The sequence below is a fragment of the Vibrio sp. VPAP30 genome (assembly GCF_001188205.1).
Taxonomy (GTDB): Bacteria; Pseudomonadota; Gammaproteobacteria; order Enterobacterales; family Vibrionaceae; genus Vibrio; species Vibrio bivalvicida.
In genome coordinates this window covers 286,823-344,493 of record NZ_LBLS01000013.1, presented here as the reverse complement: position 1 = coordinate 344,493, position 57,671 = coordinate 286,823, and the positions used below count along the sequence as shown (strand labels likewise).

General features: G+C 43.5%; 51 protein-coding genes and 1 tRNA gene (2 of these 52 running past the window's edge). 29 read left to right on the top strand and 23 right to left on the bottom strand.

The genetic code is table 11. The annotated features are described in order from the left end of the window. Positions 1–11, top strand: the 3' end of a protein-coding gene (locus ZX61_RS03435) for a PilZ domain-containing protein (protein WP_049843305.1). The gene continues 802 nt to the left of window position 1, outside the view; 11 of the gene's 813 nt are visible here — the last part of the coding sequence; its start codon lies beyond the left edge, outside the window; it ends in the stop codon at positions 9–11. Positions 12–93: 82 nt separating this feature from the next. Next, positions 94–267 carry a hypothetical protein gene (locus tag ZX61_RS24295; protein ID WP_167350321.1) on the top strand — a complete coding sequence of 58 codons (174 nt, stop codon included), beginning with the start codon at positions 94–96 and terminating at the stop codon, positions 265–267. 54 nt (positions 268–321) lie between these two features. On the opposite strand, the gene nagB is transcribed toward ZX61_RS24295, so the two are convergent. Continuing rightward, complete coding sequence (gene nagB / locus ZX61_RS03430; protein ID WP_049843304.1) at positions 322–1,122, bottom strand: glucosamine-6-phosphate deaminase; 801 nt, start codon at positions 1,120–1,122, stop codon at positions 322–324. 378 nt (positions 1,123–1,500) lie between these two features. Here nagB and ZX61_RS03425 point away from each other — a divergent pair, with 378 nt between their 5' ends. Continuing rightward, complete coding sequence (locus ZX61_RS03425) at positions 1,501–2,643, top strand: tetratricopeptide repeat protein (protein WP_049843303.1); 1,143 nt, start codon at positions 1,501–1,503, stop codon at positions 2,641–2,643. Between the two features lie 51 nt (positions 2,644–2,694). Here ZX61_RS03425 and sstT read toward each other — a convergent pair whose 3' ends face one another. The 6 genes from sstT to ZX61_RS03395 all read right to left on the bottom strand — a co-directional run bounded on the left by sstT (position 2,695) and on the right by ZX61_RS03395 (position 7,551). Continuing rightward, positions 2,695–3,915, bottom strand: coding sequence for a serine/threonine transporter SstT (gene sstT, locus ZX61_RS03420; protein ID WP_049843302.1), 1,221 nt, complete (start codon positions 3,913–3,915; stop codon positions 2,695–2,697). A gap of 225 nt (positions 3,916–4,140) precedes the next feature. Continuing rightward, entirely contained in the window at positions 4,141–5,205 is a 1,065-nt protein-coding gene (rsgA, locus tag ZX61_RS03415; protein WP_049843450.1) for a ribosome small subunit-dependent GTPase A, read from the bottom strand. Between the two features lie 241 nt (positions 5,206–5,446). Further along, a complete protein-coding gene (locus tag ZX61_RS03410; RefSeq protein WP_049843301.1) occupies positions 5,447–5,893 on the bottom strand; it encodes a copper chaperone PCu(A)C in 447 nt (148 codons plus the stop codon). A gap of 5 nt (positions 5,894–5,898) precedes the next feature. Next, positions 5,899–6,492, bottom strand: coding sequence for an SCO family protein (locus ZX61_RS03405; protein ID WP_049843300.1), 594 nt, complete (start codon positions 6,490–6,492; stop codon positions 5,899–5,901). Beyond that, the gene (locus ZX61_RS03400) at positions 6,489–6,917 is read right to left on the bottom strand and encodes a hypothetical protein (RefSeq protein ID WP_049843299.1); all 429 of its coding nucleotides are present in this window, start codon (positions 6,915–6,917) and stop codon (positions 6,489–6,491) included. Before ZX61_RS03400 ends, ZX61_RS03405 begins: the two co-directional genes overlap by 4 nt. Before the next feature lie 100 nt (positions 6,918–7,017). Next, the gene (locus tag ZX61_RS03395; RefSeq protein WP_049843298.1) at positions 7,018–7,551 is read right to left on the bottom strand and encodes a GNAT family N-acetyltransferase; all 534 of its coding nucleotides are present in this window, start codon (positions 7,549–7,551) and stop codon (positions 7,018–7,020) included. 226 nt (positions 7,552–7,777) lie between these two features. On the opposite strand from ZX61_RS03395, the gene ZX61_RS03390 reads away from it, so the two are divergent. Beyond that, positions 7,778–9,049 carry an HD-GYP domain-containing protein gene (locus ZX61_RS03390; RefSeq protein ID WP_049843297.1) on the top strand — a complete coding sequence of 424 codons (1,272 nt, stop codon included), beginning with the start codon at positions 7,778–7,780 and terminating at the stop codon, positions 9,047–9,049. Positions 9,050–9,065: 16 nt separating this feature from the next. Here ZX61_RS03390 and ZX61_RS03385 read toward each other — a convergent pair whose 3' ends face one another. Further along, positions 9,066–9,704 carry a DUF2057 family protein gene (locus ZX61_RS03385; RefSeq protein WP_049843296.1) on the bottom strand — a complete coding sequence of 213 codons (639 nt, stop codon included), beginning with the start codon at positions 9,702–9,704 and terminating at the stop codon, positions 9,066–9,068. A gap of 424 nt (positions 9,705–10,128) precedes the next feature. Between ZX61_RS03385 and ZX61_RS03380 the strand changes: the two genes are divergently transcribed. Then, complete coding sequence (locus ZX61_RS03380; protein WP_049843295.1) at positions 10,129–11,526, top strand: tryptophanase; 1,398 nt, start codon at positions 10,129–10,131, stop codon at positions 11,524–11,526. Positions 11,527–11,880: 354 nt separating this feature from the next. Further along, the gene (locus ZX61_RS03375) at positions 11,881–14,418 is read left to right on the top strand and encodes a glycosyl hydrolase family 18 protein (protein ID WP_049843294.1); all 2,538 of its coding nucleotides are present in this window, start codon (positions 11,881–11,883) and stop codon (positions 14,416–14,418) included. Positions 14,419–14,492: 74 nt separating this feature from the next. Here the strand turns inward: ZX61_RS03375 and ZX61_RS03370 are convergent, their stop codons facing one another. The 4 genes from ZX61_RS03370 to ZX61_RS03355 form a co-directional block, all read right to left on the bottom strand. Next, positions 14,493–16,607: a type I secretion system permease/ATPase gene (locus ZX61_RS03370; protein ID WP_049843293.1), complete on the bottom strand. Its 2,115-nt coding sequence runs from the start codon at positions 16,605–16,607 to the stop codon at positions 14,493–14,495. Between the two features lie 18 nt (positions 16,608–16,625). Beyond that, positions 16,626–18,536, bottom strand: coding sequence for a bifunctional diguanylate cyclase/phosphodiesterase (locus tag ZX61_RS03365; protein WP_049843292.1), 1,911 nt, complete (start codon positions 18,534–18,536; stop codon positions 16,626–16,628). Positions 18,537–18,541: 5 nt separating this feature from the next. Continuing rightward, the gene (locus ZX61_RS03360; RefSeq protein WP_371717672.1) at positions 18,542–19,192 is read right to left on the bottom strand and encodes a transglutaminase-like cysteine peptidase; all 651 of its coding nucleotides are present in this window, start codon (positions 19,190–19,192) and stop codon (positions 18,542–18,544) included. A 64-nt stretch (positions 19,193–19,256) separates the two neighbouring features. After that, positions 19,257–20,648 (bottom strand): HlyD family type I secretion periplasmic adaptor subunit, encoded by a 1,392-nt coding sequence (locus ZX61_RS03355; RefSeq protein ID WP_049843291.1) that lies wholly within the window; start codon positions 20,646–20,648, stop codon positions 19,257–19,259. Positions 20,649–20,858: 210 nt separating this feature from the next. On the opposite strand from ZX61_RS03355, the gene pdxH reads away from it, so the two are divergent. Next, complete coding sequence (gene pdxH, locus ZX61_RS03350) at positions 20,859–21,494, top strand: pyridoxamine 5'-phosphate oxidase (protein ID WP_049843290.1); 636 nt, start codon at positions 20,859–20,861, stop codon at positions 21,492–21,494. Between the two features lie 13 nt (positions 21,495–21,507). Here the strand turns inward: pdxH and ZX61_RS03345 are convergent, their stop codons facing one another. The 3 genes from ZX61_RS03345 to ZX61_RS03335 all read right to left on the bottom strand — a co-directional run bounded on the left by ZX61_RS03345 (position 21,508) and on the right by ZX61_RS03335 (position 25,547). Further along, positions 21,508–22,221 (bottom strand): helix-turn-helix transcriptional regulator, encoded by a 714-nt coding sequence (locus ZX61_RS03345; RefSeq protein WP_049843289.1) that lies wholly within the window; start codon positions 22,219–22,221, stop codon positions 21,508–21,510. A gap of 265 nt (positions 22,222–22,486) precedes the next feature. Further along, a complete protein-coding gene (locus ZX61_RS03340; RefSeq protein ID WP_049843288.1) occupies positions 22,487–24,307 on the bottom strand; it encodes a formylglycine-generating enzyme family protein in 1,821 nt (606 codons plus the stop codon). A gap of 142 nt (positions 24,308–24,449) precedes the next feature. Beyond that, complete coding sequence (locus tag ZX61_RS03335; RefSeq protein WP_049843287.1) at positions 24,450–25,547, bottom strand: PEGA domain-containing protein; 1,098 nt, start codon at positions 25,545–25,547, stop codon at positions 24,450–24,452. A gap of 494 nt (positions 25,548–26,041) precedes the next feature. Here ZX61_RS03335 and ZX61_RS03330 point away from each other — a divergent pair, with 494 nt between their 5' ends. From ZX61_RS03330 to putP, 4 genes are all read left to right on the top strand, one after another. Beyond that, positions 26,042–26,857 carry an AraC family transcriptional regulator gene (locus tag ZX61_RS03330; protein ID WP_049843286.1) on the top strand — a complete coding sequence of 272 codons (816 nt, stop codon included), beginning with the start codon at positions 26,042–26,044 and terminating at the stop codon, positions 26,855–26,857. Between the two features lie 187 nt (positions 26,858–27,044). Then, complete coding sequence (putA, locus tag ZX61_RS03325) at positions 27,045–30,164, top strand: bifunctional proline dehydrogenase/L-glutamate gamma-semialdehyde dehydrogenase PutA (RefSeq protein ID WP_049843285.1); 3,120 nt, start codon at positions 27,045–27,047, stop codon at positions 30,162–30,164. Between the two features lie 24 nt (positions 30,165–30,188). Next, positions 30,189–30,887 carry a 1-pyrroline-5-carboxylate dehydrogenase gene (locus ZX61_RS03320; protein ID WP_049843284.1) on the top strand — a complete coding sequence of 233 codons (699 nt, stop codon included), beginning with the start codon at positions 30,189–30,191 and terminating at the stop codon, positions 30,885–30,887. 71 nt (positions 30,888–30,958) lie between these two features. Then, positions 30,959–32,446 carry a sodium/proline symporter PutP gene (gene putP / locus ZX61_RS03315; protein ID WP_049843283.1) on the top strand — a complete coding sequence of 496 codons (1,488 nt, stop codon included), beginning with the start codon at positions 30,959–30,961 and terminating at the stop codon, positions 32,444–32,446. Positions 32,447–32,562: 116 nt separating this feature from the next. Here the strand turns inward: putP and ZX61_RS03310 are convergent, their stop codons facing one another. Further along, entirely contained in the window at positions 32,563–33,630 is a 1,068-nt protein-coding gene (locus tag ZX61_RS03310) for a DUF3541 domain-containing protein (protein WP_049843282.1), read from the bottom strand. 364 nt (positions 33,631–33,994) lie between these two features. Between ZX61_RS03310 and ZX61_RS03305 the strand changes: the two genes are divergently transcribed. Both ZX61_RS03305 and ZX61_RS03300 read left to right on the top strand, forming a co-directional pair. After that, positions 33,995–35,371, top strand: a complete 1,377-nt coding sequence (locus ZX61_RS03305) for a diguanylate cyclase (RefSeq protein ID WP_049843281.1) — start codon at positions 33,995–33,997, stop codon at positions 35,369–35,371. Positions 35,372–35,441: 70 nt separating this feature from the next. Continuing rightward, positions 35,442–35,876, top strand: coding sequence for an Mpo1 family 2-hydroxy fatty acid dioxygenase (locus ZX61_RS03300; RefSeq protein ID WP_049843280.1), 435 nt, complete (start codon positions 35,442–35,444; stop codon positions 35,874–35,876). Between the two features lie 346 nt (positions 35,877–36,222). Here ZX61_RS03300 and ZX61_RS03295 read toward each other — a convergent pair whose 3' ends face one another. Beyond that, on the bottom strand, positions 36,223–37,752 hold the full coding sequence (locus ZX61_RS03295; RefSeq protein WP_049843279.1) for a DUF3612 domain-containing protein: 1,530 nt from the start codon (positions 37,750–37,752) through the stop codon (positions 36,223–36,225). A gap of 162 nt (positions 37,753–37,914) precedes the next feature. Here ZX61_RS03295 and ZX61_RS03290 point away from each other — a divergent pair, with 162 nt between their 5' ends. Beyond that, positions 37,915–38,487: a malate synthase gene (locus ZX61_RS03290; RefSeq protein WP_049843278.1), complete on the top strand. Its 573-nt coding sequence runs from the start codon at positions 37,915–37,917 to the stop codon at positions 38,485–38,487. A 68-nt stretch (positions 38,488–38,555) separates the two neighbouring features. On the opposite strand, the gene ZX61_RS03285 is transcribed toward ZX61_RS03290, so the two are convergent. After that, positions 38,556–39,245, bottom strand: a complete 690-nt coding sequence (locus tag ZX61_RS03285; RefSeq protein WP_049843277.1) for a MaoC family dehydratase — start codon at positions 39,243–39,245, stop codon at positions 38,556–38,558. Between the two features lie 316 nt (positions 39,246–39,561). Here ZX61_RS03285 and ZX61_RS03280 point away from each other — a divergent pair. The 5 genes from ZX61_RS03280 (at position 39,562) to ribA (ending at position 44,907) form a co-directional block, all read left to right on the top strand. Beyond that, a tRNA-Ser gene (locus ZX61_RS03280) sits at positions 39,562–39,652 on the top strand. Positions 39,653–39,949: 297 nt separating this feature from the next. Continuing rightward, the gene (locus tag ZX61_RS03275; RefSeq protein WP_049843276.1) at positions 39,950–40,984 is read left to right on the top strand and encodes an ABC transporter substrate-binding protein; all 1,035 of its coding nucleotides are present in this window, start codon (positions 39,950–39,952) and stop codon (positions 40,982–40,984) included. Continuing rightward, positions 40,981–43,278, top strand: a complete 2,298-nt coding sequence (locus ZX61_RS03270; RefSeq protein WP_049843275.1) for a PAS domain-containing sensor histidine kinase — start codon at positions 40,981–40,983, stop codon at positions 43,276–43,278. The genes ZX61_RS03275 and ZX61_RS03270 overlap by 4 nt, the downstream gene beginning before the upstream one ends. Continuing rightward, entirely contained in the window at positions 43,278–43,664 is a 387-nt protein-coding gene (locus ZX61_RS03265; protein ID WP_049843274.1) for a response regulator transcription factor, read from the top strand. Before ZX61_RS03270 ends, ZX61_RS03265 begins: the two co-directional genes overlap by 1 nt. A gap of 187 nt (positions 43,665–43,851) precedes the next feature. After that, positions 43,852–44,907 carry a GTP cyclohydrolase II gene (gene ribA, locus ZX61_RS23545; protein ID WP_082173363.1) on the top strand — a complete coding sequence of 352 codons (1,056 nt, stop codon included), beginning with the start codon at positions 43,852–43,854 and terminating at the stop codon, positions 44,905–44,907. Between the two features lie 119 nt (positions 44,908–45,026). On the opposite strand, the gene ZX61_RS03255 is transcribed toward ribA, so the two are convergent. The 4 genes from ZX61_RS03255 to ZX61_RS03240 all read right to left on the bottom strand — a co-directional run bounded on the left by ZX61_RS03255 (position 45,027) and on the right by ZX61_RS03240 (position 47,927). Next, a complete protein-coding gene (locus ZX61_RS03255) occupies positions 45,027–45,929 on the bottom strand; it encodes a DMT family transporter (protein ID WP_200904210.1) in 903 nt (300 codons plus the stop codon). Positions 45,930–46,002: 73 nt separating this feature from the next. Further along, positions 46,003–46,629, bottom strand: coding sequence for a LysE family translocator (locus tag ZX61_RS03250; RefSeq protein WP_049843272.1), 627 nt, complete (start codon positions 46,627–46,629; stop codon positions 46,003–46,005). A gap of 65 nt (positions 46,630–46,694) precedes the next feature. Continuing rightward, positions 46,695–47,201, bottom strand: coding sequence for a hypothetical protein (locus ZX61_RS03245; protein ID WP_235431288.1), 507 nt, complete (start codon positions 47,199–47,201; stop codon positions 46,695–46,697). A gap of 168 nt (positions 47,202–47,369) precedes the next feature. Then, complete coding sequence (locus ZX61_RS03240; RefSeq protein ID WP_049843271.1) at positions 47,370–47,927, bottom strand: helix-turn-helix domain-containing protein; 558 nt, start codon at positions 47,925–47,927, stop codon at positions 47,370–47,372. Between the two features lie 168 nt (positions 47,928–48,095). Between ZX61_RS03240 and ZX61_RS03235 the strand changes: the two genes are divergently transcribed. The 9 genes from ZX61_RS03235 to ZX61_RS03190 all read left to right on the top strand — a co-directional run bounded on the left by ZX61_RS03235 (position 48,096) and on the right by ZX61_RS03190 (position 56,624). Next, positions 48,096–48,716, top strand: coding sequence for a LysE family translocator (locus ZX61_RS03235; RefSeq protein ID WP_049843446.1), 621 nt, complete (start codon positions 48,096–48,098; stop codon positions 48,714–48,716). Positions 48,717–49,028: 312 nt separating this feature from the next. Further along, the gene (locus ZX61_RS03225) at positions 49,029–50,078 is read left to right on the top strand and encodes a hypothetical protein (protein WP_049843269.1); all 1,050 of its coding nucleotides are present in this window, start codon (positions 49,029–49,031) and stop codon (positions 50,076–50,078) included. 53 nt (positions 50,079–50,131) lie between these two features. Then, positions 50,132–51,181 (top strand): hypothetical protein, encoded by a 1,050-nt coding sequence (locus tag ZX61_RS03220; RefSeq protein WP_049843268.1) that lies wholly within the window; start codon positions 50,132–50,134, stop codon positions 51,179–51,181. A gap of 76 nt (positions 51,182–51,257) precedes the next feature. Further along, positions 51,258–51,533, top strand: a complete 276-nt coding sequence (locus ZX61_RS03215) for a hypothetical protein (RefSeq protein ID WP_049843267.1) — start codon at positions 51,258–51,260, stop codon at positions 51,531–51,533. A 207-nt stretch (positions 51,534–51,740) separates the two neighbouring features. Beyond that, entirely contained in the window at positions 51,741–53,678 is a 1,938-nt protein-coding gene (locus tag ZX61_RS03210) for a sensor histidine kinase (protein ID WP_235431287.1), read from the top strand. A 113-nt stretch (positions 53,679–53,791) separates the two neighbouring features. Then, positions 53,792–54,859: a threonine aldolase family protein gene (locus ZX61_RS03205; RefSeq protein ID WP_049843266.1), complete on the top strand. Its 1,068-nt coding sequence runs from the start codon at positions 53,792–53,794 to the stop codon at positions 54,857–54,859. A gap of 29 nt (positions 54,860–54,888) precedes the next feature. Next, complete coding sequence (locus tag ZX61_RS03200) at positions 54,889–55,230, top strand: MerR family transcriptional regulator (RefSeq protein ID WP_049843265.1); 342 nt, start codon at positions 54,889–54,891, stop codon at positions 55,228–55,230. Between the two features lie 58 nt (positions 55,231–55,288). Further along, positions 55,289–56,158, top strand: a complete 870-nt coding sequence (locus ZX61_RS03195) for a PhzF family phenazine biosynthesis protein (RefSeq protein ID WP_049843264.1) — start codon at positions 55,289–55,291, stop codon at positions 56,156–56,158. 205 nt (positions 56,159–56,363) lie between these two features. After that, positions 56,364–56,624, top strand: coding sequence for a DUF5062 family protein (locus ZX61_RS03190; RefSeq protein ID WP_049843263.1), 261 nt, complete (start codon positions 56,364–56,366; stop codon positions 56,622–56,624). A gap of 158 nt (positions 56,625–56,782) precedes the next feature. On the opposite strand, the gene ZX61_RS03185 is transcribed toward ZX61_RS03190, so the two are convergent. Then, positions 56,783–57,208 carry a YybH family protein gene (locus ZX61_RS03185; protein WP_049843262.1) on the bottom strand — a complete coding sequence of 142 codons (426 nt, stop codon included), beginning with the start codon at positions 57,206–57,208 and terminating at the stop codon, positions 56,783–56,785. A 194-nt stretch (positions 57,209–57,402) separates the two neighbouring features. On the opposite strand from ZX61_RS03185, the gene ZX61_RS03180 reads away from it, so the two are divergent. Further along, positions 57,403–57,671: the 5' portion of a winged helix-turn-helix transcriptional regulator gene (locus tag ZX61_RS03180; protein ID WP_049843261.1), read on the top strand. Its footprint extends 70 nt past the window's final position; the window shows 269 of its 339 coding nt (coding positions 1–269); it begins with the start codon at positions 57,403–57,405; its stop codon lies beyond the right edge, outside the window.

Here is a 57,671-nt window from a genome sequence, read left to right as displayed (position 1 = left end):
TCACTCTATAACTAATGACTGAACACCACATAGACTGGTAATTCTTTATTATACTGAATAAGAAGGCATCATAATATTGAGAGGATTGCGGGTATGGAATTACGTAACGAACGTGGTGAAGTGACACAAGTAGCGGATAATCTCACCATTAAAGAAGTATTAGAAATGGGTTATTCAATCGATCTTTGTGATGAGGCGTTTGACCCCAATGAGCATTGGGTAGCAAATGCGGAACAGAAAGAGCGTGGAGAGATCCCCGAAAGCTAACTTAAAACAAAAAATCCGAGCCATGCTCGGATTTTTTCTATATTGGTAAAGGAATTAGAAACCTTTGATGTTCTCTGCTTCAAGTTCAGTAAAGTATTTTACAGTTTTTACTTTGAGTTCTTGAGTTGATGGCTCGTCACAAACAATCACTGATTTAGGGTGTAGCTGCAGAGCAGAGACCGTCCATAAGTGATTTACACTACCTTCTACCGCGGCTTCAAGTGCAAGTGCCTTATTGTGACCTGTTACTAGGATCATGATCTCTTCGGCATCAAGAAGAGTACCAACACCGATAGTCAGTGCGTATTTGGGTACTTGGTTAATATCGCCATCAAAGAAGCGAGAGTTCGCGATACGAGTGTCTTCCGTTAATGTCTTAATACGAGTACGTGAAGACAGAGAAGAGGCAGGTTCGTTGAACGCGATATGACCATCGTTACCAACCCCCCCCATAAACAGGTTGATCTTGCCATAAGATTTGATCTTGTCTTCGTAGCGCTTACACTCTGCTTCGTTGTCTTGCGCATTACCATCAAGAAGGTTGATGTTCTCTTCTTGGATATCAATATGCTTGAAGAAGTTGTTGTACATGAATGAGCGGTACGATTCAGGGTGATCTGCTGGGATACCAATGTACTCATCCATATTAAACGTTACTACGTGTTTAAAGCTAACTTCGCCAGCTTTGTGCATTTCGATAAGCGCTTTGTAAGTCGCTAGAGGTGTACCACCAGTTGGTAGACCCAGAACAAAAGGACGCTCTGCAGTTGGCTTGAAGTCGTTGATACGCTTAACAATGTGTGCTGCTGCCCACTTACCTACTTGCGCGGCTTGATTTAACGGGATAAGTCTCATGTTTTGCCCCTAGTATTGGAATTTATGATGCTCTGAAACATTAATTCGCATTATAAAATAAGTTCACTTGGACTGCTATTGTTTTTGGTCAATTTTTCCTTATTTGTTGGCAGTGTCTGCTAATTGAGTCATGTGCACTCGATTTTGTTGACTAAGATATTAGTAGTGGTGGAGCTTATTTGAAGAAAATTTTAGTCTCTAAAATAAGATGTAGGCTAAGCGAATAGAGATATCACCTCGACGTTGTGAAGCAGATATCACCCTTAGTTGATTGCGTAACAGCAAATCAATAATCTGGGGTAAGATGGAGCGCTCAACCATTTGGTTTTTGTGCCGATGTATTTTTAGCTGGTGCTTTAAGGAAGTAAAAGAAAACGAATGAATATTATGGGGATCGCCATTGGGGCGACTGGCTTGCTGCTACTCTGCATGTTTTTGTGGATGTTAGCCCTATCATTGCGTAAAAAACGCTTGGAGCAAGAGCGCAAAGAACGTGAAATCGCTTATCGCAAAGCGATGGAGAAAAACCGTAAGCAAGAACACGATGAAAGGATTATGAAGGCAGAGGGAGGGCATATTCCTACAATCCTCTACTTAGCAAAAGAAGCTGAGCGCACAAGAACGCAAGAGGCGGTTTATTGGTACACCAAAGCAGCTCGACTTGATAATGTCACAGGGATGTATGGAGTTGTACGTATCAGCAACAAGATGAAGCAAGATTTAGTGTTAAAAGAGCAGGCTAAGTTCTGGCAGGTGTGTATTTCTGCTTCAGAAGGGAGTTTAGCGCATCAATTTGAGATGGCGAAGGCACTGTTTACTGGCCGAGGTACAGAAATAAACTTACCGAAAGCACTTTCAGTTATGGAATCTGCTGCTGAGCAAAATTATCTAGATGCGTTGATTTTTCTAGGGGATTGGTTTATTGCAGCCAACAACCCAGAGAAGAACCCCGTTAAGTCGACCGATTATTATCGCAGGGCTGCTGAGCTACGAAGTAATGAAGGGCGCATGAAGCTCGGGATAAATTACATTCAAGGTCGAGGTGTGGTGAGTAACTTCGAACGCGGCATATACTGGCTGGAGCGTGCTGCAGAAAAAGGCCACCTAGAAGCCATGTATAAGCTAGGTGAGGTTTGGATGGATCACAAACCAAATGGCAGCGCTCTCGCTTATATTTGGTTGTTTCTCGCAGGGCAGCTTGGCCACGACCCCGCAAGGGCTTTACGAGACCAAGTCGCTTTGAACATTGGCGTTGATACCGTTGTAGGGCTGCAAAGTTTAGCCAAACCTATGGTCAAAAAGATTCGTGACAATAAAGTGAGTAAGCATTCAATTATTAAGGCTTTGAACAAGCTCTATAAACGTTCGATACCAACTGATGAGCATAACAATGTGACGACAGTCCCTTCTGCCCCTCAAGAGCAAGAGCTTACCTCACAAGAGCCGTTATCTGAAAAACCTAGCCAAGAGATAACAGAGACTAAGGTCGATTACTCTCAATCGCCAATGGATAAGCAATAAAAAAATGGCCTCGTTACTCACGAGGCCATTTTATTGGATATCATCTAACAATTACTGCTGAGCTTGTTTTTGCTTCGCTTTACATACTGCGGCAGTAAACACTACGTCAGTTGAACTGTTAAGTGCGGTTTCTGCTGAATCTTGCACAACACCAATGATGAAGCCAACAGCAACAACCTGCATCGCGATTTCATTTGGAATGCCAAACAGTCCACAAGCAAGTGGGATTAAGAGTAGAGAGCCACCCGCAACACCAGATGCACCACATGCGGATACCGCGGCAACAATACTAAGCAGTAATGCGGTGAGTAGATCAACCTCAATACCCATAGTATGAACAGCGGCAAGTGTTAGCGTCGTGATGGTAATTGCAGCACCAGCCATGTTAATGGTTGCACCTAGCGGAATTGATACTGAATAAGTATCTTCGTCCAGCTTTAGCTTCTCACACAGTGCCATATTCACAGGGATGTTTGCAGCACTCGAACGTGTAAAGAATGCTGTTACGCCACTTTCGCGAATACATTGCAAAACCAGTGGGTACGGGTTTTCACCTGTTTTAACGAACACAATGATTGGGTTAACAACCAATGCGATGATCGCCATTGAGCTTAAAAGAACCACTAGCAATTGAGCGTAACCAGCTAATGCTTCGAAACCTGTCGTTGCCAGTGTTGAAGCAACAAGGCCAAAGATACCAAATGGGGCTAAGCGGATAATGAAACGTACGATCTGAGAAACGCCGTGGCTTAAGTCTTCAAATACCGCCTTTGTTGTACCAGAGGCGTGGTGCAGTGCTAAACCTAGACCGATAGCCCAAGCCAGAATGCCAATGTAGTTCGCACTCATTAGTGCGTTGACTGGGTTGTCGACAAGTTTAAACAGTAGCGTGTTAAGTACTTCAGCAATACCTTGCGGAGGCGTTGCCCCTTCAGCACCAGAAACAAGCGTCAACGTGGTTGGGAATAAAAAGCTAAGTACCACTGCGGTTAAAGCGGCAGTAAAGGTACCGAAAAGGTAAAGAACCACAATTGGGCGCATGTAGGTATGCTGGTTTTTCTTTTGGTTGGCAATCGATGCTGCTACCAAAATAAAAACAAGAATAGGTGCTACTGCTTTTAGTGCTCCGACAAAAAGACTTCCAAGTAAACCGACGCTTTTTGCGTGCTCTGGAGAGACGGTCGCTAAACCCACACCAAGAATGATGCCGGCTAGGATCTGCAAAACCAGATTGCCACGTGCAAAGCGTGCAATAAGAGAGTTGTGTTGCATAGTTATCCCTGCAATGAATAGTTTTATAAATTTATAGTAATTTCAGTTATTGCAAACTGAGACAGACATACTAGCGACTTGAAACATTGTGTCTAGAATTAATTGAAAATTAGCATTAAAAATTAACTACAATCGGTTTTTGTGAATTTTATGTTTTAATGTTGTGCTTTTCGGGTAACAAAAAAAAAGGGGCAGGCGCCCCTTTACTATGTAGTGAGAATAACTTTAATAGCCGTTACTGTGTTTCTGATTGCGGCTGGCATTTTGAACTTTTTTATAAAACTTGGTCTGCTTTTTAAACGAGGCACGTTTTTCAGCAATGGTTGCACTGTTGCGACGTTGCTCTCGCAGTAGTTTCATATAGTTCGTTAATCGTCTCTCTTCTAACTCGCCTGACTCGATGGCCTCTCTCACACGACAGTTAGGTTCGTCCTGATGTTGGCAATCCGAAAATCGGCATTGTGCAACCAGTGATTCCACATCAGAGAAGGTTTCAGCTACACCATCTGCACAGTCAATCAATTGCAATTCACGCATTCCTGGGGTGTCGATTAAAACGGCCCCTGCCGGCATAAAGTGCATAGAGCGACTCGTTGTTGTGTGGCGGCCTTTACTGTCATCTTCTCTGATACCGCCTGTGAGCTGGACTTGGTCCTGCAGCAAGGTGTTCACCAATGTCGATTTTCCCACACCTGATGAGCCCATGAAGGCGACTGTTTTCCCGCTTTGACACCAAGGCAATAGTTTTTCGCAGTGTGTTTTATCAAGCGCATTGACAGTTTCGATCATCAACAATGGGTCTAGCTGCTGTACTTGCCTTTTCTTGTCTTCAGCATCGCATGCCAAATCAGCTTTAGTCAGAACAATGACAGGCTCAACATCAGCTTCATGGGCAATCGCGAGGTAACGCTCAATTCGACTGAGATTAAAATCTTCATTCAGTGAGCAAACAATAAACAAGGTTGTGACATTAGCAGCAATGAGCTGCTCATTGACTTTGCTACCTGCTGCTTTGCGATGGAACAAGGATTGCCTGTCCAAAAGCTTCACAAAGTGCTGATTGCTATCGATCAAAATCCAGTCACCAACCGTCATAGAGGGCAGTGATTTATGGATCTCTAATAGTAACTCACCAGATTCGCTCAATAGCTTATAGCCACTGCGGTGGTGCTCAGTGATACGAGCGGCAGTGAACTCTTGCTCTAAATCTTCTAGTGTTAGTTGTTGTTGAAATAGGTTGTTCCAACCAAGTGTCGCTAAAGACATTGGCGTATTTGCTTTGGTATTCATAGTTGCCCCAAGCATACAGATATCTGTATCTATATAAATTTGCTAGGGTCTTTAGACCCCGGTTTAGATAGCACCGGGCAAAGGAAGGGTAGAAGTGGGTTATTAAAGTTACTTCACCAATTTTGCCGGGTGGGTTTTAAGTACAATCATCTTTTCCTCCTATGGACTTATTTGTGTTTACGCAGGCTATCATAGCAAAAGAGGCGAACAAATGCCCACCCCTTAATATAAGATTCGTTGCTTAATGATGGTGTTTCATGCCACTCATCACTTTTTTAATTGGTGCTGTGATGGTTTGTTTGTCGCCGTTGGCAAATGTAAGCTCAACATCAATGCTTTCACCTTCAGCCAAAGGCTTGGTTAGGTTGAATAACATAATATGTAGGCTACCAGGTTTTAGCACTGCCGTTTTTTTCGCTGGGATTGCAATTTGATCAACTTGGCGCATTTTCATCACATCGCCCTCTTTGATCACATCGTGCAGTTCAACTTTACCTGCCGCCTCTGTAGTGGCGGAGACAAGATAACGGTCTTTATCACTATGATTCATAAACTCACCAAACACGGCACTGGTTGCTGCATTGGGTGGCGTAGCTCGTGCGTAGGTGTGATGAGCCATGATATCTGAATCTGCGTAAGTAAAAGGGCTTAATGCCAAAGAGGCTAAGAGAAGGGCTTTAAGTTTCATCCTGACTATCCTTTCGATGTAATCGTTTTAAAGGCTTCAACCAGCGGTGCTGGAGTGAGCGTGTGTGGCACTTTTGTGATTAATGTGCCATCTGGTTTGAGGAAATAGAAATAGGAGCTGTGATCCAGCGTATATTTCAATTCAGAGTTTTTTAATTCGGTTTTACGGAAAATCACGCCATACTGATGAGCGAGTGGGGTAGTGACCTCTAAAGGCGCTGCAAGTCCTTCAATCATTGGGTGAAAGTATTGAGCGTATTTGTATGAGTCAGCAGCTGCATCACGCTCCGGATCCAGCGAGATAAATACAGGGCGGAAGTGTTCTTTCGTTTCTTGATCAATTTGGTTAAGCGCGCCTGCCAGCATGGCCAAAGACGTTGGACATACATCTGGACAACGAGTAAACCCAAAGTAAACGACTCTAATTCGTGTATCTTGAGGATCGAAAAGTGACACCGCTTTGTTGTCTTCACCAAACAGCGTAATGCTAGATGTATCTTGTGCGACAGGAGCATCACTATTTTGATGATCGAGATAGCTTTTCAGTCCAAAGCCAAGAACAAAGGCGGCGACTAGGATTAATGACCAGTTCTTACTCATCGTTCCATCCTTATTGATGTATTGATTGATTGTTTGCCGTCAGTGATGGTGCCATACCAAGTCATCGCGTCTTCTGTGCACACAGGTAACACAACTTCACCAGTAAAGGTTCCTGAGTCAGATTTGTCGATCTTAAACACAACAGTGCCCATCTCCATCTCATACCCTTTTAAAGTCATCATCAGACTATCGCTGTTGGCGTTTTCCCAGTTGACCGTCACTTGGGTAGGGACGAGTGGGTGAGTGATGTCTTTGTTCGCCTGAACAGAGATAGAGTCTTGCTGACACTGGCTAGTCGTAAGCAGGCAGTAGTCGTCTAGAGATACCTGTTGGTTTGTTGATTGATACCACTTAACAATATCACTGGCAAAGAAACCGGCACCTAACGCAACGGCAATTAGAAGAAACTTTGCATAGCTGGGCATAACATTTATCCCGAGAGTTTAAAAACGAGCGCAATCCTAGCACATAGCACTCTATATCTATGAGATAACGAGTAAAATTGTGCTCAGCGTCAAGACAACCCTAGCGATTTCTGTGAATGCCATAGATAGCATGGTCAAGAATTCGTTCACCTATTTTTTCTTGATTGGTGATCACACCTTCCAGCGTCATTCCTGACCTTTCAGCAACACTACGGCTTGCTCGGTTTTCTACCGCTGCCGAAAGTTGGACTTTTTCCATGTTTAACTCGTTAAAGGAAAATTCGATTAGATGTTTGACAACGCGAGTGACGATTCCATTGCCTTGGTGGTGCTTTGATAACCAATAGCCAATTTCTAGGCATTTAGTATCATAGTCGATATTGAAGCAGCTACAGTTTCCAACGATTTCCCCGCGGTACACAATGGCACAAGTAATGGTTTTTCCTTCGGCATACTCATGCAAAACGCGCTGTACGAATAGACGGAAATCTTGCTCACTTGTGCAGTGAGATGGCCATGCGAGCCACTGGGATAAGTAATCAAACTGATCTGCGACGAGTTCACTGTATTTGGTGGCAAAAGATTCTTGCACCAGTGCGAGAGATATTTCATCATCTACTTTGTGTGTAAACATGCTCCACTCCTTGCATATATTGGTTAGAGCTAACGTAGCAAACTACAAAGGTGATAGCTAGAGCGATAAGCTGCAATAAGAGTTTGATTTCTAGCACGAAAAATACGCACTACGTTGCACGGTTCACAATTCTGTTAATAACCATTCATAATTTATGGTTTATAGATAGTACTTTCGTTTACCCTGCCTTGCATAAAAATTATTTATAAATGACTAAAGCGTTAGTATGGAAGTGCCCCAAGACGATGTTAGCGTAGACCTACGTCGCGTATTATTTGAAATTGCTTATGCCCTCGATGCGGTTGGTGTAGATGATATTTATCATGGGCACAGAGTCGCCTATATCGCTTATCGCTGTGCCCAACGTATGGGATGGAGTGAAGAGCGATGCCAAGTGATCTTTTCGCTCGGGTTAATCCACGATTGTGGTGTATCTGAAAGCGCTGAAATCGGTGAGTTGTTGACCACTCTAGCCCCTAAAAACACGCGTAAACACTGTGTTAAGGGTTATGAACTCTTGAAAGCTTGTCGACCTTTATCTGAGCTTGCAACACCAATATTGCTACATCACACTTGGTGGCAAGAATTAAAAGTGATGCACAGCGTCAGCGAAGACATTAAACAATATGCAACGTTATTGTTTCTGGCCGATCGGGTCGATTATCTGCATGGTAATTACGGCTTAGATTGTTATGGCAATATTAGCAAAGAGAGTACACACAGTATCGTTGGAGAGTTGCAAGCTAACTCGGGATCAATGTTTGAACCAACTCAGGTCCGTTTTATGAGTGAGCTCATTCACTGTGATGATTTCTGGTTCTCTATGGAGGCAAGGTATATCGAAAGCTTATCTTATACTTTTGAGCCTCTGTATCGCAACCCGATTGGACTAGATGAGTCAATCGAGGTGGCGGAGCTGTTTGCACAAATCGTTGACGCGAAGAGTTCCTTCACCTATCAGCATTCTTTACACGTTGCTCAACTTGCCGAGTTTTTTGCTCATAAGCTTGGTTATTCAGAGCGGGCAAGAAAAATGCTCTATCTGGCAGGATTGATTCATGATATTGGCAAACTAAAAACGCCGAGTGCGATTTTGCATAAACCGGCTCAGTTATCGAATGAAGAATATGTATGTATCAAACGTCATGCGACGGATTCGCGACATGCCATACAGCGAATGTTTACCAATCAACAAATTGTGGAATGGGCGTCCAATCATCATGAAAGACTTGACGGATCGGGTTATCCATTAGGTCTGGATGCGTCTCGGTTAGATGAGCCGAGTCGATTGATAGCCATTACAGATGTGTTTCAAGCGCTTACTCAGTCTCGGCCATATAGAAAAGGTCTGCCTTTAGGCGAGGCGGTTGCTATTCTTAAAGAGATGGTCAGCAGCAATCAATTAGATCGCAAAATATTCAAGTGTTTAGTTGATAACGCGGAAGAGTGCTACCGGATTTCAACCGGGCAAGAAAGTGAAAAGCCAGTACTTGTTTAGTACTGGCTATAGATTATTACTGGTTCACAAATGCTTTAAAGCGAGCTTGAGTTTCAGCATCTGCTTTGCTGTACCAGAAATGCAGCATTTCTTCTGCTGTGTTATCGCCAGCTTTTACAGGCTTACCGTTAATCTGTGCTGGTAACGTAACTGGCACAACCGCTGCTGTTGAAATTGCTGCGACGTCACCACGACGATTATACTCAGCCAATTCGATTTTGTGGTTGCGACCGATTTGCATCCCGTCTTTAACCAACTTGTCTTGTTTCATCTCGATCGATTGACCGTCTTCACCTTTTAAAGACCATTCTAAGTTACGAATTTTCTTTGAACCTTCGTGCTCATTGCGGTACTGAGGTAAGTCAAATTTCAGTTCTTGGTCAGCAACGTTAAATGTTCCAACAATCGGATCGCTTTCGAGAATGATCCGATCTTTACCTTGGTCGAAGTAAGGTTGGTAAGTGAACAGGATTTGGTTTTCCCCATTGGGTAGCGTAAGCGTTTTGGATGAAAAGAAGCTTCCTGATAGCTCAGGTTTTGCATCGTTCACCACTAAGACGTCGATAGTGTCTGGAATCGATATAGTGATGTCAGCAGCCGCGAGACCACTGGTACCTAAAGCGATTGCAGCAAGTAATGTTGTTTTTATTTTCATTTTTGGTTCCTAATAAACAGGCACTTAAACTGCAAAGAGAGTGCCTAGCTCGTCGCATGATTTCAAGATGCGAATGTAAGAAGTTTGAAAAATTCATCAAATCTTAACTAGTGCTCACGTTAATGAGCCACGCTAGTTTATAAATTTGAGCTACCTTTCACGGTAATCTGGATAATAACTAGACTATATTAATTAAGTGTTCAATGAATCAGGAGGATAACGCTATGGCATATACCGATATGTTAGACAGCAGACTAGTGTTGTCGCCATGGTACAACGTTGACTACACCCTCTCACTACTGAATAAAGAAACGGTTCTTCGTTAATCCCTAGTGGCGCGTCTTGCGCCCAAAGCAATCTTATAAACCAATATACCCGTGTGAACCTATTGCGGGGGAATTGATCTATTTAAAGGAAATTAATGATGAAACGTATTCCAGAACCTTTTCGCATCAAAATGGTAGAACCGATCAAAATGACGACATATGACGATCGTGTTGAGGCGTTGAACTTAGCGGGATTGAACCCATTTTTACTCAGAAGCGATGATGTCTATATTGATTTGCTGACGGACTCTGGTACAGGGGCGATGAGTGATAATCAGTGGGCTGGTTTGATGATGGGAGATGAGTCTTACGCAGGGAGCCGCAATTATTACAACTTATGCGCAGCAGTAGAACACTTCTTTGGCTATAAACTAACAGTCCCAGCCCACCAAGGACGCGGTGCTGAGCAGATACTGTTTCCTGCTCTCATCGAACGAATGAAAACAGTTCGTGGTGGTAAAGATCCGGTATTTATCTCCAACTACCATTTTGATACGACGGCTGGTCATATCGAGCTTAATGGAGGCAAGGCGATTAATGTCGTTGATAAACATGCCTTTAATACTACAACACCTTACGATTGGAAGGGAAATTTCGATCTAGATAAGCTCCAGTCAACCATCGAAGCTCACGGCCCAGAGAATGTTTGTGCCATCATTACCACGGTGACTTGTAATAGCTCTGGTGGACAACCAGTTTCGATGGCTAACATGCGTGCGGTATATGAAATTGCAGCAAAGAATGACATTCCTGTTGTGATTGACTCCGCCCGTTATTGTGAAAATGCTTATTTTATCAAGCAACGCGAAGAGGGTTATCAAGACAAGTCGATTTTGGAAATCATTCGTGAAATGTACCAGTACGGTGACATGCTCACTATGTCAGCTAAGAAAGATCCCATGGTTAATATCGGTGGTCTTTGCTGTATTCGTGATCATGAGGAACTGTTTCAAGCTGTCCGTACTCGTTGCGTTCCGATGGAAGGTTTTGTTACTTATGGTGGTATGGCTGGGCGCGATATGGAAGCTTTGGCGCGTGGCTTGTACGAAGGAGCCGATGAGGATTACCTTCATTACCGTATTAGTCAGGTTGAGTACTTAGGTGAACGCCTTCGCGAAGGGGGTATCCCAATTCAAACCCCGACGGGTGGTCACGCGGTGTTTGTCGATGCGGCGAAAATATTACCTCATATTCCCGCTGATCAGTTTCCTGCACAGGTACTGTGTAATGCGTTGTATCTTGAAGCAGGGATTCGCGCCGTTGAAATTGGTTCATTGCTTCTTGGTCGAGACCCAGATACTGGTGAGCAAAAAGCCTCTGAACTTGAATTGATGCGCTTGACTATTCCAAGACGTGTTTATACCAATGATCATATGGATTACATAGCGGATGCGATCATTGCGCTCAAGGAACGAGCGCATGAACTGAAAGGGCTGTCATTTGAGTATGAACCACCAGTACTGCGTCATTTCACGGCGCGTTTTAAGTCCAAGTAGCGGCAATTAACAAATCAAAAACTCTAATATACACTGCCACAACGCCTTTCCGCTGTGGCAGTTTTCTATGTGGACTATTTATATTTATATGGAATTCTTACCTGTAAATTTCTGATTGTTATGTCATTTATTCTGGTATGGAGGAGGTTTATAAATTTTGGCTCGATATCCCCTTTGTAATGTAACAGCTTAGTAACAACGAACTAATTTCTAATCATCACTCGAAAATAGCTTTTATTTTTTTCTACAAAAAAAAAGTCTCTTAAATACTTGTAAGTGGTGTTCTTCGATTCGTCGGAGGACAGTTTTTGCTCTGACATTAGAGTGAACAAACAAGGAATGAGAGAAATAGGTATGAATCGTATTACATTGTGCGCTGCGAGTATTGCATTTGCGTTCTCGGGCACAGCGATAGCGGCACCAACGGCTCCAAGTGTTGACGTGTATGGCTCCAATAATTTGCAGTTCTCTAAAATTGAACTGGCGATGGAGACAACGTCTGGTTACAACCAAATGGTCAAGTACTTTGATGAAGCCGATATCACCGTCAAGTTTAATCAGTGGAGTGGTACCACAGGCGACACGTATAAGGTCTACTTTGATGGTGTTCAGGTGGCAACCGGATCAATTGCTGGAAGCCAAACAACAGCGAACTTTAAGTATGGTAAAGGTGGCCTTTATCAAATGACTATAGAAGCGTGTGATGCCACCGGTTGTAGTGTTAGTGCACCCGTTGAAATAACGGTGGCTGATACCGATGGCTCGCACTTAAAGCCGTTGACCATGAATATCGATCCAAACAACAAATCTTACAATACTGACCCTAATACCGTTGTCGGGACCTATTTCGTTGAGTGGGGTATCTACGGTAGAGATTACACAGTTGATAACTTGCCTGCCGACAATCTTACGCACATCCTTTATGGCTTTATCCCAATCTGTGGTCCAAATGAGTCAGTCAAGTCAGTCGGTGGCAATAGCTACAACGCACTGATGACCGCTTGTCAGGGAGTGCCCGATTACGAAGTGGTTATTCACGACCCTTGGGCTGCGTATCAAAAAAGTTTCTCGCAGGCAGGGCACGAATATAGTTCGCCAATTAAGGGTAACTACGCCATGCTGATGGCTCTTAAGCAACGCAACCCAGATCTAAAAATCATCCCTTCTATCGGCGGTTGGACTTTATCAGACCCATTTTTTGACTTCACCACCAAAGCAAACCGAGACACTTTTGTTGCTTCTGTTAAGCGTTTCCTAACGACTTGGAAATTCTACGATGGTGTGGATATTGACTGGGAATTCCCTGGTGGTGGTGGTGCTGCACCTGATCTTGGTGACCCTGTAAATGATGGCCCTGCCTATGTTGCTTTGATGCGTGAATTGCGCGCAATGCTCGATGAATTAGAAGCATCAACCGGGCGTACCTATGAGTTGACGTCAGCCATTGGTGTTGGTCACGATAAAATTGAAGACGTGAATTATGCTGACGCGGTTCAGTACATGGACTACATCTTCGCGATGACTTATGACTTCTATGGTGGATGGAACAACGTTGTTGGTCATCAAACTGCGCTCTACTGTGGTAGCTTTATGCGCCCTGGTCAGTGTGATGGTACTGGCGTAGATGAAAATGGCGAACCTTACAAAGGCCCAGCTTACACCTCTGATAACGGTATTCAACTCCTCCTCGCACAAGGGGTTCCAGCAAGTAAACTAGTTCTCGGTGCTGCAATGTATGGTCGCGGATGGGAAGGTGTTACACCTGACACGTTATCCGATCCTACTGACCCAATGACAGGCGTGGGCAACGGTAAACTTACAGGCACAACTGCTCAAGGTGTATGGGAAGCGGGTGTTATTGATTACAAAGGCGTCAAAGCTCATATGCTTGGTGCGAACAACACAGGAATCAATGGTTTTGAGTACGGTTACGATGCGCAGGCTGAAGCTGCTTGGGTTTGGAATCGCACATCAGGTCAATTGATTACGTTTGATGACGACCGTTCAGTGAAAGCCAAAGGTGCGTACGTTCGTAACTTGGGTCTAGCGGGTCTATTCTCGTGGGAAATTGATGCGGACAACGGCGATATCTTAAATGCAATGCATGAAGGCTTAGCTGGTGGTACTCCGGTCAATCGTGCACCTCAAGCTAATGCTGGCGCAGATGCGACGGTAGTTGGGCCTGCAAGTGTTACTTTAGATGGTAGTGCGTCTTCAGATACCGACGGTACTATTGCAAGCTATCAATGGGTGCAGGTCTCTGGAACAGCGGTTACCCTTAGCGGGGCAAACACAGCGACAGCAAGTTTTGATGTTACTGAAGTGGCCCAAGCAGAAACACTAAGCTTTATACTGACGGTTGTGGATAATGAAGGTGCTTCAGCCTCCGATACAGTGGTGGTTACAGTAAACCCTAAAGACGTTCCTCCTGTAAATCAAGCCCCAGTAGCGTTAGTGACTGCCCCTGCAAATGTCAATGCGGGTGATACAGTAGTGGTTGATGCATCGGCTTCATCAGATGCTGACAATGACCCTCTTACCTACACTTGGGATCTCCCTACAGGCCTAAACGCGACAGTCAACGGTTCAAGTGTGACCTTTACTGCGGCTGAATATACCGCGGATACTTCACTAGTGTTTACTGTCATGGTTAACGATGGTAAAGCGACATCGACGGCTTCTACGACAGTTGTGGTAGCTAAGAAGTCATCGGGTGGGGACCTTTGTAACAACTTATGGGATGCTTCCGCCGTATACACTGGTGGCAACCAAGTTTCTTGGGCTGGAAAAGTTTGGGAAGCAAAATGGTGGACAAAAGGTGATGATCCAGCTCAATCTGGTCAATGGGGTGTTTGGAAAGAAGTGGGGGCGGCCAATTGCCCGACTAACTAAGCACTAATAGATAACTAAGCAAAAAGCCATTCGGGTTATCCGAATGGCTTTTTCTTTACGTGTTTGTTTTGAAGTTACTTAACCGCTCTCACTTTACCTTGTTTAAGGTTATTAAGAACGTCAGATTTCGGCCCATCGGCAATCACGCAACCTTTTTCCATTACGATCACCCGATCAACCACATCAAGCATGGATGTTTTGTGGGTAATTAGAATCAGTGTCTCAGTCGACTTTAGTTGCGATAGCTGCTGCTTAATATGCATTTCAGAGCGGTTATCCATCGCACTCGTCGGTTCATCCATTAACAAAACAGGTGGGCGACCGAGTAGTGAGCGTGCAATAGCGACGGCTTGGCGTTGACCGCCTGAAAGCAACATTCCCCCTTCACCTACTTGGCGCTCTAAACCTGCTGGGTCTTGTTGGGTAAATACTGTCACACCAGCTCGGTTTGCTGCATCTAGCACATCCCTGTCATCTGCAAGTGGTCGGCCCAGCGTGATATTGTCGCGGATGCTACCGTAGAATAGTTGACTATCTTGTGGCACACAGCCGATGTTTCTGCGGATATCGATGTGATGTAACTGGTCGATATCGGTATCATCAATTCGGACGTGGCCTTCAGTCGGTTTATATAAGCCCATAATCAAGCGTTCCAGAGTTGTCTTACCAGAGCCGATCCGGCCGATGATGGCGACCTTCTCACCTGGATTAATGGTTAGACTCAAGTCTCGAATAGAAGCCATAGGCGAGTCAGGGTAATGGAATGTGACCTTGTCTAATTCAATTTTGCCGTGGATGATAGGGCGATGAATATAGCGCTTGCCTTCTTCTTGTTCATCCGGCATGGACATCACTTGCTCAATGATTGTCATTGAGGACTTGGCTTGGTTGTAACGAGTCGAAAGCAATGAGAGCTGAACCATAGGGCCGATAGCACGGCCACTTAACATTGTCGCGGCAATCAAACCACCCATAGTAAGTTCACCTTCAGAGATCAAGTAAACGCCGAGAATGATCATCCCTACATTAGAAGCTTGTTGAACAAAGCCCGCAGTATTTTGAATGCCATCAGTAATACGACGGCTCTTGATATTCCAGTTTGCCATGTGAGCAACGGCTTCTTCCCAACGGAATTGAAACTGACTTTGTGCACCAAATAATTTTACCGTCTCAAGGCCAGATAGACTCTCGATTAGGTTAGCGTATTTTTGCGAGGCTAGACGCGATCCTTCTTCGATGGTATGTCTTAGCGGTCCTTGAATTAATGCAGAATAAATGACTAGAATCAAGACACCTACGATAGGTACGATCACCAAGTTTCCAGCCATCAGCCAAATTAATAGCAAGAACAGAACCGCGAATGGCAAATCGATCAGAGAACCTATCGTGGCTGAGGTGAAGAATTCACGGATTGATTCAAACTCTTGCAAGTGACGCGCAAAAGCACCGACAGAGGCAGGTCGAGCCTCCATTCGAATCCCCATTACCTTACTAAATAGCTTGGAGGAGATTAGAATATCGGATTTCTTTCCTGCCACATCAATAAAGTAGCTACGCAATAACTTGAGAGTAAGGTCGAATAGGAAGATGACAAAGATACCACTTGCCAATACCCATAAGGTTTCGAACGCTAAATTAGGAACAACTTTGTCATACACCAAACGGGTGAACATTGGGGCGGCGACAGCAAAGAGGTTGATCAAAATCGAGGCGATAAGTACATCGCGATAAATCCTTTTCGATTGCCAAATTGTACCCCAGAACCAGTGCCCTTCACGGGTCTTGAGTACCTCTGGTGAGCGTTCATCGTAACGGAACTGCTTTTTAACCAGAAAGTATCGACCGATGTAAAGTTCTTCAAGATCCTTCACATCGATAGAAATCGGCACTAAACCAGACTCGCCTGTGACGATCTCTGCCTCTGTTTTGTCATCATTTATGCTGTTGAGAACACAAGCATCACCACTTTTTAAAATCAAAACTACTGGTAATACGAGCTGTGAAATCTCGTTAAGCGCTGAACGGTTTTCTTTTGCCACTAGGCCGGCGCGTTCGGCTGAGCGGGGGAATAGGAATGGTGTTAGCTTACCGTCAGATAACGGCAAGCCATTGATCAATGCCTCGGGTGAGTTTGCTAATCCATAGTATCGACTGACGTAGATAAGTGAATTTAATAGCGGGTCCTGCATGCTATAACCTTTTGCTCATTATTTATCTACGATAAAGCCTTGGAAGACTTCAATAAAGTGCTCAGAAAGAAAATCTAACTGAGTCTGTGTTTCGACACGAGATGCGATGGTCTTAATCCCTAAGTTGTGGGCCGTTCGCGAAATCGACGTGAGAGTAAACTTCTGTTTCTCATCATCTAAGTGGTGAGTATACAGATAGTCTAACTTCACGTACGCAGGGCGGAATTCATTGATGTAATCCAATGACTGGAAATTACGCCCATAATTATCGACACCAAAATCGGCACCAGCACCACGTACTGCGTTACAGAACAGGGCAGTGTGGTGAGGAGAGTTGATAAAGCAGTTTTCAGGTATTTCGAAATGCAGCAACGTGGCAACTGAAGCATGCTTGTTGAGCAACTGGGTAACCCAGCGAATAAAGCTCGGCTGAGAGATACTGCTTTGTGCGATGTTAATAGCAACAGGTTCTGTGAACTCGCCAGTTTCTAATCGTTCTACTATAGCTTGAATTACGTACTCATCGAACAAGTGGCTGGCATTGAGCTGCTCTAGTGCAAATAGATATTGGTTTGCACTGTATCTTTCGCCGTCTTTTTCTATCGCAGAAAAGACCTCGCGGTGATAGGCTTGACCCCAACTGTTATTGGCAGCTTGGAAGCGGAAGCTGAACCAATCATTACTGATTGCTTCTTCAACCAAGTTTTTCCATTGCTGTTTGCCCATTAGATTGTCGGTGTCTTCACCTGTCACGTAACCATAGTCGAGTTCAGGGTTTGACTTGGCATTGGCGAGCGCGTTATCAAGCATGGTAAGCAGTTCTGTAGAATTTGTAGATGCTTTATTGAAAACCACACCTAGCGAGAGGTTAGCGGTCGCCATGCCTGTCGGGTCTGCGTTGATGTCTTGCACGTAAGTCACAATGCTTTCGGCAATCAGTTTTAACTCAGAGTCATCAACATTAGGTAAGATAAAACCAAACTCCTCGGTAGAGATACGCGCAAGTGTCACATCTGGAGAGGACATAGACACTTTAAGGTGATCAGCAAGCTCTCGCACCATGCCATCACCAGCTTCGTAGCCTTTGTCTTCATAGAGTTCACGAATGAAGCTTGCTTCAAGGATAGCAACGCCACCGATCCCTCCTTCACCAATCCATGAGTTTAGCTGACTCATATAGTAAGCACGGTTACCAAGCTGAGATACTGGGTCGATGTAGGCACGTTCACGGAGCTGTTGAGCTTCTTTAGCCTGAGCCTTAAATGACTTTTCAAGCTGGGCAGACATGCTGTTGATTCCATCAACAACATAGATAAGATCTTGTGTTGCTGGTCGCGGCAGTGGCTCACCAAACTGATTATTGGCTACCTGCTCCATCTTACTTACAATGAGCTGCAAAGGACGAAGCGCGCGTTTAAGAATGAACGAGATAGAGAATAAACCAATCAACATGATAAGGCAGAAAGCGATCACTAGGCGTTCAAATGCGAGCCAAAGCTGGGTGTAGGCATCCCCAGGGTGGCTGACAATTTCAACTTCTGCTAACTGCATCCATCCGCTTGTGACCACTCGTCGGTCATGAATTTTCTCAAACAGGTTGAGGCGAGTGAACCACTTTGGCACGTTGTTAGGTTTAATCGGATAAGAGCGCAGGATTTCGTCTCCGGTATCAAGGAAGATCAAGCGTACGACTGAATAGCTACTCCCATCGAACAAGGCGTTAATCACAGATTCAACGGCGACTTGGTCTTTATTTTCCAAATACGGTGCCAGTGCTAGACCGACCGTGTTGATGGTGTTGTTCACCTCGGAACGCTGCTGTTGAATGAGGTTATTTCGAGTGGTGTTAAATTCGATGATAAATACCGAAATTAACAGCATCAAAATAACCGCAATCATTCCCGCGACAAGTTGTTTATATAAAGTCATATTGCCTACTCATCATAGTTGACTACTGGTTTATTAAGTTTTAGCGATTTCTCGCGCGCACGGAGATCATTCCATAGGCTTAGCCTAGAAGACTTCCCTGCGAGTTGTCCCTGTTTAGACTTCATAAGCCATAGATTTTTACCGTTAAAGCTGTAGATCGGTAATAAATCCCGACGCTTAGAAGCGCGTTTAATCTGTGGGTTGATATTGTCTAATAGAATCGGCTCTGCGCTTGGTTTCGAGTAATAAGCCAATACCATATGAAACTGGTTAAGCTCTATGGCTTTAACATACACCAGGCGTAGTTTCTTATCTGATACACCCAGTTCAAGTAGAGAAAAATATTTAGCGATTGTGAAGTCTTCACAGTCTCCGGCGTTGCTACCAAGAAACTCAAGTGGGGTTGCCCAATAGTCGTTCTTACCCCACAAGCGGATGTCATTAACGAAATTGAGTTGATTGAAGAAATTATTAACCTTGGTCAGCTTATCCCGTTCGGGGACCGACTTATATTGTGCCATCTCTTTACGCCATGTCTCGACTCGCCGTCCCGCTCTATCGCCATAGGTTTTACGTACAGCTTCAACCCAACGTTGCTCTTGAGTATTAAGAGCAAACGAAGTTGTTGTCGCAAGTAGCAGCACAACACAAGCAATTAGGCCGTTGGCAAACAAGCGAGGTTTCAAATTGTTTTTCCTAGCACTTTAGTGATCATATCGTCTATTCCTTCAGAGCATTGTTTTGCGCACTAAGAATTGGCTTCAGCAGATATTCTAATATGGTTCGCTTACCAGTGATAATATCCACTGAAGCAGTCATACCAGGAATAATGGGTAGCGAATTATCTTTATCTAGGCTTGTCTCTTTTGTCCGAATACGGACTAGATAGTAACTATTGCCTTCTTCATCTGTTGTTGTATCGGCACTAATGTGCTCAAGCGTACCTTCTAAACCGCCGTATTTTGTAAAGTCGTAGGCACTAAATTTAACGATTGTATGTAGGTCGGGTCGAAGAAAAGCGATATCTTGTGGTGCGATTTTAGCCTCGACCAAAAGCGTATCTTCACTTGGTACGATTTCTACGATATCCATACCGGGCTGGATAACACCACCCACAGTATTGACATTTAGTGTCTTTACTGTACCTGTGACTGGGGATGTTACGACAGTGCGGTTTACACGGTCTTCTAAGCCAACGGTCGACTCTGTCAAAGACGACAGCTTATCTTGAGCTTGGTTGAGCTTTTCTTGCTGCTCAGAACGGAATTTTTGCGCGGCATCAATACGGCTTAGCATGGCTTCACGAATCGCCGATTTAAGGACCGGAACTTTAAGTTCACTTGACGTCATTTCACGGCGAGTGTCGTTTACCTGACGTTGAAGTTTTAGTAGCTCAATCCGCGGAACTACCCCTTCTTCAGCCAGCGGTCTGGTGATCTCAAGTTCTTTGTTAGCAAAGCGGTAGCTTTCGCGTAAGTTTCTCACCCGCGCTTGGATCTCGACTAAATCTTGCTGCTTCTGCTTTACTTGTTGGTCAAGCAGAGAGATCTGGTTGCGAAGGTTATTTAAGTCTTGGCGGTATTCTGCGCGTTGGCGAGCAACTAGGTTAGGTTGGGTTTCTTGCAGTACAGGAGGAAAGGCTAACTTGTTGAAGTTGAGAAGAACGCTATTTTGCCAATTCGATTCATCGAAGTCTTGATTAAGTTCAACACTGGTAATTGAGGCCGAAAGCTGTAATACACTTGCTGTTAAGTTGGCCACTTGCTGTTCACGTTCGCGATAGTCTGAGCGAAAGCGCGTGTCATCAATAAGAAGCAATTGTTGCCCTTTTTCTACCTTTTGACCTTCGCGGACGAGTATTTCTTTAACTAAGCCACCTTCTAGGTTTTGAACCACCTGTACTTGAGACGAAGGAACAACCTTACCCTGACCAACTGTAACTTTATCGATTTCTGCCCAAGAAGCCCATAAAATAGCAAGCACGAAAAACAACACCATGACCCACAACATTACGCGTGCACTATTTGGTGTGTTTAACAAAAGGGCCGCTGTCTTGTCGTCGACATAGTCCAGTTCGTTTGGAGTAAGCTTGTTATAACCGCTCTTACTCATGGGTAGTCCTTATTATATGGAGTTATTTTATTGATTTTATTACTCATGGCCCAAAATGTTAAGGATTTGCTGTTAGATTTATCCTAGTAAAATAGTTGACTTCGTTATTATCGCTAGTTTTTATAGAGTGTAGCGTTATCCAACCTCTTGGGCTTGAGTTCTTATCATTAAGAGCGCACAATCGACAAAAAATTTCGCCGAGGAGAAAAGATGGAGCTTGATGAGATTCGTCGCGAGTACACAAAAGGTGGTTTGCGCAGAAAAGACTTGTTACCTGACCCAATTGCTCAGTTTGATTTATGGTTGAAGCAAGCCATTGAAGCCAAACTTACGGACCCAACTGCTATGACAGTCGCCACTGTTGACGAAACAGGTCAACCATTTCAACGTATTGTGTTGCTAAAAAATGTCGATGAGCAAGGGTTTGTTTTTTATACCAATTTAGGTAGCCGTAAGGCTCAGCATATAGAGCACAACGCTAAAGTGAGCCTGCATTTTCCTTGGCATCCTCTTGAAAGACAGGTCCATATTACAGGTGTTGCTGAAAAGCTGACCGTAGTAGAAAACATGCAGTACTTTTCTTCTCGCCCGAAATCGAGCCAGCTTGCCGCCATCGCCAGTAAGCAAAGTAGCCGAATTTCAGCTCGTGGAGTACTTGAAGGTAAGTTTTTGGAACTTAAAAAGAAATTCGAAGCTGGAGAGATTCCAGTACCAAGTTTCTGGGGGGGATACCGTATCAGGCCTGAAAGTATCGAGTTCTGGCAGGGTGGGGAGAACCGCTTACACGATCGATTCTTGTTCTCGAAAGACCGCGAAGCATGGCATATCGACCGTCTTGCTCCTTAGACAAAACGCCGCGTTATGCGGCGTTTTCGGTATTTAGGGCGACAGAAATTTGAGTCTTCAACAAGGTTTCTGGTATGTAGGAGCCATACCCCTGTTCTAATGCCATATCGATTAAGTGCGCTTTAGAATGCGCGCCAAACTTATGCCTTAATCTCACCACATAGCTTTCTAGTGTTTTAATCGAAATCTTCATTATTTTTGCAATGTAGCTAGGTTTTTTGCCATAAAGCAACAGGAACAGTGCTTCTGACTCTCTTGAGGTCAGTTTGCTGCTCAAGGTGCTAGCAGGGGGAATATCACCTGCTATGGTTTCATTCGATGCGAGCCCAGTCGCTCTACATATCCAGTGGCTCACTTCTAAAATGGCAGTATTGGAAAGCTCTTGACCGTAAAAGATGGTGCCTTGTACTTGCCCATTATCGTCTAACCATGGAGTTTTGGTAAAAATATGCGCACGCCAACTGCCATCGGGGTAGGGGTGGATATCAAGGATTTTAAGCTGGGTAATGTTCTCGATGACATATCGGTCTTGCTTAACGAAGTCGTCTGCACAGCGAGAGGTCGGGCTTGGCATTTGTTTATCAGATAAACCAATACACTGATTAGGCTGATCAAACCCGATGAGCTTTGCGTAGGCGTTATTGGCGTAAACAAAAACAGAATTTAAGTCTTTACAACCCCAATAACCAGGAAGTTGATTGAATAGAGAGGCTTGTTGTTCGTTCACTTATCAATATAAATCTTATAAAACAGAACGAATATCATAGCAGAATTGAGCATTCTGTACGATAAAAAATGCCAGACATCAAATGATGGCTGGCAAAAACAAGAAAACTTCTTGTAGACGTGTAGAAGAGGTTCTATGAACTCAGTGGTTCACTGAGTATAGACGTATCAATAGATACTAAGTTCGGTCATTAGACCTTACTCAACAACCATCCTATCTTTTTGATAATAATAAAAAAGGGGGGAAATCCCCCCTCTTCTTGTGACTAGTTTATATCTCTGACCACCCGAAAGCCAAGGTAGTTTGCTGCTTCAAAGTTGGACAAGAAAAGCTGTTTGTCAGATGCCGCCATTTCAGGTGAGAAGTTCCAAGCGCCTCCTTTTGCAATGCCCTTTGGACTGCTGGTCCATTGCCACACATTACCTACAACGTCATATAGGCCAAGCTGATTTGGTTTAAAGGCGCTGACGGGAGACGTGCTAAGGTTTGACCATGGTGTCCCGCTCCAACCTGTATTTGCTTCACCAGAGACGAATTTATCACCCCACCAGTATTTATCTTGGCTACCTGCGCGAGCTGCCACTTCCCATTCTTCTTCAGTAGGCAAGCGATAGGCTGCACCTGTTTGTCTGCGTAGCCAGTTCGTGTAAGACTTTGCATCGTTTTGGCTAACACAAACCACCGGTGAGTTAGGGTACTGTTTAAAACCGGGATCACGCCAATTTGCTTTTGCTATTGGGGTCACTTCACCATTCACAAGTGCTGTACAGGTATTCTTAAGTTCCGCATCAGTTTGATAATTGGTGTGTTCGACGAATGTAGCAAACTGGCTGACCGTCACTGGAGTGGCGCCTATTCCGAAAGCATGATCAAGGAAAACTTGTTTTGAAGCATTTTCACCAGTGAAATACTTACCTTGAAGAATGGCTATCATCTCTGGTGCCTGACCTTTGCCTGCCATTGCGTCAGCGAATTTACTCCCAGCGCGGAGTGGGTTAGATTTCTCTTCTAGCACCGCGCGAATAGCAGTATCAGATTTTACTGCAACTTGCTGGGCAAAGGCTTTGTAGCCTTCTTTTTGAACAGTAATGTCATGGAGACCAATTGGCAGCATGATTTCTACGGGTGTACTGCCGTAGGAAACACCATCTATATAGACACTGTCGTTAAATTGGTTAGAGCGTATTGCAAGTGTTACCCAAGCCATTTCTTGATCTGCTTGCAACTCGTGGGCTGTGCCAGGTGCAAAACAGTACTGAGTATCAACCTGTAACAAGTCACATGCTACCCTAGCTTTAGGGCGCGCTTCTAGTTCAACATTCATAATGGTTCGGTAACGCACGCCATCATAGAAGCCAGCTTGCTTAGTCACGTGTTTGATGACATGAATATTTAATGAGGCGTCGTTGATATTGCGTTTAACGATCGCGCTTTCACTGGTTTGTTCAGCGATTTCGGTGCGAAATTGTTTGACCGCTTTTTGTAACGCAAGTTCTTTCGTCTGATTATCACATTGTGAAAGTGTTAGTGAAGCTTGGCAGCGGTTGGTGAAGCTCACAGAAATCTGCTGTGGCTGCTTTATTTCGCCCCTAAGCTGTTCAACTCTTGCACGAATCTTATTTTCATCAAGCTCAGCAATGTGTTGTTCGATGGTTTCCAGTGCGGCTTGGCGAGTTACAAAGACATTGCGTGTTTCTACCAGCTCTTGCTCAGCCGCAAGACGCGCTTTTTGATTTTGCTTCACGGCAGACCAAGCATCTTGATAAGATTTTTGTGATCCAGCTAGATCAGTATTCGGATCGTCAATCATACGCTGGTAAGCGTTTTCTAATTTACTTTTAGCATTAGAAAACGCTTCATCCAAAGACTTGGCCGTTTGCTCAAGAGAGTCTAGTTCTGATTTCTTGCTATCTAGCAGCGCTTGCTGCTCTTCTTTTGCTTGCTGCGCAGCTTTTAACTCATCGTGTTTAGTGAATAGCTGGTCATCAATCTGAACCAATGTCTTCGGTGCTTCTTCTGCTGAAACAGTAGAGAGAAGCAAACACGGAGATAATGCTAACAAAAGGGCTGGTAAACCTGGGCGCATTGTCTTTCTTCTACATCTAATTATTGATTAATTGGCTTATTTTAAACGAAAACGCCACTTTGTCTTAAGTTATCCGTTAATAACTTAGGATCAAAATGGCGTTTTTAGCTCAATCTTGTGAATTCAGTAAGAGTTTCAACTGTTATCCACTCGGACGTAACTTAACCCAAACCGTATCATTTGTATTTACACTGATTTCGCGGTTGTAGGTTTCAAAACCACTTTTCGATACGGTTACTTGGTGTTGACCACGTGGAAGAACAACTTCGACTGGCGTACTGCCATAGTTGATACCATTGATAACGACTGAGTCATCGTACTGGTCTGAGCGCACTGTTACGTTTACCCAGTTCTTATCATTCTTCTTTGCTTTTGTTTCTTGGTCGCCTTTTAGACAGTAACGAGAAGATACATTTAGTAGCTTACATGCCGCAGACGCTTCAGGGCGAGCTTGAAGCTGAGACTGCATTTGCGTGAAATAGCTATTATTGCCTTCAAAACCAGAGCGAATAATTTGGCTTTCCTGCACATGAACGTTTAGCTGAACCCCTTTAGCGTTTTGTTTGGCTATATTTGATTCTGTTAAACGATCCATCAGTTTTGCTTTAAACGCCTTAACTGCTTTCTGCTTCGTTAGATAGTGGCCTTGGCTAGTACATTCACCTAACGTCATTGTTGATGAACAAGTCGTTTTATAGCTTGTTTCTAGCACATCGCTTTCACGAAGTTCTGCAGCAATACGTTTTACACGCGCTTCAACTTTTTGCTCTTTAAGGTAAGAAAGCTCCGAATTGAGTCGCGCTTGCTTTTGCTTAACCTGAGACAGGCGCATTTCACTTTCAGTGATAGCCTGCTGGTTTTCTAAAAGTGAAGATTGGTTCTCTTTCACTTCAGACCATGCATCTTGGTAAGCTTTTTGGAAAGAAACCAAGTCGATCTCAGGATCATCTAAAAGACGGCTATACTGTTTGTCCAGCGCCGACTTGGTACGATTACGCTTAGCATTGAGTTCTTTCTCACTGCGTTTAAGCTTACTTTTGTCATTCTGAAGTTGTTGGAGACGTTCAGCTTCAGAGTCAAACTCTGTAGCCATAGTACCCATTTCCGCTTCTTTATTTTCTAATTTACTCTCGATTTCAGCAACAGGATCAGCCTGTACACTTTCTTCTGCAAAAATCGAAGTCGAAACCCAAAGAGGGCTTAGCGCAAGCAAAAGCGCTGGGATGCGACGTATGATCATAAGTCCCTGCAACAATTAACGTTTAAATTACCAATGTAATACATTTAAACCCAGTGCATATTCTAAAGATATGCACCTTAAAATAGGAAAAAGACAAACTTTTGACAGTCCATTGCTAAGGTGCCTTGCAAAGGTCTATTTCTTCCATTTATTCATCTCTATTTCTAGAGAGTCTTACCTAAGCTTATCATAAATCGAAATAAACTTATCGAATACTTAATCCATTTTGGTCGCATTGAAGAAATATGCAAGTAAAGAATCTTGATCGATAAGAGGTTAAATGGATAGAAGTGACATAAGCCGTAATTTATGTGCACTTGATCATTCTTCCAGTATCTGCAGTGGCTATTTTTTCAACAGTTGGTAATCGTGCCAGATACCTGTCTAGTTGAACAAAATGCAACCTATTTGATAAATCATCAATAGGAATTTCGAGTTGCATCACTTTTGGTATAACATGGTGATTCCACCTCTAAATATGTCTGTGTGTTGCTATGTCTTCATCCTTTAAGCCAGAAAATAATCAGCTAGCTGCCAAAGAATTGTCACCTATGCCAGCACAATTGGTTACGCTACCTTCGTACATGGAATGTCATGATCACAATTATACGCAGGTCGTTATCGGGCTAAAGGGAAAGGCGGAGTTTGAGGTAAGTGGATACGGAAATTTGGTAGGGCCAGGGCAAGGTTGTGTGGTGACTTCAGGTACAGGTCATGCGTTTGGCGGTGTACTGGAGCAGTCGGATATTTTGGTGCTGAATATGCCTTCACCGAAGGATGATGATCCTTTATTACTGCAAAGGCTCAATGCCCTGAACCAAAAGGATACCTATTTTCAGCTTGATGGTCAGATTCAGAAGTTGATTCAGATGCTGGTTGCGGAAATGCAATCTAACCCTCAAGACCTTCTGCTTAGTAGAGCGTGTAGTGACACCGTCGTTGCACTCTTACAGCGCCACATGTCTGCGTTTGCCAGTTCGCGTCGTGACTCTCGTTTTGATTTAGAGGCGATAGATCGTTATATCGAGCAGCACTTAAACCAAAAGATCTCGGTGACTCAGCTTGCTGGCAGTGTGTTTCTTGGGGAAAGCCAATTTCACTCTTTATTCAAAGAGCAAATGGGTATTACTCCGCACCAGTATGTACTAGGTAAGCGAATCGACATGGCAAAACAGCTCATAGAGCAAGGCCACCTTACTTTGGGCCAAGTCGCCGAATTCACTGGGTTCTCTGGTCAAAGTACTTTTACTCACACCTTTTCTCGTCTTCAAGGTATATCCCCTTCTCAGTACAAGAAACAATTTGGTTAAATAAGCTAACTTAAACCACATATTATTTTGCTTATTTGCATGTGACTCTGTTTTTGTTTTGTTAATAATCAGAGTAAATAGCAAAAAACTCGGAGTTTTTGACAAGTAATCTTCTCGGGCTCAAAATACACTGCAAGCCATTGTAGGAAACCTGAACTTTTTTCAGGTCTGAGATTGAGGAAAACGCATGTTTACAGCGACTGATGTGTTAAACGCTGAGTTTGTCGAGCAACCGCTTAACAAGCTTTGGTCGTTGATCTCTCCACTGTATATGGTGGACGAATCACAATGGCTTAAGCAACTACTACCACTAGCGCAGCCAACGAACAGTGAAAAAGAGCAAATTGCAGCCAAGACAACGCAGCTCATAGAAGCGATCCGCGCGGATAAAAAGTCTATTCAGATGATTGATGCATTGTTGCTTGAATACAGCCTCGATACCCAAGAAGGTATTTTGTTGATGTGTTTAGCAGAAGCGCTAATGCGTATCCCTGATTCTGCAACGGCTGATGCTCTGATTCGCGATAAGCTAACGGTTGCTGATTGGAAATCTCACCTTAAAAACTCAGATTCAGTGTTTGTAAATGCATCCACTTGGGGATTAATGCTAACGGGTAAGGTCGTCGGTCTTTCAGAAAATGAATCTCAAAGTCCGGTGAGCGCGGTAAATCGCCTTGTTAATAAGATGTCTGAGCCTGTAATTCGTAAAGCTATGCATCAAGCAATGAAGGTGATGGGACACCAATTTGTGCTTGGGCGCAGCATCGCTGAGGCGCAAAAAAATGGCCGTCCAATGCGTGATAAAGGTTTTACTTACTCTTATGACATGCTCGGAGAGGCGGCACTGACCACTGCTGATGCGAACAAGTACTTCAAAGACTACCTAATGGCGATCGAAGCAGTTGGGCGCGATGACTATGGTTTATCAACCAGTCCTGCACCATCGGTCTCCATCAAGCTATCTGCGCTTCACCCACGTTACGAAGTGGCAAACGAAGAGCGCGTACTGACAGAGCTTTATGACACGCTGCAACAATTACTGCGCCGTGCGGTGGAGCTAGATGTGGCTATTACTATTGATGCCGAAGAAGCTGACCGTTTAGAACTTTCACTTAAATTATTTGAAAAAGTCTATTGTAGCGAGCTAGTCAAAGGCTGGGGCAAATTTGGCCTTGTAATTCAAGCCTATTCAAAAAGAGCTTTACCTGTACTTGTTTGGATTAACGGTCTGGCTAAAAAACAGGGTGATTTGATTCCACTTCGTCTTGTCAAAGGAGCCTACTGGGACAGCGAAATCAAGTGGTCACAGCAAGCGGGCTTTGCAGATTATCCGGTCTATACGCGTAAAGAGGCGACCGATGTTGCTTACCTTGCTTGTGCGCGATTCCTGCTAAGTGATAACGTGCGTGGCAATATCTTCCCGCAATTTGCAAGCCACAACGCACAGACAGTAACTTCCATCGCGGTAATGGCTGAGCATAAAGATTTTGAATTTCAGCGCCTTCATGGCATGGGCGACTCTCTGTATAACCATGCGATGGAAGCCTATCAACAATCAGTGCGTATCTATGCGCCAGTTGGTAGTCACAAAGACCTATTGCCTTACCTGGTACGTCGCTTGTTAGAAAACGGGGCCAACAGCTCGTTTGTCCACCGTTTAGTCGATGCACGTTGTCCTGTAGAGACATTAACTCAGCACCCGGTGGACATGCTCAGTGAATTTGAAACATTGAACAACACTAGCATCCCTCTACCACCGAATGTATTTCCAGAGCGCAAGAACTCACTCGGCGTCAATGTCGATGTAGAAAGTGAAGCCAAACCGTTTGAACACGAAGTTGAAAGCTTTTTAAACAAGCAGTGGTCAGCTGGTCCAATTATAAATGGCGAGTTCCATGCCGAAAGCATGATCAAGGAAAATATTAATACTGAAGCTGTTACGGCTCCTTATGACAGGCGTATTAATGTGGGTCAGGTGGCTTTTGCTACCCTTGATCATGTTTCCGCAGCAATAGAAGGAGCAGATCAAGCATTCGCTGCTTGGCAAACCACTGCAAAGACCGAACGTGCTGAAAAGTTAGAGTTGTTAGCGGATCTTTTAGAAGAGCACTTAGCGGAGCTTGTTGCTATTTGCCATCAGGAGGCAGGTAAAACGATTCATGACAGCATTGATGAAGTACGTGAAGCGGTGGACTTCTGTCGTTACTACGCAAAACAAGTCGACGCACTTGGTGAATTTGCCGTGAAAGGGTTTGATGGGCAAAGCCGCAGCGTTACTCGTCAAGGGCGTGGCGTGTTTGTTTGTATCAGTCCTTGGAACTTCCCACTGGCAATTTTCCTTGGCCAAATTACAGCCGCACTGGTTTCTGGTAACACTGTAGTGGCTAAACCAGCTGAGCAAACTAGCTTGATCGCGGCTCGTGCTGTTGAGTTGATGCTAGATGCAGGCTTCCCGGCTGGCGCTATCCAGTTGCTTCCAGGTCGTGGTGCCGAAATTGGTTCGGCACTGACTTCTCACTCAGCAATCGCTGGTGTGGCATTCACTGGTTCAACGGCAACAGCGCAGAGAATCAATCAAACTCTGGCTCAGCGTGATGCGGCTCCAGTCCCATTCATTGCTGAAACCGGCGGCCAAAATGCGATGATCGTCGATAGTACTGCGCTTCCAGAGCAAGTGGTTCGTGACGTTATCCGCTCTGCTTTTGCTTCTGCGGGTCAGCGCTGTAGTGCATTGCGTGTTCTCTATGTTCAGGAAGATATCGCCGATCGTATCGTCGCTCTTATTCAAGGTGCGATGCAGGAGTTGAGCGTAGGTAAACCTCATCTGCATTCTACAGATGTTGGCCCTGTTATCGACAAAGCAGCAAAAACTAAGTTGCTTTCGCACATTGAACGAATGAGTAACAGCGAGAAGAAAGTGGCTCAACTGGTGTTATCAGATGAACACGTACAGGGTGATTTCGTTGCCCCTACCGCGTTTGAAATTCGTGATATTTCCTGCCTGAAGGAAGAACAATTTGGTCCTATCTTGCACATTGTTCGCTTTAAGGCGAGTGCGCTCCATCAGATTGTTGATGAGATTAACAACACTGGATTTGGCTTAACCATGGGTATCCATAGTCGAAATGAAACCACTTATCGCTGGATTGAGAAGCATGCTCGAGTGGGTAACTGCTACATCAACCGAGATCAAGTAGGGGCGGTTGTCGGTGTTCAGCCATTTGGTGGTCAAGGCTTATCGGGCACAGGCCCGAAAGCAGGTGGTCCTCACTACCTGTACCGTTTTACCCAAACACAGTTTTCTTAATTGAGTGAGCAAGGAGAAATAATTATGGTTCATCAAGTCACTCGTTTTTCTGACGCTTTCTCTGCTTGGGAAAACTGGAACTTAACTAATTTTGATTCTAAAAGTGAGTGTTTACTCGCTTTTAAACAGGCTTTACAGCAAGTACAGCCTGAGTTGGCTTCTGTCGTGTCTTACCACATTGAACAAGCGTCTGCTTTACTAGCCGAAACGCATCAATTGGTTGGTCCTACGGGGGAAACCAACGAACTCTACACCGCAGGTCGTGGTGTCGCTGTTGTGATTCAGGATGATATACAACAGCAGGCAAAGCTGGCAGCTGTAGCGCAAGTGAGTGCTGCACTGATCGCAGGTAATAGCATCATTTTTTGTAGTGATGATGCCGAGCTATGCCAATCATTAGAAGCTGCTTATTTGCAGTCTTCGTTACCGACGAATCTAGTACAGTTTGCAGCGCTTGATGCTTACCATCAATTGCTGGAATCTGATGTACGCAGTATTGGTTATGTAGGTAACACTGAGGTTGAAAGGACGATCAACCGCCAACTCGCCAAACGTACAGGCGCAATTGTAAGTCTGACGTCTGAAACAGATCTTGTGAACCTACCGGTTGCACATGATCCTCATCTAGCGCTTCGTTTCATCACTGAGCGCACTAGAACTATAAATATAACAGCAGTAGGTGGTAACGCGACTTTGCTCGAGCTAGGAAGCGAAACCCACTAATCTTCATTGATTTGCCCTCGATTGTTCGGGGGCATTCAGGGAAGGCGATCTTTTAAAAGAGGACAAATCACATGGAAAATAGCTTTGCTATTACAACCACGTTTATAGCGTATCTGATTCTGATGCTTGCTATTGGTGTTATCGCTTATCAGCGCACCAAAAGCTCAAGCGACTACTTCTTGGGTGGTCGTTCACTTGGCCCTTGGCCAGCGGCACTTTCAGCGGGTGCTTCGGATATGAGTGGTTGGCTTCTGCTTGGTCTGCCAGGTTATGCCTATGCAGCAGGTATTGAAGCGTTCTGGCTAGCAGGTGGTCTACTTGTAGGTACTTGGTTAAACTGGTTGGTTAATGCAAAACGTCTACGTACGTACAGCATTACTACCGACGCACTAACACTACCAGAGTTTCTATCACGTCGTTTCGACGATAATTCAAAACTGATTCAGGTAATTTCTGCTTTCTTCATTCTTTTATTCTTCCTTTTCTACACAAGCTCAGGTTTGGTAGCGGGTGGTAAATTGTTTGAGACAGTATTTGGTTTAGATTACACAACGGCAGTGATTATTGGTACCGTATGTGTTGTTTCATACACCATGTTTGGCGGTTTCCTAGCGGTATCTTGGACTGACTTAGTACAGGGTTTATTGATGGCAGCAGCGCTGCTCATTGTTCCTATTACAGCGATGGAAGGTGGCTTAGGTCAGCTTGGAAGTGATCTTGAATCGATTAACCCACAGCTACTGACGTTATGGAATGATGCAAAGGGTGAGCCGCTTTCAGCTATCGCGATTATATCGCTCGTTGCTTGGGGTCTAGGTTACTTTGGTCAGCCTCACATTCTAGCGCGTTTTAAAGCGTCTCGTTCAAACAAGGACCTCACTACTGCCCGCCGTATTGCTGTTATCTGGACCGCGCTATCGATGGTAGGTGCAATGCTTGTTGGTCTCGTTGGTCTAGTGTACGTAACCAACTCAGGTGTGAGTGTCGATGATGGCGAGAAGATCTTCATGTTGCTGGTTAATTCGTTATTCCACCCAGTAATTGCAGGTATTTTGCTTGCTGCTATCCTTGCTGCGGTAATGAGTACCGCGGATTCACAACTGCTGGTTTCATCGTCTGCGCTAGCAGAAGATTTCTACAAGCAAGTATTTAAGAAAGACGCAAGCTCAGAAGAAATTGTTATGGTTGGTCGCGTTGCGGTCATCGGTATTTCGATTGTAGCTCTTATACTAGCAATGACACCAGACAGCTCAGTTCTTGGCTTAGTATCTTATGCTTGGGCAGGTTTTGGTGCAGCGTTTGGTCCTGCATTAGTGCTTAGCTTGTATTGGGAGCGTATGAACCGCAATGGCGCACTAGCAGGTATTCTTGTTGGTGGTATAACTATCGTCGTGTGGAAGCAGATTTCAGGTGGTTGGTTTGATGTGTATGAAATCGTACCGGGAATCATCTTCTCTACGATTGCGATTGTTGCTGTTAGCCTGATGACAGGTGAACCGGGAGATTCGGTAAAATCACAGCATGCTAAATTCAAAAAGCAACTTATTGAGCTTGATTAAATTGCGTAGCCAAAACGTGAATCTCCTTAGGTAGAATTAATCCACAGAGTTGGACATTTTATCTAGGCGAGAAATAGGGCCTGATTTCGATACCGTTTCGAAATCAGGCCTTTTTATTACTGGGGAATAAGACCATACGGAGGGCTTGAAAACATTTTTGGTTGTCCTTTTACTGTTGGTGCTTCATTCACTTGCTGCCAGTCGAGTAGCATTATCGCGAGTACATTGCGGTGCTCACCGTAAGTGACGTCGAAGTCTCCAGTGACAGAAGGGATCATGCCTTTATCAAGATTGATGGATTGCTGAATGGCGTTGCGAGTCTTTTCAACAACTGGATCATTTTCAAGCCCAGCAAGTAAGAAGGTAATACCTACTTCAGCGATAACGTCTTCTTTGGCTCGAATCAAAATCGTATCAATGTTGTCGCGGAAGTAATCGTATATCCATTGATGCTGCTTCTCGCTGACTTGGTGCTGATAGTACTCCGAATCACCAAAAATGATATGAGTCATACCATACAGTTTGTTGCCATACTGCTGTTTGGTGAGTCTTTTATCTTCGCTATCAGGGTAAGTTGTCTTAAAAGCCTGCGTAAACGCTTCAACCACATCTTGTTCACCTAGCTGTCTTAGCCAATAGACTTGATTGGCGAGTTGCGCAGCCCAAGCTTTGATCATTTCCTGATCGGTTGCATATTTAGCAAAGTCGTAGCGACGAATGACAGCCCTAAGTTTCTCATCTTGCTTATGTTTGAGGCCGTATTCGTTGGCACGTGCCATTGATCCTAAAAGGTCGACACCTAGGTACAAATATTCAGGCATGTGCTTAGTGACGCCATATCGCCTAACGCTGCGTTCATCCGTTTCTCCAAGGTAACCGGACACTCTTCTCTCTGAGTAGAGGAGAATTTGTTCGGAGGTATTGATTTCTGCTGCAAACTTATTGAGTCGGCTGGCGACTCTAGCCATATCTGTCCAGACTGCTGCAGAATACTTTTTATCTAATGTTTGGCGAAACATACGTAAGCCGTAGTGCCCTTCTTTAAACGCAGGCAGGGTATACAATTGGCTTTCATAGGTACTTCGAATAATGTCTGCGGAGGCTTTATAATTAGGTGGAGTTGAAGCTACCGCTGAGTGAGAGAAAACAATAGCGAGACACAATCCGATTAACTTTCCGTGCATTCTAGTTGTCCAACAAGTCCCAATGAGTTTGACCACAAAGGTTAACAGATATTAGAAGAGTAGATGTTATCTCTTGGTCAAATTTTTACCCATATGAGTTGATACAGATTGTTAACATTAAGCACAGGCCATTAGGCCTAATGTGACAATTGGAGCGCTTATGTGAGAGAATTTACACCTAATTCGGTTAGCAAACTCAATAAAATGACCCTTGTTGTCGATAATTTTATCTATTGTCGATGAAAATTAAGCTAATTTATTGTAACTTTTATATAACCAATGCAAATAATAACAATACGGATAACAGGCTTTTTTGCTCGGGTAGTACCCGGTGTTTTTTGTTGCTGACAGTTGTGGGGGGCGGATGGCCTTAAGTTCAGGCAGGCATTTTTTTCTTAATGCTCTATGTTTGTTTGTTTTTGTTATCTCTATCGGTTTGGTTGAATCTTTGGATCGTAGCCAAAAATCCTTCTTGCGCGATAGTTTGTTAGCCAGAGCCAAAGAAGAACTTTCTATTGTCCGTTCTGAGTTGGAATCGGCAATTGTTTCAGATATCTATGTTGTTAATGGATTGCCTGCACTCGTGGCAGCGAACCCCGAGTTTGAATTTTCTGGGTGGGATCTTATCGCCTCGAGTGTGATCCGAAAAAGCAGCCATATTCAACTACTAGGATTGGCCCCCGATGATGTCATTCAATACATCTACCCGATAGAAGGGAATGAGAAAGCGTTGGGTTTAGACTATCGAACCATCCCAAGTCAGTGGCGCACGGTTAAGAAGGCTCAAGATCTGCAAGAAATATTCATTGCGGGTCCTGTGAATTTAGTCCAAGGAGGGTTAGCTCTCATCGCTCGAGTACCTATCTTCTCTGATCCGCCATACAATTCGCGTTATTGGGGGGTGTGCAGTGTCGTTATCTCGCTTGAATCTCTATTTCTTGATGCTGGAGTACCTTCTTTTGAGCATAGGTATAATATTGCGATTCGCGGCCGAGATAGTACGGGCATAGATGGTGAAGTGTTCTATGGTCTACAGTCTACTTTTGACAATGCTTTTGCTATTGAATCGGTTCATTTTCCCTATGGTAACTGGGTTATCGCAGCTTCGACCAAACAGGATTTACTTGCTAGTAAGCCTTGGTATCAAGTTCATGTAGTGCGGTTGCTCGGTTATCCGATGATCTTGATTTTGCTAGGCGCATTCGCGATGACTTATAGTCTCTATAGCGCAGCAAGTAAACGTTCACTGCAAGACGAGCTGACCCTATTACCCAATAGACGCTATTTTATGTACACATTGCGTGAACACTTTGATGCAGTTAAAAAGCGTATTGCCCAAGACCGATTTGCGATTCTAAATATCGATCTCGATAAATTTAAGGCGATTAATGATACCTATGGACATGCGGCTGGAGACAAGGTTCTTATCGCGACCGCAGAGCGTTTAAAAAGTGTTTTAAGGGCGTCAGATGTTGTGGCCCGGATCGGGGGCGATGAGTTCTTAATTTTATTGTCGAGAATCGAAAACACGAATGATATTGATGTTATCAACATCGAGCTGCAAAAAGCGATTTGTCATACGCCAGTGATTTATGAACAGCATTTGATCAACCTACACGTCAGTATTGGCCATGCGATTTATAAGCCTGAATTCAATGATATAGACGATATGCTTAAGTTAGCGGATTCGCGAATGTACGATGAAAAACGTCGTCAATTAAAAAGGACTATCACAAATTAGCCTTTCTTGAAGGCAGGAGGTGTAAAGCCATGCTATAGAAATATTAGGATGAATTTACAGGTGAATACGCATGAAGGATCTCTCTCAATGGCTATCGGAGTATGGAGATAGCCATCAAAATCCCATCAACCAAAAGATACATAAAGTTGCTGTACCAGGGATCTTTTTATCAGTGGTAGGGTTGATCTGGTCTATTCCGCCACTTGAGGTGTTCGGTATGACACTGAATTGGGTATGGGTGGCCGCATTTCCTGTTATGGTGTTCTATTTTAGACTTTCCTTAAGCGTCTTCTTGATGATGCTTGGCTTTACCTTAGCTTGTATTTCACTTATCTGGTCTATTGAGATAATGCAACTTTCGGTTCTATTAGTCTCCCTTACGCTATTTGCTGTGTTATGGCTGTTTCAGTTTATTGGTCACAAAATAGAAGGTAAGAAACCTTCATTTTTCGAAGATGTTCAATTCTTGCTGATTGGCCCGATCTGGGTATTCAGAAAGCGATAAAAGTTAATCATTGGCGAGTCGAGCCGTATTGTTTGTTAGTGTAGGTGATTTTGCATTTTGCAACACGATTAATTTCCATTCTGCAATAAAATGCAAAATAAGAAGCTATTATGCGCTTAGTTTTTGTGAAATGGGTTATTAATTAGCCAAAATTGAGGGTTTTGAGTAGTTTGAAAAGTTGGCACGCTTAATGCTTTATTACTAGTGACCCTTCTTAAGCCGAGGGTCACCTAGCCAACTGACGTTGTTAGTGAACCCAATTTGTTCACACTTATATGTAGCCAATCACGACCATTGTGATTGGCTTTTTTTCTTTTTGGGCTAAGTAAAATCGATTGGAAGAAAGTTACTGCACTGTAATTTCTTGGCAACCGTTATAGCAACTAGGCTTTCTGGGGCAAACTGCACCGCGGGAACAGATTACTCTCGCATCTGTCTGTATACCCCGTTCAATCCAATTGATATTGAGGATTTTAGCTATTGTAGTGAACTCTTTTTGCATATAACGAGGGATCGCGGCACTTCCTCCATTACTCACACATAAAGACTTGAGTTCTTCGGCTAATTCGAGAGAATTGCCTCCTTGCGCATCGATCGCCGGGTTTAAATCAATTCCTGCACACAGGACGCGATTGTTTCCAGCCGGGTCTGTCATATTGACGGACTCACAACAATATATCCTTGGTTCATCACCGACATTTAATATCGAAATTTGTGCTGAGCTGCCCTGCTGAGGTTCTGATAACCTTCTAAATACGGCCCAGTGCTGACAAGGGTCATTCACTTTACGCATATTCCCCCAAGGAAGTGGGATACCATTTCCTCGGTAGACGGCTTTTAATTTGTTTTGTCCATAGGCATCAAAGTAGTGCCAGTGCGGATAAGGCGATACAACGGTCATACGACGCATGGCGACTGAAGGAGAAACGCCAGCTTTAAGATGAACGTCTATTTCATAACCGCTACGATCGAGAAGTTGTCTGAAAGGGACCTTGGGGCAAAGCAAGGCTCCAGCGAAAAAGCTTGATTCGAAATCTCGCCATGCTTGCAAAATATCTTGGGAGTTTAGCTCTGAAGTTGGGGACGCTTGACCGCTATCTTCCCAACTGTTGGCGTGTCCAACCGAGAGAACGCTCTTTAGGCCCTCTTTGCTGTGTAAAACGCAATGGCCAATATAGACCGCTAAATCGTATTTAAGGCGCGTTGGGTACTGTTTAAGTACTTCATTTAGATAGATGCTACCGGGGGGCTCAAAAAATGAGGTAACGATCTGTTTTGCGCTGACACCTAGCTCATCGACTACATCTTGCGGTGGTCGCGAAATCCAACGAATCGTTAGCCCTAAACTACGCGCGATATCCATCAAATCTTCTGCCGAGAGATTCAGTCTTTTTAGGCCGACCTCCTCAGCCGCGCGCTCTAAATCTGGAAAGTGGTTCTGGTTACTTTCTTGGTGAGCTCGAATAAGCAAATGCGCAAACTGGCGGCCAGTGATACCTGTTTGCGATAGCATCTCGGGTATCGCTATCTGTAGAATGTCATTCGAAAATAGGAAACTGGGTTCAAGTGCCATACCACTTATCCCGCCACGGTTTCCTTTATCTGGTGTGATGTCTGCCTGCTCAGGTTCGTCATCTAAAAACCAAGCTGGATCTTTTTGGAACACCTCTGCAATTACCTCCAGCATATCAATGCTTGGAACGCGCTTTCCACGTTCAATCATGGATAAGTAAGAGACAGAAGGGGCGTACTCTGGGTTAACGCGTATACAGCGTGCAGAGAGATCCTCCATAGTTAAATGGTTGCGTTTCCTCAGGTTTCTGATCTTAGTACCTAAGAAATGAGACTGGCGAATAAGGCTTTTTGACACTGGCATTTTGTAAAATTCACATTGTAAAATTTTTGTTGTGAAATTGTAGTCAAAAATTCACTAGTATACAAACTAAGCAAAGTCACAAAATCGCAAAACAATTAAACGCCGGTTTGGATCATTTGCTCTAGGACTTAAAAGTTGTGAAATATCCGCGAGGGAAACGCTATGAATATGCTGACATTCGATAAGACTGACATTCAAAAACAAAATAAGCCATTTATCGCTGAAGCAGTCTTCGCGGTAGAAACAATAAATGCTAACCAAGCAAGTGAGAAACAGGTAAAAGCAAAGCAGCTACTTGACCGTTTATTCCCGCTAGAGAACGGTTCCCACAAGGAAGTAACGGCATATGTGATTGATTATCGCCATGTAATGGCATACTTCAAAGATGGAACTCATAGTGGTCTTAAACACCCGAAACACTTTGTTGCGTATATGGGTGAGAAAGAAGATCCAACGTCAATCTTGTTCAGGGATGGCACAGGAAGCCACGTTGAGGTGACCTTTGGCAACCATAAAGGTACAGGCTGTATTGAGTTAATTGATATTGAAGATATCCAACTAGAAACATGCACCATTTTTCCCCAAGAAATGGCAGATATGGCAGCGATGCGCCACTGGATTAGCTTAGTTAAAGGTGACGAAAAAGGTAAGCCAAGAGCTTGTACTGAAGAAAAAGAGTACACCGCCAAGAATGGTGATGATTATCAGCTAGAGTGCTGCTACACCATGAAATAATCGAGATTGTGTAAAACGAAAAAAGGATACCATTGGGTATCCTTTTTTGCTTGATATGACCGAGACTGCTAGAAGTGCAGTTGAATTACAGAGGTAACCACAGCACCTGGGCGACGAACCCCTTCAATCTCAACCTTAATTTCGCGTTCAATTTCTAATCCTTTACGAATTGGTGTCACCTTTGAAAGAGTACTTACCGCACGAACCCGGTTGCCTGCCTTTACTGGGTAAGGAAAGCGGACTTGGTTTAGGCCAATATTGACAACCATTTTCGCGGTAGGAAACAGGTTGTTGTCAGGATCAACGCTATCTGTCAGCTTTGGCAATAGTGCCAAAGTTAAAAATCCGTGTGCGATGGTCGTCTTAAACGGAGATTCTTCAGCCGCACGCTCTGGATCTGTGTGGATCCACTGCATGTCTTGAGTCACCTGAGCAAATTGGTTGATACGTTGTTGAGAAACATCGAACCATTCGCCAGTGTGGATGACTTCACCAAGCTTAGATTGCAGTTCTATGAAGAGTTTTTGTGCTTCAGGCTTTAGCTCAATAGCTGTTGGCTGTTGAACAGGTGTTTGAACCTCGTCATTGACAGCAGGAGCTTGAAAATCAAGCAGACGAGTAAACAGGTGGCGGTTGTGAGCCTTGTTAACAATCTCTCCCCAGTACTCGCGTACAGTCGGAGTCATCCATTGTATAAACTCAGAATGCTGTTTAGAGATAGCTTCACCACGATGTTTAAATAAGTCTGCGACTTTCATAAAAACCTCTGAAATAGACGTTGTTACTCAGTTAATTCCGTAATTTTGAATCAGTTCACACTATTGTGCAATTACTTTCGGGCGTACAGCTGTTGCTTGAAAGTGATATTTTTCATTTATATCAAGTGGATATAAATAAAACACTATTTTATTGCTATCTCTTTTTTTAGAATGTTAGCTCCAACAATTGACGTGTATTGATGGTAGAAGTCACAGAAAACATGAAATGGCTGCATAGTTTCTCAGCACTTGAAACATTGAGGGAGAATTATTGCTTTACAATCTTCAGGGCAATACCTAATATACGCCCCGCAACGGAGAGATGGCTGAGTGGTTGAAAGCACCGGTCTTGAAAACCGGCATACGTTAATAGCGTATCTAGGGTTCAAATCCCTATCTCTCCGCCACATTCAAGAAAAAGCCCACTGGAAACAGTGGGCTTTTTCGTATCTCTTTTCCCTAGTTCCCTTCCTTCGTCTTGTTACTCCTGTAAATAGAAAGTTCGTACTACTTAAACCGTAGTTTCTTAGTTTCAATTATTTATAACAACGTTCCAAATTTGTTGAACTTTGGATTACCCATGAATTTTCCACTATTCTACTAATTGCACACTTGATTTTTCATTTCAATTTTTTGCCATTAATTGTGGTAGCTCTGTAGGTGCTCAGGATAGCTCTGGCACCAGCGAAGGTGAGGAAAATAGAATGCATAGGAAACTGACAATTTCAGCTGCGTTATTGGCTTTCTCTATAGTTAGCCTGATGTGGTGGTATTCTTCGACAACAATGAATGAAGAAACGGAAACAACGGGTTTGCCCATGACTGTTGCTCGGGGCTACTGGCCGGGCACGTTTTGGATTGAAATTGCAGATCAAAAAGGCTGGTTTGAGGAAGCGGGGTTAGACGTTAAGCTATTTGATACTCACCCAGACTATTGGGGCTCATTGAAAGCTATGGTGGATGGGGAGATAGACAACAATAATTTTACGCTGTTTGATTTGATTCAGTTCAATATTTCTGGCTCAGATATTGTGATGGTGAATATTAGTGATAACTCAATGGGGGTAGATGCAATTGTCGCCAGTCCAGAAGTGGCATCAATAACCGATCTCAAAGGTAAAGCGATTGGCGTCGATCAAGGTACTTATTTGGAGTACATCTTAGATGTAGTGTTAAAAAGGCATGGTGTAAGTGCCAGTGATGTAATCAAAGTAAATGTATCGGGCGAAGAAGCCGCATCAGAATTTGCCAAAGGGAAGCTAGATGCTATTGTCACTTGGGAGCCTATTGCTTCTCAAGCAATAGAAAGTAGACAAGGTCACAAGCTGTTTGACACTTCAGAGATCCCAGGTATTTCACCGTCGGGGTTATCCTTTCATCGAAGTTTTATTAATGAAAGGTATGCTGATGTCCAAGCCTTTATAAACGTGTGGCATAAAACAACGCAGTTTATCTTTGATCATCCTATCGAAGCTTACAGCATCATTGCTAATATTTACGGTGTCCCACTAGAAGATGTCCAGGCATTTGCTCAACTAAACCATATCGTAGACTTACGCGGGAACGTCACTTCATTCTCTTATGGCGCTGGTTTTCAATCCTTACATGGTACCGCAAGGCAAATAAACAAGTTCCTCATCGAGCAAAACGTAACTCAATCGCAAGTCGATAGTATGACGTTTATTGATGCACGGTTTATTCGAACTGTTCAGCATTCCTCTCAACAGGTTTCGCAATGAAGTTTGCCAATAAAATCACCCTTTCAATTGTAGTCGTATCAATTATCGGAGTACCTGCGTTGGTAGTGGGTACCTTCTACTCTGCGCGAGAGTTACTGAAAAACAATATCGCTAATAGTTACCTCCAAATCGCGCAACATCAAATGCATAGCATAGACCGTGTTCTTTATACTGCGTTGCGTGATATCAAAATGATCGCTGAAGATGAAAATCTGCAAGATCTTATGCAAGAAGAATGGCAGTCAACTCAAACTTTTCCCGAATTAATTGCGACAGACTGGCATGAGAGAACTTTCCTGACGGGACCTTGGGATCAATTGATGCTAGTAGATAGTTTTGGTCGCATTTTAATTTCTACAGATAAGAGAGCGATTGGGCGAAGTATTGAGGATTACCCTCCAAGCAATACTGCCTTTAAGCATACAATCGAAGGTACAGATTACTATTCTGACCAAGTCCTTCCAGGAGAAGGTCAACGTGAAACTGTGATTTTCAGTGCGCCCATCAGAGCTAATCGGGGTGACAGCACGATTATAGGTGCAGTAATTGGTCATTTTGCCTGGCCAGTTGTAGCTCAAATCTTAGACGAGATTGCACCACCCGTAATTGTAGATTTGGTCAATAGTGAAGGAAGCGTTATAGCAAGATCCAACCCATTATTGAATGAGCGTTCTATCGATCGACAAGATGCCACGAACGAGTTCATAGAAGCATTTGGTAAAAGCTCGAAACAGGCTGGTGTTAATAATGATAATAATCATGAGTATGGCGCTTTGTTGGTGGTTTTTGCCGATCAAAATGGCTTGTTTGGATATAAGGGTAGTGGGTGGAAGCTGACGTTGAAAGTCCCACTGAAGAAGGCTCTAGCCCCTGTGAATGCATTGGCGAGACACGTTACTATACTCACGGTAGTAGTGATGCTTTGCGTGATAACGGTACTCTACTTTGTCGGCAGGTTACTAGCTCGACCCGTTGAGCGATTGACAGAAACCATAGAAGAAGTCTCACGTGGAAACCTGTCTGTGCAAGCAGATATAGATACAAGAGATGAAGTTGGAACCTTGGCTACATCGTTCAACAGAATGACTGAAATTCTGCAAAGAACCACAGTTTCGAAAGACTACGTAGACAATATACTTAAAACAATGCCAGGAGCTCTATTTGTAATTAACCCTAACGGAGTTATTGCACGGGCCAATGAGGCTGCCCTCACTCTTTTGGGGTATCAAGAACAAGCGCTTGTTGGTCAGCCATTTTCTACTGTTGTGTGTGACCCCTATGGTAAACACTTAGAAGTGAATGATCTTATCCGAGACGGTGTCATAGCCAGTAATGAGCAACGGTATCTTGATAAGAGTCGTAATAGTATCCCAGTTTTATTGTCCGGCTCTGTTATGCGTGATGACGAAGGTAGGGTTAGAAATATTATTTGTATCGCGACCGATATTCGCGATCGTCTTATATATGAGGAAAAGTTGCGCAAGTCTACTAGCGAACTTGAATCAACAAATCAAGCTTTAAGTCTCGCCAAAAATCAGCTTATCCACTCTGCAAAAATGGCATCGATTGGTGAGTTGTCGGCAGGTTTGGCGCACGAAATCAATCAACCACTTGGAGCGATTCAATTAAATGCTGAACTAATATTTTCGATAGCGGAAGAAGAGGAAGTAATTAGCAGAGAGGCCATTACTCCGATATATACCAAAATCACGGGCCAGATTCAAAGGATAACTAAGATAGTTCAGCACTTACGTACATTCAGCCGCGATGAACAGTCTGTTGAAATGGAACCAACCGATATACGTCTTATGATTGAAGAGTCGCTCATTTTGTTTTCGCAGCGCCTCCGTTTAAGCAACATCGTTTTACACCAAGATATTTCAACCGTTTTGCCGAGTGTAGAGTGCTGTAAAATTCAAATTGAGCAGGTTTTAACAAATTTGCTTTCTAATGCAGAGCACGCAGTGTCCAAAGAGAAAAACAAGGTTATTTGGATAAGAGCCTACACAGAAAATGACTGTGTAATTATTGAGGTTGAAGATACTGGACACGGTATTTCAAGCGATAACTTAAGTCGCGTATTTGATCCGTTTTTTACAACAAAAGGAGTCGGAGAAGGCACAGGGCTAGGAATGTCGATTAGCTACGGTATCGCTTGTTCACACAATGGTCGATTAAGTGTAGAAAGCAAATTGGGTATCGGAACTACTTTCACACTTTCTTTGCCTATCCAACAAAATGTGAATGTTCATATAGATCGGGGAAAATCAACCGTAACAATGGGAGCTAGCTGATGAAAATATTACTGATCGACGATGATCGAGACTTTAGTGACGCAATTTATCAACATCTGTCGAGGAAAGGGTTTGATGTTGAAATCGCTTATGATGGGGTGAAGGGCTTAGAGAAATTTAATGCTACTACTCCAGACCTTGTAATCACTGACATTGTGATGCCTGATCAGGATGGGCTTGGCTTTCTGATGGCTATTCGAGACGATTCTTTTAATTTTCCATGCAAAGTCATCGCGATTTCGGGTGGTGGACGTATAGCGGGTAATACCTATCTTGAGCTCGCGAACTCATTTGGTGTAGACGCAAGTTTGACTAAGCCGATCGCATTTAAAGACTTATACGAAATTTTTGGGCAGATAGGGCTGCTTGATTGTGTTGATAAGTAATATTTTGATTCAAAGGGGATTTACTCCATGAACAGCAATGGATACGAATTATTAAATTTTTGCTCATCGTAGCTTGTAAGCGGCTAAATGTTTTAGGGCTTTGTTGACTTTGTAGCCACTAAGACTAAGACTTAATATGAGTGTGGTTTCTCATTCTTATTCAGAGTCGCAACGTCAGGAGTCCACCATGATCGATGACATTCAGTTTTACGAACCAGACGAAAGTTATGGTTTTCTCTCCAATTTTTGCCAGTCTCCCATCGAAGTAAATGGTCAAATCTGGCCTACAAGTGAACATTACTATCAAGCCCAAAAATTTATCAACCCAATTACTAAAGAAGAGATCAGAAACTGTGATAGCCCTGATTCCGCGTTTGCTTTAAGTCGCACATATCAGGAAGAGGTAAAGCCCAGTTGGAATGATGAACGTATTGGGGTTATGCGCTTCATCGTTGAAGAAAAATTCAGTCAAAACCCCAAGTTAGCTTTTAAGCTTATCAGTACTGGAGATGCCGTTTTAACAGAGCACTCTCACAAAGATGCTTTTTGGGGGGACGGAGGCAACGGCAAGGGTGAAAATCACCTTGGTAAGATTTTGATGGAAGTCAGGGAACATCTTAAGAGTAGCGAACCATTTAGTCTGGTTCAGTTTGTTGATAAGGCCAAGCTTCCGACAAAGTGGGGCACATTCGAAATGTTTGGCTTTATTGAGCATGAGACTGGGAAGGAGCACGTAGCTCTTGTTTACGGTGACATTAGTACTGTGCCTGCCCCACTGATTCGATTGCACTCAGAATGTTTAACAGGGGATGCATTATTCAGTACGCGTTGTGATTGTGGATTTCAACTAGATCGAGCATTACAGAATATTACCAATGAAGGGGCGGGGGTTTTACTGTACTTACGTCAAGAAGGGCGGGGTATAGGATTACTTAATAAAATCAGAGCTTATCACCTGCAAGATGATGGTGCAGATACGGTAGAAGCAAATGAAAGGCTTGGTTTTGCTGCCGATATGCGAGACTACCGATTCTGTAAAGGGATGCTGTCGTACCTTGGTATTGATTCTGTGCGGCTTATGACAAACAACCCGAGAAAACTCAAAGCTCTAGAGCGAGCCAATATCGATGTTGTTGAGCGTGTAGCGCTACAAGAAGGCTGTAATATCAACAACCAACATTATCTTGCAACTAAAGCTGAGAAGCTAGGGCATATGTTTGATAGTAGTTTTATTAAGCAGTAAGGGTATTGGAGTAACTAGTATAGAGCCATCAGTTGATGGCTCTTTTTGTAGGTTAGACTAGAAATAGAGTCAATTTAGAGTTAGTACAACAATCTTTTCCTTTAGTATGTTGCTTGACCTTATCGATTTGATTTCAAGGGCCAGAGTAATTGCTTACCAAAGACATTGACCAGTGCGCCTGTCACAATTAAACCTCCTCCTAAGTAAGTCCAAATAGAAGGCATTTCATTAAATACTAAGACACCGAGCAAGGCAGAAAAGACGATTTGAATATATGAATAGGCAGATGCTTTCCCCGCTGCTTGGGTCTGCATAGCTTTCGTTAAACCATATTGACCAACTTGGGTAAAGATCCCGACGAGAACCAACACGAGTGTGAGATACAAACTTGGCCACACAAACTCGTTCCATACTAGCAACAGCGAGGTTGGCAGAGCGACAAGTGGAAAGTAAAAAATGATGACGGAACTGTCTTCGCTTTGGCTTAGCGCTCTCACAATTACGTAGGCGATTGAGCTACCAAAAGCACCGAACAATGCAGTTACAATACTAATCAATGGGAGTTCTGAGCTTGGGCCTTCACTCATTGTTGGCTGGACCATGAGCCATAAACCAGCCAGACAGAAGGCGATACAAATTATTGTTGAAGATTGAATTCGCTCTTTTAAGAACAGCACGCCAAGTAAAGCAGTAAACACAGGGTGAACGTATTGCAAAATAGTTGCTTCAGCAAGAGGCAGAGTCGTGACTGCGTAGTAAACACACATTAGTGCGATGGTGCCCACGGTTCCTCGAACAAAGAGTAAAGGTTTGTTATTGCCCCAAATGGAGATTCGTTTGCGTTTTAAATCTATGTAGCTAATAACCAGAGAAACTAGAGCTCGAGCTGCAACAATTTCAAAAACGGGGATACCATAGTTACTGACGTACTTTACACACGCAGACATCAGAGCGAAGCCGAGTGCTGAAAGAAGCATGAAGCGAACCCCTATAGGGATTTGATTGAAAGTATTATTAAGCATTGTATTGAGAGACTGATTAAAATTTGGGTGACAACAGTCACCCTTTTCGTGGGATTAAAGTAGACAAATGAGCTTACTTGTTAATCGCTAAATAAGTTCCGGCAGCGATCATCATACCGCCCGCACTTCGGTTGAGCTTCTGTTGTGCTTTGGGAGTTTTGATTATTTTAGATAGCCTCCCTGCGCCTATCGCGACACTCATTAACCCTGTCATCAATGCAACCATTGTGAGTGCGACTGCTAGTATAATGTCTTGGTTACTGAGGGATGTAAGATCCATAAATGTCGGCAAAAATGAAATATAAAACAGAATCACTTTAGGGTTGGATGCCGAAATAAGGAACCCTTGCACAAAGCCGGAAAGATTGGATTGCTTATTGATGACCATATCTTGTTCAAGAGCTTGACTGGCTTGGGGCAGTGCTTTAATCATCTTATAACCTAAATAAATTAGGTAAGCGGCACCAACGTATCGGATGGCGACAAACAATGTCGCCCAATTTTCTGCGATAGCAGCGAGGCCGAAGCAAGCAAGAAGAAAGTAGATTACATCACTAACAACCATTCCCGCAGAAAGAGCAATACAGTTTCGGGCTCCTGACACAATAGCGCGAGCAATAATAGCAAAGACTCCAGGGCCAGGTGTAACGCTGAAGATAAGCATTGCAATAAAAAAGGTAATAGCACTTTCAAAACTCATACGCTGACGCTCCGCTTGTCGTTGATTCTTTGCACACTAACACCTTTTTCTGTGACTGAAAATGACTAATGTTGCAGCGAGAAGTTCTGAGCGGAGCCTGCTGGTAGTTGACTATAAATTGGGTGTGATAACGAAAAATGAACGTCACCAAGAGACTTCGGAAAGCGAATTCCAATTTCCTGTGGAGACTGAAAAGGGTGCGTGGCTGAAAATCGAAACTCAACCACATGGCTATGTTGCGAGTCTGCCGTTTTAATGGGCGCTAATGGAATAGTCTTGCCGTTTATAGAGAGTTCGACGCCATTTTCTAGAAGCTTGTAGAGCTCTACATTGAGTCGGCTTGATGTGAGTTGTGCTTCAGTTAGGAGAACTTCGGTATCTCCCAGTAGCCAAGCTTGAGGGTCCTGAAGCCTCATCAGCCAGTTTTCTATGTCGACAAGAACTTTTAGCTCCGCTTGGCCATCGCGAATAATTAGCTCAGATGTTGTTTTAGGTACGCTGTGGCTATTCACCTGCTGGGCAGTTATACACAGCATTAAACCGCAAAATAACCAATGAGAACGCAACTTCATACATAATGCCATAGAAGCTTAAGGCATAACGATTTAATGAAAGATAATAAAAGCACAAGATCCCCATATATTGAAAACTATTTCCATTCAAATAGTAGAACGGTACCTTAGCTGTTCAAGTTAATCCGTGCCCAAATGTTACCTTGGTCATGCTCCCAACCACTTAGACTATCGATATTCCGACACTAACATCGCGCGTGTATTTGGCTCTAAAGCTTCAAATACATGGGCTTGGTCACCAGGGTAGGTGATGTAGTCGCCTTCTCCTAGTTCATGTTGATCTGAGAGAAGCCCTAGTCGTGCTCTCCCTTTAACAATGATCATGTGCTCAATAACACCTCGGTTGTGAGGTTCTGATTGAAAAGGCTCTCCGGGCTCAACTTCTAGCCAATAAATGTCGCGACTGACACTCGGAGGGCATGCAGCCAACAGGGTCGCCTTGTAATCTTCATTCTTTGAGAAAACGGAGACGCCTTCACCATAGCGGATCACCTTAGTTTTTGCTTGAGGTTCCTCGATCAAGCGAGAAAATGGAATATCCAAAACCACACAGATTGACCATAACGTTTCGATGCTAGGGTTTCCTGATCCATTTTCTAGCTGAGAAAGCGTTGATTTTGCGATGTTCGCTCGTCTAGCCACTTCTGCGATGCTAAGTCCAGAGCGTTGTCTTTCCGCACTGAGTGTTGCTGCGATCTGGGCAATTGGTGCTTTATTCATTGTCATAGGATTACAAACTTCCTTACTTTAATCTGTTCATTATAAAAAACGAATGGACGGTTTGACAAACTGTAATAGGGTGTTCAATATATAATTCTATCGTTCATTAAATCATCTGTTTGATTGAGGGTCTTGCTGTACGCAATTAAACCAGAACAAAAGAGGATGTTTGTTGTGGAATATCTATTATCCGTGGCCTTGTTTGCCATTTCATCATCGGTGACACCGGGGCCTAATAATATTATGGTGATGACATCAGGGGTGAACTTTGGTGTCAGAAAGACCATGCCCCTGCTTTTGGGGATTTGTGTTGGCTTTACTGTCATGTTGTTATTGGTTGGGCTAGGGTTTGGCCAGCTATTTAGTTTGTTTCCTCAATTAGATTTAGTGATTAAAACGCTCGGGACGACGTATTTACTCTATCTTGCTTGGCAAATTGCTAGATCGGGAAATGTCTCAAGTGGAAGTGAGCAAGCCAAACCTCTGGGCTTTGTGAAAGGTGCTTTGTTTCAGTGGGTAAATGCGAAAGCTTGGGTAGTGGCGATAGGTGCGATTTCGGCCTTTACCACCGTTGGGGATGCGTACGTTTCGCAAAACTTAACCATTGCATCAACCTTTTTTGTTGCTTCCTTTCCATGTGTCGGTATTTGGCTTATGTTCGGTTCAGTGCTGAGGCACTACCTGCAAAGCCCTAGTTACCTAAGGGTTTTTAATCTTGCCATGTCGACTTTGCTAGCCATTTCCGTTTTACCCGTTGCTATCGATATTGTCGCTCAGCTAAGCACTCAAACTTAGAGCTAAGTGTCTGTTCTCTTTCCCTTTATTTGACTTTACTGAGCCAAAAATACTGCCATAAAAGCAGTGCGTAATGCATGAGTAAATATTTGCATATGGCAGGTTTGCATAAATCTGCTTTGTGTCTCAAAAAGCATGGCTACAAATGTTGTTTTTTTAACCTAGTGCAAAAGCTCTTGTCGGATGAGTTGATTGAAAATTGTTCAGCTACTAACTCTATTAATCGAGCGGAAGTGGTTTCGATGTTTGAATTTTTGCTCCTTATTTAAAGTAATGAAGCGAATCAAAGGATGATAAAGGTTAAATAACATCATGAAAAAAATGATAAAAATTGTCTCTATACTTGGGGCTGTTGTGTTTTCTAGTTTCACAAATGCTGCGATAGGTAATTATAACGTGGTCTTAGTACACGGCTTTCAATCTGATCAACTCAAGTCTAAACCCGATAAAGCTCAAGTCGCTTTGGAAGGGCAAGATTATTGGAAAGAGTACTGGCTGCAATACGCAGATGCGCGTATCGACTGGCCTGCATATGAACGTGTCGAGGGTAAGATTGCGAGCGACTACGCATGGCCAAAGTTAAAGGAATTGTCGCAACAAGGTACATGTCAGACGGGGTGTATATTTGTTACTCACTCTGCAGGTGATTTAGTGACGAGGTATCTCCTAGACAATCAGGATAACTGGTTGACTAATGCGGGGATGACACCTTTGAATATTGTGGCCACGTTTGACTTTGCAGGGGCTGGTGGAGGCTCTGAATTGGCTGACATCGTCATCAATATAATTGAGGGCGGCGGCTTGGCAAACAGTGCGATGCGATATGCGATTTCTCTTTGGTTAGGGGAAATGCCAAACCAGCAAAACTCAGGTGTACTTAATGATCTAAAGGTTGCCAACGCTCGACAAATCGCACGACTGTCCGAACATAGGATCCCACGGATTCGTTTTATTGGTAATGGCACCGATTACTTCAAAACGACATCGGCATTTTTGCCTGGTAACGACGATGGTGTCGTAGCTGCACATTCTGCCTGCGGCGCGTCAAGTTCTGGAAAATTTGACAGTTGCTCGACAGATTTGGCAATGAACGGAAAGATTTCGAATCAGAGTAAGGGCGTTTCTAGCTTTATGCCAGAGCACTACCCTTTGGTTATGGGAGATAGTTATAGCCATAGCGATGTTGTTGGTTCAAAACATAAGGGTGAAGTGACTTCCAGTGTGAATAAGGTAGAGCTAACGAACGGTCAATATGTCGAGCTAGAAACTTATAAAGAGAGTGGCTGGTGGGGAACGAAATATCTGTATGTGAAAGACTCCTCGAAACGCACTATGTCAGAGCTTGCAGTTGCTATGAACTAGTAATCACGAGGCTATGGCTAAGCACCATAGCCTCGAACTAAAAGGATTGTTCTATGCATTGGAAACATACGGTATCTGCTTCGTCTATGCTACTCGTAATATGTGGAGTAACGGTGTGGCTGTTTGAACAAGAGAAGGATATTTCGTCAGAAGCTAAAAACTTCTCCGTGTCAGAAAACACTCAAAATAGCGTGAAAGTTAAAGAAAAAGTCGAGGAAGCGGCTGCAAGTCTGATTATAGGGCATAACGCAAATACACCTGCGTTGACCTCTTTGTCGCTGCCTTTAAAGCGAGTCGCTTATATGCATCAGCAAAAGCTCCAGTATCCGTCTTATTCTCAGCCAATTGAAGGAGATGACAGCCCTTACCTTAGCTGGAATGAATTCATTGAACAGCCTCTTCCTGTGTTAGATGGAAAGTCTACAGCCTCACTGAGTGCTAAGAAGTTCAGACACTTTTATCCAGAAGAAATTGAGATAGAGCTAAAGACAAGTGAACCAATTATCGTCGCTGAATTGAATATTGTATCTGTCGAAAGCCAGAAAGTATTGGCGTCAGTATTTTCAGATAGTCGGCATTGGGTTGTCGCTCCGGAGGTTGACTGGCCTGAAGAGATTCGCTTAGTCGCAAACGTTGATTTTGAGCGAGGGGAAGACGTGGTTAGCGCTGATATCCGTTTTTATCACCCCGTAGCAAGTGTTGTCAGTGTTGGGGATGGGTATGCTTCTGGTCCAGATATGAGGTTGCCGATTACCCTCGATATTGGTCAAGCTGGAATCTATCGAGTCAGAGCCAATTTGTACCAAAGCGGTGGAAAAGTAATTGCGTCCTTGGTTCACAAGCAGTATTTATCTGAAGGGGAACAAACTATAGAGCTCAAGACATTTAAAAGGGTTCTGCCAAAAGGTTCAAACGATCTTGAACTGAAGAATGTTGTTATTGAAAGAATGTCGGGTTATCCGGGAGAGAAGGCTGGCTATGGGCAAAGTGATCTAGAAAGTTACCCGATAGGAACGTTCAACTCCGACACCCTTAGTGACGAGGAGTATCAGATGAGTGAACAAGAGCGTCAGCAGGTGGCTTTTTTAGAACAATTGCTATGATAAGGTAATTCGTACTAGCAGCAGATTGAAAGCTATCATACAATCGAACGGTGTTTTTTTGTTATGTTGATAACTTATGACCTATAGACATTCCATTTTTCTATTAAGTCTACTTAGCCCACTCATTGGGTGCTCTAGTACGAATGAAACGCTCGCGCCTGAAGACGTTGTCAGCCAAATCCCATACACTATCGAAAAGGAAGTTAGTGACCAAGAGCCTATGCAGAAAAGTATCGATGCTCAGGTATTATTAGACACAGAACCCACAAGGCAGATTTTAACCGCGGTAGAAAGCTTAACAGATACGCTGAATGTTCTCAGTTTTGGCATTTTTGCCGGCTCGAAAATGTAGAGAAACGACCAGCTTCGCAGGAACGGCTTCCACACTCAATGTGGATTTAATGACTATGCTTTAGGAACAAAAGCGTATAAGCGGGTTATTATGCTAAGTCTACAGAGAATATTAAGAAAACTGTCGATTAGAAACCGATTGCTGTTCGGTTATTTGCTGTTGTTCATAGTTGTGATCAATATTGCTAACCTCGCTAACTATCTGTTAATGAGAGAAGTTGTCAAGCAAGGAGTGGAGAAAGAACTAACGTCGGCTACTGAGTCAATAACGAATAACATCGTCAACACGGTTGATATTACTATCCGCAGCTACTTACGTGGAATATCAGAGCAAAACCTCCAATATGTTGAGTTGTGCTATCAGCAGTTTCAGCTTGGCCAAATTACAGAGCAACAAGCAAAGCAAAAGGCGACAAGCTTCTTGTTAAGTCAATCGATAGGTGAGACAGGCTATCCCTATGTGGTTGACTCTTCTGGGGTGATTAGAGTTCATCCCAAACAACCGCTGATTAATACGAGTCTTATTTCCTTTGATTTTATTAAGCAGCAAATTCAGTCAAAGAAAGGGTATCTAGAATATCAATGGAAAAACCCAGATGAATTGGTTGAGCGGCCAAAAGCACTTTACATGGTCTACTTTGAGCCTTGGGACTGGATCATCACTTCTTCCTCGTACAGAGAGGAGTTTGCAAGTCTAATCAATATTGATGACTTCAGTGACTCGATCTCCAAGTTAAACTTCGACGAAACTGGCTATTCATACGTACTTAATCAACTAGGCGATCCTATTGTACATCCATTCGTTACAGGAAACTTCTACAACGTTACCGATTCTAATGGCAAGCTCTTTGTGCAAGAGATAATAAACAAGAAAAACGGCACGATTACCTATACTTGGCAAAATCCTCATGACGAAGATTTCCGCGAGAAAATAGCGGTCTTTAGATATCTACCGGAATACGATTGGTATATCGTTTCTTCGACCTATGTAGAAGAACTTAATCAACCGCTTGTGGAGCTGAAAATAATACATCTTGCCGTCTTAGTTTTTGCCATTGCTTTAGTGATTCCATCGAACTTAATGCTTAGCCGATCAATTGTATTGCCTCTAAAAGGTATGATGAATTGGATAAGCCAGGCGTCTGCGAGCAAGCATCCAACACTGATGAAAGATAAATCGGGTTCGACGGATGAGCTTGCCCAGTTAACGGTATACTTTAATCAGTTCTTATCTGATTTAGATAAAGCGAATCAAAAACTGCACAAAGAAATAGATGTCCGTATTGCAGCCCAAAAGCAACTTGAGAATTTAAATGAAAACCTCGAAAACAACGTGGCGCAACGCACTCTTGAGCTAAAGCAAAGTTTGGAAAGGTTAAAGCAAACGCAAGACCAATTGATTGAGTCGGAGAAGTTGTCAGCACTAGGGGGGCTTGTTGCTGGTATTGCTCATGAAGTGAACACTCCTCTCGGTATTGCGATTACTTCTGCTTCGTTAGTGTCTGACGCAAATAGCGAGCTGAATGCCGCCTTTCAGAAACAAACACTGACTAGCGAGCAATTTGAAATCAATATGAGCCAGCAACTCGAGGCACTCGAATTATTGAAAGCTAATCTAAACCGCGCTTCGTCACTGGTTCAAAGCTTTAAACAAACAGCAGTACACCAAGTATCTGAAGCATTGAGTCATTTTGTCGTTAAAGATGTACTAGAATCATTGATCGCGAGTCTCCATCCTGAAACTCGAAAAGTATTGGTCGTGCCAGTGCTAAAAGGCGATTCTAGTGTATCAATGTCAAGTCTGCCTGGCGCTCTGACGCAGGTGTTTTCCAATTTGATTTTGAATAGCGTCTATCATGCATTTGAGCAGCAACCAGAGCCCCAAATATTGATAGAGTTCTTCGAACAGAGCGAAGATGTAGTGTTCATTTATCAAGACAACGGATGCGGTGTGGAGAAGGAGCTGCACAAGAAGATTTTTGAACCCTTTTACACCACTCGACGCGGTAGTGGAGGGACTGGTATTGGGCTCAATATGGTTTTCAATTTAGTCAATCAGAAATTGAAAGGAAACCTAGAGTTTTCATCTGCGAATGGCGTTAAGTTTGTCATTACCCTTCCTAAGCAAGTTATGCTTGAGGAATGAACCAATCTAAGCAATTTATGTGAATAAGCAAGTATGATCCCCTTAGCTTGAGGTATTTACCCCACATTTTTAACAGGTTACATTGGGGGGATGTCTAATCTAAGGAAAGAATTATGAGTGCTCACCTTAAGCAGCTATGTCACATCCACCTACCTGGCAACAGAGAGGATTCGCCAGCAGAACACTTCAAAAAAATGGCGAACTGGTGTGAAGATAAGGATGTAAGCCACGATGTCTATGGCGAAGGTGAAACAATCCAAGCTTTCGAGCAGAAAGTGGCAGATTTACTGGGTTATGAAGCAGGGCTTTTTGTTGTCACAGGAACAATGACGCAACCCACAGTATTGGAACTCGCGACAAAACAAAAACGAAACCCTAATGTAGGCATGCACCCATCTAGCCACATATATGTTCATGAAAGACAAGGCTACCAACTTCAGAATCGATTCAACATATTGCCGATAGGCAATCAGTTTCAAATATGGAAGCTCGAAGACCTAAAAGTGTGGCCCGACAAATTGGCGGCGGTTTTGTATGAACTCCCTATGCGTGAAATTGGTGGTCAACTGCCTTCTTGGGGTGAACTCGAACAGATAAAAAGCTACTGTGCCGACAACAACATTCATCTCCACATGGATGGCGCGCGACTATGGGAAGCGTCTGCTTACTATCAGAAAGAGTACAGAGAAATCGCACAAGGCTTTGATACAACGTATGTTTCACTATACAAGGGGATTAATGGACTTGGCGGCTCTATGCTACTTGGTTCAAAAGAGTTTATTGACTTAGCTTCAATCTGGATGAAGCGCCAAGGTGGCAACCTCTATCACCGTACACCTTATGTTGTTTCAGCTGCGATGCAATTTGATGAAAAGTTGGCCAAACTGCCAAAGCTGTTCGAGCGCACTAAACAAATATACAAGATTCTCGAAGAGTTTCCCGCTCTAGCAGTGAACCCCGTTCAACCTCAATCTAACATGCTGCATCTCATACTTCCGTTTAGCTGCCATGAAGCAAAAGAACTTCAGCAGGCGTTTGCGACGGAAAAGGGCATTTGGTTTGGTAATCCACAAGTGACAGCCAACCCAAATCAGTCGGTTGTAGAATGGTATGTGGGTGACAACCTGCTTGAAATTGAAGATGAAGTGTTAAGAAACTTCTTTAAGGAATTAATTAACTGAGTGAGACAGTGGTTATAGGTGCCTATGAAATGAAAATTGGAGTTGTCAGTGATAAAACAGGAATGAGTATCCACACTATTCGTTATTATGAGAAACAGGGTCTAGTCAAAAAGCCTGTTAAGGATGTCAGTGGTCATCGTTCGTATAGCTCAAAAGATGTGGATGTCCTTAATTGGGTCTCGTGTATGAAAAATTCTGGTATGTCTTTAAGCACTATAAAAAGATATACGGAGGCCTTCTATCAGGGCAACGACTCAGAGTGCATTGCATTTTTAGAAGTGCACCTTAAGCACCTTTATAAACAGCAACAGGATATCGAGCACTATATCGAGGTGACAGAAAACAAAATAAAACGCTTCAAAAACGCTTGACCTAGAGTATGGTCTAGGTTGCTAACCTCATTGAACTAACCCAGTGAGGAGAAGCAAAATGGAAGTAAAAGTAACCATCGTAGATGCCTTTGTAGACGGAAAGTTTGGTGGCAACCCCGCCGGTGTTGTTCTAGATGCAGACTCTTTAAGCACCGAGCAAAAACTGCTGGTTGCTAAGCAAGTCGGCTTGTCTGAGACTGCGTTTGTTTCAGAGTCGAATGCTGGAGCAGACTTTAAGCTCGACTTTTTCACCCCAGAGAAACAAATCGCACATTGTGGTCATGCCACCGTTGCAACGTTTAGTTACCTTGCCAAGCAGGGACTAGTTCCCAATCCAAATACGTCTAAACAAACGATTGACGGAAATCGTGAGATTCGGATGGAAGGCGAGTTTGCCTATATGGAGCAGCTACAACCACACTACCTCCGCCTTGAAGCTGATATGGATAAAGTTTTGGAAGCCTTAGATCTCGTGCAAGAGAATACGCTTGGAACACCGATTGTTGCGAGTACCGGAAATGCTTTTATTCTGGTCGGAGTTAAAGATATTCATACATTGGAATCTCTTAAACCGAAAATGGATTTAATTAATGAGCTGTCAGAAAAGTATGACTTGATAGGCTTCTATGTATTTACACTTGAAACTAACCGCGCCGGGAGGGATGCTTCAGCAAGAATGTTCGCGCCTCGCTACGGGATAAAGGAGGAGGCTGCGACAGGAATGGCAGCTGGACCGCTGGCGTGTTACTTATATGACTACTTGGGAGTTAAAAAGCACGAGATCCATATCGAACAGGGTTACGCGATGACAACACCGTCACCAAGCTGCATTAAAGTGTTGCTGACACTCAACAATTCAGAGATTACTTCTTTGCTTGCAGGTGGAGTTGGCGTGGTTTCTAGTTCTAAATCTGTAGTAGTCGTATAGTGACAGTCAGGAGCAGATAAGTACCTGCCTTAAGTTTTTGAGCGGACAATTTGCTTAAAACTTTATCTGTTTGTTTAATAGATGTTTTAGAGAAGTAGTGTGCCGGAGAAATCAACTAAGGTTGGTTGTTATTCTGAGAGGTTGCTAACACGCCTATTTTCAAGCTTGATGTATTCTAAGTGAAGTCGGAAAGAGGATTCTATTAATGTCAAAAAGCTCCAAGCTTCACAATGAAGACAAACTAGTAAAGAAGGCACTGGAAATTGGTGAGAAAATGGCGAAGATGCAAGGCTTCGAATTACCCCAGTCGCCACAGCCGATTAGAGTGAAAGCTATCTACCTATTTTTGGTCGATGCCAAACAAATCCCTCCGTTACCTGAAAGTAAGCTTGATGGTGCCAATATCAAACACAGACTCGCACTCTGGATTCATAGTGCACTGCCAGATAACGACCCTTTGAAGTAAACGATTCTCATATGTAAAAAGGCGAACCATTTAGTTCGCCTTTGTCTTATCGTAAGCAAAAGAACTTGAAGGATAGGCACATGCACCTGAGTCATCCTTTATGATGTGCGTTCTTCTAATATTCTTGAATATTATCTTCTATGTTTATCGAGCCACGACTAATAACCATTTGGATTGTCGATGATGTACACCCAGCCACCATCTACGTAATGCATGACCTCTAACGCCGTTCCTTGTATGGCCTTCTGTTGTAGGGCGTTCGATATTTCCCAATCAGAGCGAACCATGGCTACGTCCTGGTTAATGTGGATAGAGACACTTTTGGTGAGGATACTAACATCGTCTTTCATGTAACCCTTTAACACCTGCTTAATCGCTTCTCTTCCCTTAGCTTGGTTACCTTCTTTATCTAAAACAAACACGGCGTCTTGATGAAAAAGCGTACTTAACCCCTCTAAGTCATTATTCTCAAAATATTGCCCAAATAGTGCGTGCAGTTCAGAAGGGGTTTGTGGTTTCGAGTACTGAGCCCCCGCCTGGAGACAAAAAGAAAACAGAAAAGTTAAAAGTAAAATGTAACGCATGGTTTAGTCCTTTTATTGTTGGCTCAGATACCACCTATACCCTTGCCTTGTGGCTATGGAGTAACAATAAAGAAGTTAGTTTCTAATTTAAACTAGGTTCTAAAAGGTAACTAGTTACCTCTAGGTAACCAATGGGTTGTGATACAGTGCGTTATTAAACGGCGCTTTAGCAAAGAATGAAATAAGGAAGAGAGATGTCGACAGAAGTGAATCATCAATTACAGCCAGACGACTATTGTAGTGTGGACAAATACTTAACATTGATATCAACTAAGTGGACTGCGCACATAGTCTGGTTGTTAGGGCAAGAGGAGATGATGCGTTTTGGTCAAATACGTAAGCAGTTGGCATTGGTCTCAAGTAAAGTACTCACTGAGCGTTTAAAGTTGTTACGACAGCATGGATTTGTCTGGCGAAAACAAGAAGAGACAATCCCTGTCACGGTGCAATACGGTTTAACCTC

Coding starts and splice junctions, on each gene's coding strand:
- ZX61_RS24295 (WP_167350321.1), top strand. CDS start 94: ATGGAATTACGTAACGAACGTGGTGAAGTGACACAAGTAGCGGATAAT.
- nagB (WP_049843304.1), bottom strand. CDS start 1,122: ATGAGACTTATCCCGTTAAATCAAGCCGCGCAAGTAGGTAAGTGGGCA.
- ZX61_RS03425 (WP_049843303.1), top strand. CDS start 1,501: ATGAATATTATGGGGATCGCCATTGGGGCGACTGGCTTGCTGCTACTC.
- sstT (WP_049843302.1), bottom strand. CDS start 3,915: ATGCAACACAACTCTCTTATTGCACGCTTTGCACGTGGCAATCTGGTT.
- rsgA (WP_049843450.1), bottom strand. CDS start 5,205: ATGAATACCAAAGCAAATACGCCAATGTCTTTAGCGACACTTGGTTGG.
- ZX61_RS03410 (WP_049843301.1), bottom strand. CDS start 5,893: ATGAAACTTAAAGCCCTTCTCTTAGCCTCTTTGGCATTAAGCCCTTTT.
- ZX61_RS03405 (WP_049843300.1), bottom strand. CDS start 6,492: ATGAGTAAGAACTGGTCATTAATCCTAGTCGCCGCCTTTGTTCTTGGC.
- ZX61_RS03400 (WP_049843299.1), bottom strand. CDS start 6,917: ATGCCCAGCTATGCAAAGTTTCTTCTAATTGCCGTTGCGTTAGGTGCC.
- ZX61_RS03395 (WP_049843298.1), bottom strand. CDS start 7,551: ATGTTTACACACAAAGTAGATGATGAAATATCTCTCGCACTGGTGCAA.
- ZX61_RS03390 (WP_049843297.1), top strand. CDS start 7,778: ATGGAAGTGCCCCAAGACGATGTTAGCGTAGACCTACGTCGCGTATTA.
- ZX61_RS03385 (WP_049843296.1), bottom strand. CDS start 9,704: ATGAAAATAAAAACAACATTACTTGCTGCAATCGCTTTAGGTACCAGT.
- ZX61_RS03380 (WP_049843295.1), top strand. CDS start 10,129: ATGAAACGTATTCCAGAACCTTTTCGCATCAAAATGGTAGAACCGATC.
- ZX61_RS03375 (WP_049843294.1), top strand. CDS start 11,881: ATGAATCGTATTACATTGTGCGCTGCGAGTATTGCATTTGCGTTCTCG.
- ZX61_RS03370 (WP_049843293.1), bottom strand. CDS start 16,607: ATGCAGGACCCGCTATTAAATTCACTTATCTACGTCAGTCGATACTAT.
- ZX61_RS03365 (WP_049843292.1), bottom strand. CDS start 18,536: ATGACTTTATATAAACAACTTGTCGCGGGAATGATTGCGGTTATTTTG.
- ZX61_RS03355 (WP_049843291.1), bottom strand. CDS start 20,648: ATGAGTAAGAGCGGTTATAACAAGCTTACTCCAAACGAACTGGACTAT.
- pdxH (WP_049843290.1), top strand. CDS start 20,859: ATGGAGCTTGATGAGATTCGTCGCGAGTACACAAAAGGTGGTTTGCGC.
- ZX61_RS03340 (WP_049843288.1), bottom strand. CDS start 24,307: ATGCGCCCAGGTTTACCAGCCCTTTTGTTAGCATTATCTCCGTGTTTG.
- ZX61_RS03335 (WP_049843287.1), bottom strand. CDS start 25,547: ATGATCATACGTCGCATCCCAGCGCTTTTGCTTGCGCTAAGCCCTCTT.
- ZX61_RS03330 (WP_049843286.1), top strand. CDS start 26,042: ATGTCTTCATCCTTTAAGCCAGAAAATAATCAGCTAGCTGCCAAAGAA.
- putA (WP_049843285.1), top strand. CDS start 27,045: ATGTTTACAGCGACTGATGTGTTAAACGCTGAGTTTGTCGAGCAACCG.
- ZX61_RS03320 (WP_049843284.1), top strand. CDS start 30,189: ATGGTTCATCAAGTCACTCGTTTTTCTGACGCTTTCTCTGCTTGGGAA.
- putP (WP_049843283.1), top strand. CDS start 30,959: ATGGAAAATAGCTTTGCTATTACAACCACGTTTATAGCGTATCTGATT.
- ZX61_RS03310 (WP_049843282.1), bottom strand. CDS start 33,630: ATGCACGGAAAGTTAATCGGATTGTGTCTCGCTATTGTTTTCTCTCAC.
- ZX61_RS03305 (WP_049843281.1), top strand. CDS start 33,995: ATGGCCTTAAGTTCAGGCAGGCATTTTTTTCTTAATGCTCTATGTTTG.
- ZX61_RS03300 (WP_049843280.1), top strand. CDS start 35,442: ATGAAGGATCTCTCTCAATGGCTATCGGAGTATGGAGATAGCCATCAA.
- ZX61_RS03295 (WP_049843279.1), bottom strand. CDS start 37,752: ATGCCAGTGTCAAAAAGCCTTATTCGCCAGTCTCATTTCTTAGGTACT.
- ZX61_RS03290 (WP_049843278.1), top strand. CDS start 37,915: ATGAATATGCTGACATTCGATAAGACTGACATTCAAAAACAAAATAAG.
- ZX61_RS03285 (WP_049843277.1), bottom strand. CDS start 39,245: ATGAAAGTCGCAGACTTATTTAAACATCGTGGTGAAGCTATCTCTAAA.
- ZX61_RS03275 (WP_049843276.1), top strand. CDS start 39,950: ATGCATAGGAAACTGACAATTTCAGCTGCGTTATTGGCTTTCTCTATA.
- ZX61_RS03270 (WP_049843275.1), top strand. CDS start 40,981: ATGAAGTTTGCCAATAAAATCACCCTTTCAATTGTAGTCGTATCAATT.
- ZX61_RS03265 (WP_049843274.1), top strand. CDS start 43,278: ATGAAAATATTACTGATCGACGATGATCGAGACTTTAGTGACGCAATT.
- ribA (WP_082173363.1), top strand. CDS start 43,852: ATGATCGATGACATTCAGTTTTACGAACCAGACGAAAGTTATGGTTTT.
- ZX61_RS03255 (WP_200904210.1), bottom strand. CDS start 45,929: ATGCTTAATAATACTTTCAATCAAATCCCTATAGGGGTTCGCTTCATG.
- ZX61_RS03250 (WP_049843272.1), bottom strand. CDS start 46,629: ATGAGTTTTGAAAGTGCTATTACCTTTTTTATTGCAATGCTTATCTTC.
- ZX61_RS03245 (WP_235431288.1), bottom strand. CDS start 47,201: ATGAAGTTGCGTTCTCATTGGTTATTTTGCGGTTTAATGCTGTGTATA.
- ZX61_RS03240 (WP_049843271.1), bottom strand. CDS start 47,927: ATGACAATGAATAAAGCACCAATTGCCCAGATCGCAGCAACACTCAGT.
- ZX61_RS03225 (WP_049843269.1), top strand. CDS start 49,029: ATGAAAAAAATGATAAAAATTGTCTCTATACTTGGGGCTGTTGTGTTT.
- ZX61_RS03220 (WP_049843268.1), top strand. CDS start 50,132: ATGCATTGGAAACATACGGTATCTGCTTCGTCTATGCTACTCGTAATA.
- ZX61_RS03215 (WP_049843267.1), top strand. CDS start 51,258: ATGACCTATAGACATTCCATTTTTCTATTAAGTCTACTTAGCCCACTC.
- ZX61_RS03210 (WP_235431287.1), top strand. CDS start 51,741: ATGAGAGAAGTTGTCAAGCAAGGAGTGGAGAAAGAACTAACGTCGGCT.
- ZX61_RS03205 (WP_049843266.1), top strand. CDS start 53,792: ATGAGTGCTCACCTTAAGCAGCTATGTCACATCCACCTACCTGGCAAC.
- ZX61_RS03200 (WP_049843265.1), top strand. CDS start 54,889: ATGAAAATTGGAGTTGTCAGTGATAAAACAGGAATGAGTATCCACACT.
- ZX61_RS03195 (WP_049843264.1), top strand. CDS start 55,289: ATGGAAGTAAAAGTAACCATCGTAGATGCCTTTGTAGACGGAAAGTTT.
- ZX61_RS03190 (WP_049843263.1), top strand. CDS start 56,364: ATGTCAAAAAGCTCCAAGCTTCACAATGAAGACAAACTAGTAAAGAAG.
- ZX61_RS03185 (WP_049843262.1), bottom strand. CDS start 57,208: ATGCGTTACATTTTACTTTTAACTTTTCTGTTTTCTTTTTGTCTCCAG.